A 57671-nucleotide genomic window follows, 5' to 3' on the forward strand; every position below is an offset into this window, starting at 1 on the left:
GCGTTCTTCGTCAGTACGCCCACGTGGCAAACGCCGCTGTGTTGATCAATGTTGCCCCAGAACGCGGCAAACACACCGCTCAGAAACCTTGAACCGACTATGCACATGATCGATACAGGCCCACCTGCGTGAGGGGCTTAGAAGTTTCCCGATGCCGCTTCCTTCAAGATCAGCTTGTCCAACGTAAGGTCTGAAACCGCACGCTGCAGGTGCTCGTTCTCTTTCTGTAACCGCTTCAGTTCCTTCAGCTGTTCTGTGCCCATCCCGCCGTACTTCTTCTTCCAGCGATAATAGGTTTGTTCTGTCACACAGATCTGTCTGATCGCATCAATCCGGGCCATACCTTGCCCTATCAGAACTTCAACCTGCCGTAACTTCACGACAATCTCTTCTGGCTAGGTCTCTTAATCGCCATCATTGGTCCTCCGCTTTCCTAACTATAAGGGCGGACCACTTCAAAGGGGGAGGCTCAATCCCCGTACGCCGTTATAACGACAGCTTGAACCCATAAAAAAACTGCTCGGTTAACGATGAACCGAACGGTTGCTCATGCACCAGTGAAACTGACAGCTACTTAATTTCGATCTCATATGTGTTCCCACCAGATATGACACGCCCTGCGGAATACATCCGAAATTTGGTCACGACCTTATCTGTGCCCCGAAAGTCTTTATCCGGCGAATAGTACATAATCAGATCGTTCGTTTGTTTACCCGCACATTTGCCAGCTGTCTTTGGCAGTGCAGATCGGGACTGCACAAAACGAACAACACCATGCTCCGGCTTCTTAACGAAAGAGACTTTTGGTAAGGCCGCAGAGCTGCACGTTTCAGGAATGTAATAGCTATAAACGCTAAGTTTTGTAGTGCGGTTTGTTGCAACCTGAGATCTGATCAACTCAGCATTTGCACTGAATGAGAACACCATAAACAGGAAGACCCAAATGCATTTCATTGCAATTCTCCAAAAGTTTAAATCAAAATTATACAAACTGAAGAATCGACAAACACAATCAAACACATGTAAAATTCATATTGAACACACAAGTAGATCTACTCTTTAATTTCGCACCTATCCCTTACGTAAATCTACATCAACGCAAATAATAGCAATAATATTTTATAATACAAAATATATTTTTACCTGCGATAACCCATAAACCATTGATTATGCAATGCTCATTCAGATATTTTCAGTACTTTTAAACTAGGTCATCACGCTCTAATCTTCCATCAAGACGCAATACAGGCATTTTGCACTCTTTCAGCCAGACTTCATGCCTATACCGGCTCCTGCCAGAAAAATCCGGTTGCTCATACTGCGATGCCCACTAAAAAAAAGCCTCGTGCGTCTCAAACATGTCGCCACCTTCAAGAATGCGACCGCCAAAACGTTCCATTTCTCGTTTTTTCAATCGCTGCAGTCGCTCGTCCTGCGGCACACTGATGAAAACAATAAGCGAGCTTTGAGAGACCAACCCCTTCGCCCACCCTTCACAAGCTCCACTCAAAACCCAACCACCTTCACCCATCGCCGGTTTCATGAGCGCAACTCGCTCTTCTTCAGGCCGTTTTACTGAAAAGGGTGGCTCTGTTTGCTCCCAAAAGTAATCATCAGAATCCACATGAGGAACCGAAAGAGCCTGAGCAAGCCTATGGCCAAGCGTGGTCGAACCGGCGCAAGAAGCCCCAAAGACATAAATACGTTTATGCAATGCAAAAACCTTTCTTGCTAAAACAATGAGGATGGAACTCACGCGGCAAAATCACCGGCAACGCGCACAAGCCCCACTTTGAAACCCAAAGCCAGCCTTTTCCGCTATTCGTGCCATATGATTGCGCGCAGAATTGTAACTGATCTCTACTTTGTCAGCTGTCTTCCGCTTAGACAAGCCAGCAACAAGACACTGTTCAGGAAGTACTACATCTGAACACCAATCAAATCCTCAGAAACAGTCATCTCACGTTCTGTCGCGGCACCCTTGCAGCCAGGTCGCTTACAAGTCGAACCAACTCACTTTGAGAATTTACAGAAACCTTGTCGGCAATTCGCGCCATATGATTGCGTGCAGTGTTGTAGCTGATCTCCAGAGCGTGAGAGGTCTCACCCACAGATGCCCCACGAACCAGATACTGGAGCAACTCAGCCTCACGTTTGGAAACCCCAAAATAACGTTGAAGGTTGTCCAACTCCGCCAAGGGTTGATCACCCGGATCCATTATCATGCAAAGGAGTGGCTGTGGCCCGCGTACAAAGGGCGCCAGATAAGCAGGCGTCTCTGAAAGCACATTGATAGGCATCACAACAAAGAACGGATTGGGCGCCGCCTCACCATTCAGGACCAACGGTCCTAGAGGCTTACCAGAAGTCCGGCACCGTAAAATCGCATCCTCAAACAACTTTCGATGCTCATTATGCCGTGAAGAAACCTCTCCACGACGATCAATAAAGAAACTCTGACTGGAACTGAAAAATACCTCCGCCTGCTTGTTGGCAAAAGCAACGTGATGCCCTTGATCCAGAATAAACGCTGCACTTGGAATACGATCCAGCCAGAAGGAATAGGCATCTGTCAAACCGCGTCTTTGTTCAAGATGCAATGCAACCGAAAACGCATTTTGAAAATGAGGCCTGACTGTTTCAAGAGTTTTATCAAGCTGCATTGCATCAGGACCATCAAAATCAGATTGCACCGCTACAGAAACCATGGCCGCATCCATCCCCTGACGGTGGATCATAAAACCACGTAAGCGATCAAACACTCCATAATCGCTGAAGACCAGATCAAAAAAATCAGTATCCCGGATTTCATCTTGGCTGATGAAATCCTCGGTATGAATTAAGGCATTTAATGGAGCAAATTTAGCGAACCGGGGCAATGGATTGCTCTGGCCCGCAGCAAGCATTTTTGCTTCCATATCCTCTTTTGTATTGAGGAAAGCCATATGCTGATATTCAAGTGAATTGAGTGAGACGATCTTGTAACAGAGCATGGTTTCACTAAAGGACGATGCCATAGGCTCAAACGCCTGCCCAATATCCTTACCAAGAGCAATATTAGCATAAAGCCGCTGGACCATTTCATCGTGTACGCTTTGCATCACCCCACCCGAATCGGACAAACACCCCTTCTGTCTCTACGTAAATTAAATAGTAAAATTTTCAGATATCAATAAAATTGAAGAATATTTTCTTTGAACCGCCATAAATGGAAGGTTCAAACCAGAAATACCCTTGGAATGTCATGAAGAATCTTAGTTATTCATGACAAATACAAATAATTGAAACTACTCTCTACCAGTATCAGTGGGTCTCAAAACCAGACGCGTGATGATGGCATCCTGCTGTTCTTCAAGAGTAAAATCCCAACCCATCCGCCGTGCTATACGTTCGCAAAGTGAAAGACCGAAGCCGAAGCTTTCCTCATAAACAGAGGTGGCATCCGCTTTGGTGCCAGCTGAAACGGGGTTTTCAATCTCAAAGATCTCATTTTGATAACTAATTTTGATCTCACCCTTTTGGGCATGTTGAAACGCGTTACGGATCAGATTGCCAAACAGGATCAGCAAAGGTGCTTTAGGCAGCTCCGCCTCATCCTCACTCAAATCCAGCACTTCCGTGAGCGGTTTATTGCCCTTCAGATAAGACAGTTCCTCAATGCACCCTACAATTAGCTTTGCTGGCACGAGCTTCTCAACTCGCGGCGGTGCAGAGCTTTCCCTGCCCAGCCAAAGCAAAGTCTCTACAATGATGCGCATGTTCAAATTAGCCCGCTGAATACGCTCCACGGGCACAGTATCCTCAGAACCACTTTCCTGGCTCTTCAGAAGCGCAATATTGCCGGCAATCACCGTAATCGGCGTCCGCAGCTCATGGCTCGCATAACGCAAGAACGTCTGTTCGCGTTCAACAAATTCAGAGATACGGGAAACGGTACGCGTGAGTTTCACAGCAAGATTATTCAGTTCGCGGAACCTGAAGTTGGGCGGTGTCTCACCCACATTCTCAGCATTCAATGACTGCGCCCAATTTTCCAGATTCTGGATCGGTCGGATCAACCGCTTAGATAAAATGCGCGCACTCACAAAGGTGGCGAGTAGATTGACGATCCCTACAATTGCAAAGGCAAGAAGGACCACCTGATCCTCTTCGGAGCCCTCTAGATACTCTTCTGTACTCTCAAGCGTAATGTAAAGGTTACGGCCATCTTCCAGCGGATAGATGTACAGATAGAGATAATAGGTCTCCTTACAATTTCCCTCAGCATCACAGCCTCGATCTTCATCATCGTAATACAGCTCCAGCGGCTCCAATGGCTCCTCTTTAAAACGACGAGACATTTCAGCAGGCAGCGCTTCAAGCGAAAAGGCACTCAGAATAAGGTAGGTTTCTGGCAGCGGAGCATCAGGATTTGTTTTTACGGCCTCTTCGTAACTTTGCCCCAAATCCTCAAGTAGGTAGATGATGCTCTCATCCGAGCCAGCCACAAAGAAAATCGGCAGCAAAAACGTGTAGACCAGCAACAGCAGAATAACGCCCAGAAAGAAAGCGATACCAAGTTCACGAAATATGCTGCGTCCGCGCACTCTGGCAGCTTTCTTACTCACCATCCACTTTCTCCCTCAGGCTGTATCCCCCGTTAGCATCTCGGCAAATAATTTCAGATTCGGCAGGGCGTTGGATTTGCTGACGAAGTTTGTACAAATGCACATTCAGGCTGTTACTCTCCGGTGGTTCATCACCCCACAACCCACGCTCTAACTGCTCCCGGCTCACTGATGCTGGGCTATGCTTGCTTAGAATTCCCAGGATCTTCCAGGCCGTTGGCGAGAGACGCAAAACACGATCTCCGCGCTTTGCAATATTCCGCGCAAAATCCACCTGTAAGTCAGCAACCTCAAATATCTTCGCCTTCGCACTCCGCCGCCCGGAAAGCGCCCGCAGCCTCACAACCAATTCCTCAAACGCAAAGGGTTTGACCAGATAGTCGTCCGTTCCGGCTTCAAATCCAGCCAATTTGTCTGAAAGTTCATCGCGAGCAGTCAGCATCAAAACAGGGCGGTCAATGCCTTCCCGGCGCAGCGTTTCACAAACTGTAAGACCATCCATCTTAGGCAACGTCAGATCCAGAATGATAACGTCAAAATATCCCTGCCGCGCAAATTCAAGCCCCGCCTCACCATTGTAAGCGTGATCACAGCTGATACCGTGGATTTTCAACACATCGGCAATCGTTCCAGCCAAATCCAGGTCATCTTCAATCAGCAGTGCAAGCAGGTTTTCAGTCTCATTTGTTGCCATCATTCTACCTGCCAAACTCGCCAATCAATTCTGCTAATTGAACACATCCATACTGTAGCAGAATGTGCCTCACACCCGCCCACATTGTGTTTACAACATATTCCTGTAGAGCAAGCCCAATAACCAACGAGTGAACGCTGCTGTATTTTTCACCCATGCCGCATATTTACGTAAGCCGCGAGTTACTCGTATACATGCCAGACCAACTGCAAACTCCTAGAACTCTTGAGACATTAGTATGCAGATAAAAATGAAACCCAAGTCCTATGGCCCATTGACGGTCGCTTCGTATTAGTATGGACAGTTCTGGGTGACCAATGAGTTCGGTCATCAATACTCGGCAGGCTACGGAGACTCCGATGAGTTCTCGGCCCCCTCAGACCTGATCATGTCTGCCCTTGGGTCCTGTATGGCTATCTCTTTGGAGATGGTAGCCAGGCAACAGAAGGTCTCACTCGGAAATGTCTACATCACCGTAAAGACTGAAAAAGCATCCACGCTGCCTCACCGCTTTGGCAGCTTCCATCTGGAATTCGCTCTCCCTGAGTTTGAAAACCGCGAGAAAGCAGAGATCCTGATCAAAGCCGCCAAAGAGATATGTACGGTTTCCAACACACTAAACGCAAAGATCAGCTTCACGCTCATCTAACTTTTTTCAGTAAGAAACCCGAGACAGATCTGCCTCGGGCTGAGAAACTCCAAATCAATCAATAAAAGCATCAACCCATTCGCCGTGCAGTACCTGAAATGCGCACAGAAGCACCTGCTTCAGATGGAATATGAGCGGTAATAAAGGACTTCGATCCCATATCCTCGCCCTGCACGATGTGGATTTCACCGCCATGCGCCCAGCCAATATCCCGCAGATAACCGGAAAACGCCGCAGCAGCTGCACCCGTGGCAGGGTCTTCAAACACCCCAGCTGAGGCAAACGCATTGCGCACATCAAACTCTTGCAGTCCACGCACATAAACCAGCATGATCGTCACAAGCTCCTGTCCAAGCATAAACTGCTTCATAGCTTCCAGATCGTAAGCCATTCCAGCCAACTTGGCTCTGTCACTCAAAGCAAGCACCAAGTGATCTGCACCACCATGAATGCGAGCTGGTGGGATACGAAGGTTCAGATCCCCTTCATTCAAGCCAAGTAGTTCAAGCAGCTCAGCTTTCACCTCGTCTTCCAAACCCACACTCTTGGTCTGCGGAGATTGCAGAGCGGCTTGCAGCTGCCCGTTCTCCTGCCAGCTTTCCACTGAGATCACAGCTTCATTTAGCTCAAGGCGATATGTTTTCCGGCCATGCTGCTGAGCCAGAACCGCGCCCAGCGCAATGGTCGCATGCCCACAAAACGGCACTTCATTTTCTGGCGAAAAATACCGCACCCGATACCCATCTTCACCTGCAAGAGGCACCGCAAACACGGTCTCGGAATACCCAAGATCAGCCGCAATAGACTGCATTTGCGCATCAGGAAGCATCGTCTCACCCACCAGCACACCTGCTGGGTTACCACCTTCGTCACCATGAGAAAATGCCGAGATATGTTGAAGCGCCAATAGATCTGTCTGCATGAGAACCTACAATCGTCATGACTGAAAAAATAGCCAGCAATGGCCTCATGCTATATAGAAAAAGAAAGGCAAATTACACGAAATACCCTCACATTTTAAAGCGAGCGAACAGAAGTGCCTAAAGAGATAAAACAACTGGACGAAACCGCCTGCAAAATCCTAGAGATTCTGGAGCGCGACGCCCGCATATCCATCAGCGAGCTGGCGAGCCGCATCGGCCTCTCCGCCCCCAGCACCACAGAGCGTGTTCGCAAGCTGGAGCAGGACAGCATCATCACAGGCTTTACAGTCGAGATAAATCCTAAGGCACTCGGCTACACTCTGGAAGCAATCGTGCGCGTCAAACCAAGCCCTGGTAATCTGCATGTGGTGGAACAGCTCATCCTAAACGAGCCCCGCTTCACCTCCTGCGATAAAGTCACCGGAGAAGACTGCTTCGTCACCCGCATCTACCTAAAAGACGTCAGAGAACTCGACGACCTCCTCGACCCACTCCACGAAAAAGCAATGACCAACACGTCCATCGTCAAAGCTTCCCCGATCAAGAACCGCATGGTTCCGCTGCGGTGAGCACAGCTAAGGCTAGAACCTCAGCTTATTCTCAGTACCGGAGAGCAGTCTGCCGATATTCGCGCGGTGCTTGGCAACCACCATGGATGCCATCGCCAGTGCGAAGATCTGAAAGTAGATTGTGTGACCAAACATCGGGATGAAGGAAAGCACTACGAACAGCAGCGTGGCGCAGATGGAACCCAGAGAAACATAGCGGGTCGCAGCAACAATGAGCACAAAAGACCCAAGGCAGCTTAGCGCGATAATCGGATCCAGCATAAACAGCACAGCAGCAGCCGTCAGCACACCTTTGCCGCCTCTGAAGCCCAAAAAGACCGGCCAGTTGTGGCCAACTATCGCCCCAGCCCCGGCAAGCAACATGCTCACACTGTCCACCGTAACACCTGAACCAGCGTATACACCCAGATACAGACCCACCAGACAAGCAACGATGCCTTTAAGGATATCTCCGAAAAGCACAAACAGCGCAGCAGGTTTGCCAAGCACGCGCAGTGTATTGGTGAGCCCGGCAGATTTACTCCCATGCTCGCGGATATCCTTGCCGTACATCTTCCCAACCAGCACTGCCGTGCTGATGCTGCCCAGCAAAAACCCCACCCCAAGAGCTGCAAAAAGCTTAATCAGATCAATCACAGGAATAGCCCCTAGCCCACAACGCCCTGTAGCACCAGTTTCTGGTGCACCTCGATAATCTCATCGATACTAAGACGTCCGTCGGGACGATACCAGAAGCAAACACCGGTCAGCATGGCAATGATGGCATAGGCAGTAACTTCCAGATCCACATTAGGGAACACTTCTGCTTTAACCCCATCGGACAAAATGTTCCGCAAATTGGCCTCGTACTGGCTGCGTTTGGTCACCACATCAGCACGATACTCTTCACCAAGAGAACGCAGCTCCAGATTCGCAATCACAACGTCCGCACGGCGCTCAATGTGGTAGCGAATGTGAAACGCAACAAACGCCTTGAGACGGGAAACCGGGTCGTTACCCTTGCCCTCCAGCTTCTCCCAGTTTTCAATCAAGCTGATCATGTGCAGGTTCATCAGCGCCTGAAGCAGTTCGTCCTTACTCTCTACATAGCGATAGACTGACCCCGGCTGCACGCCCACCTCAGCTGCAAGCTGGCGAAGCGTCATCGCCTCAAAGCCCTTGGCTTCAATCAGCTTTTTTGCTGCTGCATAAATTGCAGTTTTTGTATCTGCGCCAACGGAGCCTTTGGTTCGTGCCACGATCTGAGCCTTTTTCATTCTACATAAGAGACGCAGTGTTTCAGCGCGTGCCCGAGCGATGCCTAGCAGTTTTCGGGAAAGAATACGCAACAGGAAATGCGCCCTAAGGGTTATTGCATAGTAGCTGAGCCCCTGCTATTAATCAAACGAACGTTCGTTTAATTAATTTACGATCCACTGGGAAGCTCGTTAAAGAGCGTGGATCGCAGAGCTTCGGTAGCAGGAGGAAGCGCCGTGTTTGACGCTGTAATGAATTTTGGTCTTGGTGAAGATATTGACGCTCTGCGCGAAACCATTCGCCGGTGGGCACAAGACAAGCTCGCACCGCGCGCCGCTGAGATCGACGAGACCAACGAGTTCCCCAATGATCTCTGGAAAGAGATGGGTGACCTTGGCGTGCTTGGCATGACAGCTGACCCGGAATACGGCGGAACCGGCATGGGCTACCTCGCCCACGTTGTTGTGGTCGAGGAAATCTCACGCGCCTCCGCATCTGTTGGCCTGTCCTACGGCGCGCACTCCAACCTGTGCGTGAACCAGATCAACCGTCATGGCACACCTGAGCAAAAGGCAAAGTATCTGCCAAAACTCTGCTCCGGTGAGCATGTCGGCTCTCTGGCCATGTCCGAGCCGGGCGCAGGCTCTGACGTTGTTTCCATGAAGCTGCGCGCTGAAAAGCGTAATGACCGCTACGTGCTCAACGGCAACAAAATGTGGATCACAAACGGCCCTGACGCCTCCACTCTGGTGGTCTACGCAAAGACTGATCCAGATGCTGGCCCCAAAGGCATGACAGCTTTCATCATCGAAAAAGGCATGAAGGGCTTCTCTACAGCGCAAAAGCTGGACAAACTCGGCATGCGCGGCTCCAACACGTGTGAGCTGGTCTTTGAAGACTGCGAAGTCCCATATGAGAACGTCCTCGGTGAAGAAGGCCGCGGTGTAAACGTTCTGATGTCCGGTCTGGATTATGAGCGCGTTGTTCTCTCCGGTGGTCCACTGGGCATCATGGCAGCAGCTATGGACATTGTGGTTCCTTACATCCACGAGCGCAAACAGTTCGGCAAAGCCATCGGCGAGTTCCAGCTGATGCAGGGCAAACTCGCTGACATGTACACCCTGATGAACGCCTCCCGTTCCTACGTGTACGCCGTCGCAAATGCGTGTGACCGCGGTGAAACCACCCGTAAGGATTCCGCTGGCTGTATCCTCTATTCCGCAGAAAACGCAACCAAACTGGCACTGGAAGCAATCCAGTCCCTCGGCGGTAATGGTTACATCAACGAGTACCCAACCGGCCGCCTGCTGCGTGACGCGAAACTCTATGAAATCGGCGCAGGCACCTCAGAAATCCGCCGCATGCTGATTGGTCGTGAGCTCTTCCAGGAAACCAAGTAATGGCTGTCATCAAGTCTCAGGCTGCAACGGGTTCGGAAAGCTTTAAGAACAACCGCACCCTGCACCTCGCCGCAATGGATGAGGTCCGCGCCGCAAGCCAGCAAGCCCTTTTGGGCGGGGGCGAAGGCCCTCGCGAACGGCACGTGTCCCGTGGCAAGATCCTCCCGCGTGAGCGCGTTGCCCGCCTGATCGACCCGGGTTCTCCATTTCTGGAAGTTGGCCAGTTTGCCGCCCACAACATGTATGAGGGCGCCTCGCCTTCAGCTGGCATTGTCACCGGCATTGGCCGGGTCAACGGCATTGAGTGCATGATCGTGGCCAACGATGCCACGGTAAAGGGCGGCACCTATTATCCGCTGACGGTCAAGAAGCACCTCCGCGCCCAAGAAATTGCCATGGAGAACAATCTCACATGCATTTACTTGGTGGATTCTGGCGGCGCTAACCTGCCTCAGCAGGATGAGGTGTTCCCGGACAAAGAACACTTTGGCCGCATCTTCTACAATCAAGCCAACATGTCCGCAAAGGGCATTCCGCAAATCGCGGTGGTCATGGGCTCCTGTACCGCGGGTGGCGCATATGTGCCAGCCATGTGTGATGAGACCATCATCGTGAAAGAGCAAGGCACCATTTTCCTCGCCGGTCCTCCACTGGTGAAAGCCGCCACGGGCGAAGTGGTTTCTGCTGAAGACCTGGGCGGTGGGGATGTTCACACCCGCCTCTCTGGTGTGGCAGACCACTTGGCCCGTGACGATGCTCATGCGTTGGCACTGGCCCGTCAGGCCGTGTCCAATCTCAACCGCCGCAAGCCAGACCAACTTCTGCTGCAAACTCCAGAAGATCCGCTTTACGATCCTGAAGAAATCCTCGGCGTTGTCCCTGCGGACCTGAAAACACCATATGATGTGCGCGAAGTCATCGCCCGCGTGGTAGACGGCTCTCGCTTTGACGAATTCAAAGCCCGCTATGGCACCACCCTTGTCACCGGCTTTGCCCACATCCACGGCATGCCTGTCGGCATCATCGCCAACAACGGCATATTGTTCTCGGAAGCTGCACTGAAAGGTGCTCACTTCGTTGAGCTGTGCTGTCAGCGCAAAATCCCGCTGGTCTTCCTGCAAAACATCACCGGCTTCATGGTCGGGCAAAAGTATGAGGCAGGCGGCATCGCAAAAGACGGCGCTAAACTGGTAACAGCCGTAGCCTGCGCAAAAGTTCCAAAAATCACCATGCTCATTGGCGGTTCCTTCGGCGCTGGCAACTACGGCATGTGTGGCCGTGCTTACTCACCGCGCATGCTCTGGACATGGCCAAGCTCCCGCATCTCCGTCATGGGTGGTCCTCAGGCTGCAGGCGTACTGGCAACCGTACGCCGTGACGGCATTGAGCGCAAAGGCGGCACTTGGTCAGCGGAAGAAGAAGCAACCTTCAAACAGCCGATCATTGATCAGTTTGAAGAGCAAGGACACCCGCTCTACGCCTCCGCACGCCTCTGGGATGACGGCATTGTCGACCCGCGCAAAACCCGTGACGTATTGGCACTGTCCATCGCAGCAAGCCTCAACGCACCAATCGAAGACACGCCATTCGGCGTCTTCCGCATGTAAGGGGCTCGGTATGTTCAAGAAAATCCTTATTGCGAACCGTGGTGAGATTGCTTGCCGTGTAGCAAAATCCGCCAAAGTCCTCGGCATCAAGGTGGTTGCCGTCTACTCAGATGCAGACCGCGATGCCCGCCACGTGCAGATGGCTGATGAGGCTTACCGCCTTGGCCCTGCGCCAGTGGCAGAGAGCTACCTCAACATTCCAGAGCTACTCAACGCTGCCAAAACCAGCGGCGCAGACGCCATCCATCCGGGCTACGGTTTCCTATCGGAAAACCCGGAGTTCGTGGAAGCTGTGGAAGCAGCTGGCCTTGTCTTCATTGGTCCACCTGCGGATGCAATTCGCGCCATGGGGCTGAAAGATGCTGCCAAAAAACTCATGGAAGAATCCGGCGTTCCAGTCGTGCCGGGCTATCATGGCAGCAACCAGGACGCTGAGTTCCTGAAAAGTGAATCCGACAAGATCGGCTATCCGGTCCTCATCAAAGCCCGCGCAGGCGGCGGCGGCAAAGGCATGCGCCGTGTTGATGATCCGGCAGACTTCTTTGAAGCTCTGGAAGGCGCTCAGCGCGAAGGTCAGTCAAGCTTCGGCGACCCACGCGTCCTCATCGAGAAGTACATCCTGTCACCGCGCCACATCGAGGTTCAGGTCTTCTGTGATGGTCATGGCAACGCGGTTCACTTGTTTGAGCGCGACTGCTCCCTGCAGCGTCGCCACCAAAAGGTGATCGAGGAAGCCCCTGCCCCCGGTATGACCGAAGAGATGCGCAACGCCATGGGCGATGCTGCCGTCAAAGCAGCTCAAGCTGTGGGGTATGAAGGCGCTGGTACGGTTGAGTTCATTGTTGATGGCTCAGAAGGCCTCCGCTCTGACCGCTTCTGGTTCATGGAAATGAACACGCGCCTTCAGGTAGAACATCCAGTCACAGAAGCCATCACCGGGCAAGATTTGGTCAACTGGCAGCTCTCCGTCGCTGCGGGCGGTGAATTGCCTCTGATGCAGGACGAGCTCACCATCTTCGGCCATGCATTCGAAGCGCGTATCTACGCTGAAGATGCTGAGGCAGGCTTCCTGCCAGCAACCGGAACTCTGAACGAGCTGAAACTGCCGGAATTGTTCGCCCGCATCGACAGCGGCGTACGCAAAGGCGATACAATCACCCCATACTACGATCCAATGATCGCAAAGGTGATCTGCCATGGCGAAACCCGTGAAGCTGCTCTGGCGAAAATGTCTCTGGCCTTGGAAAAGAGTCAGGCAGTTGGTTGCACCACCAACATCACTTTCCTGCATCGCCTGTGTAACCACGACGGCTTTGCAAAGGGTGAGATGGACACGGGCCTTATCGACCGTGAACTGGAAGCTCTCACTAAACCGACAGCTCCAACCAAGCACGCTTTCGCAATGGCTGCTCTCATCGAGCTCGGCTTTGCAACTGAAACTGCATTGGTCCATAACGATCCGTGGGTGAGCCTCTCAGGTTGGCGTCATTGGACAGCAGCCCAGCAGATTGCGCATCTGTCATGGCGCGATGAAGTCACCGAAGTTGTGGCAAACCGCCATCATGATGGTAGCCTGACCATTGCCATTGATGATGAAACCTTCAATTTGCAGATCCTCTCCGTAGACAACAACCACATGCGTGTGGATTTTGCCGGTCAAATCACCTCTGCTGATTTCTTCGCAGAAGACACCAGTCTCACCCTCTTCTCCGACGGTGTCACATGGCGTTTCGATCTGCCGGATCATCTGGCAGAGCAGGATGACAGTGCAGCCTCAGGCAACGCGATCACATCGCCAATGCCGGGCCTTGTGCGTGCTGTGAACTGTAAGCCGGGTGACGAGGTTTCTGAAGGCGATACGTTGATCGTGACCGAAGCCATGAAGATGGAACACTCTCTCAAAGCACCGCGTGACGGCGTTGTGGCTGAAGTGATGGCATCTGCGGGTGACCAGGTGGAAGAAGGCGTTATACTCCTCACGCTTGAGGAGGAGGAATAACCGTTGTTGCCATCTGCGAAATCTTACGAGGAGCTCCGAGAAAAGTTTCAGTGGGACATCCCGGAGTTCTTCAACATTGGTGTAGATATCTGTGACAAGTGGGCGGACAAAGACGCCGCCCGCGAAGCACTCATCTTCGCTGAAGAAGACGGGCCGACAACCACCTACACGTTTGGTGACTTGAAAAAGCTGAGTAACCAGCTGGCCAATCTGCTCCTATCTCAAGGCATCAGCCAAGGTGACCGCGTCGGCATCCTACTGCCACAGGCCCCTGAAACAGCCTTCTCCCATATTGCAATTCACAAGCTCGGTGGCATCTCCATTCCGCTCTTCTCGCTGTTTGGCGAAGAAGCACTGGAATATCGGCTAGAGAACTCTGGTGCGAAAGCCCTCATCACCAACAATGCAGGCGCTGAGAAGCTGGCAAAGATCCGCGACAACCTGCCAGAGCTTGAACTGATCCTGAACATCGAAGGCACAGACTTCAGCACCCGCTCACTCCATGCTGAAATGGCAGGGCAGAGCGAATACTTCACACCAGTGAAGACCAAAGCCGAAGACCCCGCCATCATCATCTACACCTCCGGCACCACCGGCCAGCCCAAAGGTGCGCTCCACGCGCACCGCACGCTGCTCGGTCACCTGCCTGGCGTGGAGATGCCGTACAACATGTTCCCGAAAGAAGGTGACCGCTTCTGGACACCTGCAGACTGGGCATGGATCGGCGGTCTGATTGACGTTCTTCTTCCAAGTCTGCATCACGGCATTCCTGTCGTTGCTTGCCGTTTCAAGAAGTTCAGCGGCGAAGCAGCCTTCCAGCTGATGCAAGACCTGAAAGTCCGCAACGCCTTCATCCCGCCAACCGCGCTGAAAATGATGCGGCAGGTAGAGAACCCGAAGGACCGCTGGAACTATTCCCTCCGCTCCCTCGGCAGTGGCGGCGAAGCCCTTGGCGCAGAGCTGATCCAATGGGGTCAGGACACGTTTGGCCTGACAATCAGCGAGTTCTACGGCCAGACCGAGTGCAACCTCGTTGTCTCCACCTGCGCAGAACTGATGGAAACCCGCCCCGGCGTCACCGGCAAAGCTGTTCCGGGCTTTGATGTGCAGATCGTGGATGACAAAGGCACCGTTCTCGAAGCTGGTCAGCTTGGCAACATCGGCGTTCGTGCACCAAACCCTGTCATGTTCCTCCAATACTGGAACAATCCGGAAGCCACAAAAAAGAAATTCTCTGGCGACTTCCTCATCACCGGCGACAAAGGCGTGATGGATAAAGACGGCTGGATCCAGTTTGTTGGCCGCGATGATGATGTCATCACTTCATCCGGCTACCGCATCGGCCCCGGCGAGATTGAAGACTGCCTGCTGAAACACGACACAGTTGCCATGGCAGGTGTCATCGGCAAGCCAGACAAGCTGCGCACTGAGATCGTCAAAGCCTACATTGTGCTGAAGGAAGGTGTTGAGCCATCCGACGAATTGGCCAAAGAACTTTCTGATTTTGTGAAACAGCGATTAGCTGCGCATGAATATCCACGTGAACTGGAATTTGTCGAAGCCCTGCCAATGACAACAACCGGAAAGGTTATCCGCAGAGAACTTCGTGCCCGCGCTATCGACGAGGAGGTTTGATAAGCGATGAGCAAGAAACTAAACATTTTTGAGATGGGCCCACGCGACGGTCTGCAGAACGAAAAAACGCTGATCCCGACAGCAAACAAGATCGAACTGATCAACCTCCTTTCCGAGTGCGGGTTTGAGAAGATCGAAACTTCCAGCTTTGTCTCACCCAAATGGGTGCCGCAAATGGCAGATGCTGCGGAAGTCTTTGCAGGCATCACGCGCAAACCCGGCGTTCGCTACACAGCGCTGACACCAAACATCAAAGGCTACGAGCGCGCCAAAGCATCCGGCGCGGATGAAGTTGCAATCTTCGCATCAGCATCTGAAGGCTTCTCTCAAAAGAACATCAACTGCTCGATTGAGGAAAGCTTCGAACGTTTCACTCCAATCGTGGAAGCTGCGAAAGCTGACGGCATTCCGGTCCGCGGATACGTCTCCTGCATCGTTGAGTGCCCATACGATGGCCCGACACCAGCCCAAAACGTAGCAATGGTCTCAGAACGACTGCTGCAGATGGGCTGCTACGAGGTTTCCCTCGGCGACACCATTGGCGCAGCCACTCCGGAAACCACGGAAGCGATGCTGGATGCAGTCCTGAGCGTCATCCCGGCTGAGCAACTCGCCGGCCATTTCCACGACACCAAAGACCTGGCTCTGGCTAACATCATGTCCAGCATAAAAATGGGCCTGCGCACGTTCGATTCAGCCATCGGCGGTCTCGGCGGTTGTCCATATGCACCGGGTGCCAAAGGCAACGTCAGCACACTGGCCGTCGCAAAAATGGCAAAATTGCTGGACTACGACACCGGCCTCGACATTGAGAAGCTGGCACAAACGCAAGAGTTTATTCTCTCCATCAAAGAGGCAGCGGCGGCATGACCTATCAGAACCTTCGCATCGAAAAAGCAGACAACGGCATCACCACACTCTTGCTGGCACGCGCTGAAAAGCACAATGCTATGAATGCTGAGATGATGGATGAACTGATTGCAGCAGCTGAAGAGCTGGACAACTGTGAGCAGACCCGCGCAATCATTCTGGCAGCGGACGGCGAAACCTTCTGTGCTGGCGGCGATCTCAAGTGGATGCAGGCGCAGGCAGAGAAAGACCGCATCGGCAAAATGCAGGAAGCCAATCGTCTGGCAGGCATGCTCAAGCGCCTCGACAGCATGAAGAAGCCTTTGATTGCTCGTGTTCATGGTCCTGCTTACGGTGGCGGAGTTGGCATTCTCAGCGTCTGCGATCTGGTGGTTGCAGCTGACAACACCAAGTTCGCTCTGACTGAAACCCGCCTCGGTCTGATCCCGGCAACCATCGGCACTTATGTTGTACGTCGCCTGGGTGAAGGTCATGCCCGTCAGGTCTTCATGAATGCCCGCCCGTTTGGTGCGCAAAGAGCCCATCACCTCGGTCTCGTCTCATTGGTGACAACACCAGAGGACCTGCACGCAGTAACGCAAAAAGAAGCAGAAGCTTATTTGAATTGCGCACCGGGTGCCGTAGCAGACGCAAAAGCTCTTTGTCAGAATTTAGCGCGTATGCCTGCAGAAGATCAGATTGACTACACAGCAAATGCCCTAGCGGACAGATGGGAAACCACTGAAGCACAGGCCGGAATTTCTGCATTCTTTGCTAAAGAAACACCGCCGTGGCGTAAATAGATCTTCACCCTGTTTTTTTGACCTGCGGCATATGCACAAATGCTGAGTTTTTTCTTTACTTGCTGGATCGCTTTGTTACATAGCATTTAGCGAAAAACGAGAAAAGAATGCTGCTGGCACTACAATCCATCAGGTCAAAACAGGACTTTCATACCCTTGTCTTCATTGCAGGGACTGTTTTGCTGAACGCGATTGGTGCCGGATTGATCATTCCGGTGACCCCGGCACTGGTCGCAGAACTCAGCCAAACCACCATCGCAGACGCAGCTCTCTGGGGCGGCTACATCGCAGCAAGTTACGCTGCTATGCAGTTCCTCTTCGGTCCCGCTGTTGGGGCGATATCTGACCGTTTTGGTCGACGCCCAATCCTCTTGATCTCCCTTGCTGTCCTGACAGTCGACTACCTGATCATGACCTTCGCAGGTTCGCTCTGGGTTCTGTTCATTGGCAGGCTCTTGGCCGGAGTTGCCAGCGCAACCTACGCCACCGCTTATGCCGCCGTCTCCGATATATCGCATAACGGCAAACGCGCCACCCGCTTCGGCATGGTTGGCGCGGCAATCGGGTTTGGCTTTGTCATCGGTCCGGTTATGGGTGGAACACTTGCCCTCTTCGGCGTTCGTGTACCCTTTTACATTTCCGCAGTTCTGATTGCGATGACCTTCGCTTACGGCTTGTTCTACATGCCGGAATCCCTACCAAAATCGGCGAGAAAGGCTATTCGCTGGCGCAGAGCAAACCCTGTTGGCGCAGCCATGGATATTGCCCAGTCTCCTGTTCTGGTGTGGCTCTTTATTGCGCTCTTCCTGTTTGAAATGGCAAACTTCGTGTATCCGGCAATTTGGCCGTACTACACAATTGAAGCCTTCCACTGGACTACAGCTCAGGTAGGTCTCTCACTCGCCATCGTCGGCATTGGTTTCTCCAGCGTCAAAGGCGGTCTTATCCGCTGGATTATTCCGCGCAAAGGCGAAGCGAAAACCGTGCTTTACGGCTTCTTCTTCGCCGTAATCGCATTGCTAGGCTTCGCATTCGCGCCAAACACACTCACAGTCATCTTGCTCCTGCCACCAGCAGCGCTTGGCGCGATGATTCCACCTGCCATGATCGCCCTGATGAGCCATCACGTCTCACAAGACAAGCAGGGCCGTCTGCAAGGTGCACTGACAAGCATCATCGGACTTACACTTGTGCTTTCCACCTTGATGATGACGCAGCTGTTCACCAGCTTCACAGCAGACAGTGCAGAGCTTTACTATCCGGGTGCACCATTCCTGCTGGCCGCATCATTCATGCTACTTGCCATTGGTCCATTCTGGATTGGTCTGAGAAAGATCAGTATCAGCGGCTGATCACAAACCTTACGCCGGAGAGTGCCTCTGCAGATATTCATTTGTGGAGACAATATTGCTGCAAATGAACGACAGCGAAGCCATAATCGCTGCTTGCACAAACTCTTGCTGAGAAGACGTATCACAGGACCCCGGCTCCCGCGTCGCGCATGCATCGTAAATAATCGTAATCGGATATCCAAGTTCTGTCGTCGCATGCGCTGCAGCTGCAATGCAATCCTTACTCATCGACCCACAGATAACCAGCTCCTCGACATTCTCATCATCCAGGATCTGCTTGAGGTTATTGTTGAGGAAGATGTTAGAGGTATACTTCGTCACGATTGGCTCGTGCGGCAACGGTTTCGCCATATCGTGGATTTCAGCACCAATCGTGCCTTCAACCGTAAACGGCGCATCTTTCTCTTTAAAATGATGTTGAATGTGAACGATGGTTTGATCCTGAACGCGCGCATTTGTCAGCAACATCTGAATGTTCCCCGCAGCCTCGAACTGCCCTTCCAACTCACATTTCCCACCGGGAAAGAAGTCGTTCTGACAGTCAATTATCAGCAACGCCGTTCTCGTCATCTTACGCTCAACACCTCACGTGACAGACCAACTGCGTAATAGTCTAATAGATATCGATTGACGGAACTCAGCTAGAAAAACCCGCATTTTTCATAAAACCTAGGAGTAAACACCAGACCTGATAAAGCTCGCACAGCATACTTGCTCAGTGACCCAGATATTCCTCAGTCGAAATAACCTTGCCATAGGCGAACGAAAGCGCTGCCATAATCGCCCCTTGAACATATTTTGCTGGATCGATTTCGCCTTCAAACTCAAGATCACAGGTCGCACAGGCGTCGTAGATAACAGTGATGGGATAACCAAGATCAACAGTCGCACGCGCCGCCGCATCAATGCACATATGAGACATGCCCCCGCAGATCACGATTTCCTCAACACCCACATCCTCTAAAATCTGCTGAAGGTTCGTGTTCAGGTAACTGTTAGCAGAATACTTGACCACCACATGCTCCCCCTCAGCGGGGCTACAACTATCATGCAGCTCTGCCCCGATGGTTCCCTCAACAAGGAACGGAGCATACTTATCTTTAAAAAAATGCTGGATATGGACAATGCAATCATCGTTATCGCGAGCGCTCTTAAGCAAACGCTGAATGTTCGCAGCAGATTCAACCTGGCCCTCGAGTTCACACTTCCCCCCCGGGAAGAAGTCGTTCTGACAATCAATGATGATTAGGGCTTTTTTGGCCATATCCCCTCAGGAGGTTGCTCATCCAAAACGTCGATTACGCTCCATTCAACGAATGCAGGAATTCATCGGTAGAAATCACGTTGCTATGCGCAAATCTTAAAGACGCCATCATAGCAGTGTGAACATGATCCGCTGGGACGGTTACGCCATTGAACTCAAGATCCTCTGTGGCGCACGCATCGTAGATGATGGTCAGCGGATAACCCAGATCAAGGGTCTGACGCGCGGTCGCATTCACGCAGTTCTGGCTCATAGAACCACACATGACGATCTCATCAATACCAGCCTCAACAAGGATCTGCTGCAGGTTGGTGTCCTTATAGCCATTCATGTAGTTTTTAACGACAACGGGCTCCCCGTTCATGGGCCTTGCACACTCGTTAATCTCCACCCCTAGCGATCCCTCAACCAGATAAGGCTCTGTTTTATCTTTGTACATGTGTTGAAGGTGGATGACGTTTTCGTCGTTGTCTCGCACCATCTCAAGAAGACGGGCAATATTTTTTCCTGCTTCCACCTGCCCTGCTAAAGGACAGCTACCACCGGGAAAATAATCGTTCTGGCAGTCGATAATGATCAGGGCCCTTTTAGGCATAAGCACACCTCAGTCCTATTGGTCTTATTTGAGCAAACAATAAGGCCAACACGTTTAAGCATGCCGGATTTTAAAAAGCAGATTTTATAAAATCCCGAGCTATCCCTGATCAGAAGCCGGCCTCAGGAGCCGCCTTCTGAAAGCAGTAAAAGCCTGAGTTATGCAGCCAGATATTCATCTGTGCTGACAACTTTGCCATACGCAAAGGCCAGGGATGCCATAAACGCGCCATGCACGTATTTCGCAGGAATAGTCTCGCCGTTGTGTTCCATATCCAATGTCGCACAAGCATCACCAATAATGGTTGCTGTGTATCCCAAATCAACCGCGGCACGAACTGTCGCATCAATGCAGTTGTGAGACATAGAGCCAACGACGACCAGATGCTCAATGCCCTGCTCATCCAGCAATTCTTTCAGATTGGTTTCCAGAAAGCTATTTGCAAACTGCTTGGTTACGAGCGGCTCACCATCCTGAGGCAACACATCATCCTATCGGCATCCTGTCCTACACCGGCGCACAACTCTCAGCGGTTTATGGGCTAATCGATATGTTCCACGCTGCCAGCAAAAGCAATGCCAGCAGCATCGAAGCAACCGTGCTTCACGAAGATCAGATCAGCTCAATCGGAGCCACTACCTTCTCGGCGATAATCCTGCCTCCCTGTCTGGTCGATGATCACCCGACCGTCTCACCAGCACTCGTCCAATGGCTCAAACACCAGCATGAGCATGGCGCCATTCTCTGCTCAATCTGCGTCGGTGCAATGCTGCTCGCCGAAACGGGCATTCTTGACAACAGGCCCGCCACAACCCATTGGGCAATCACCGAGGATTTTGCGAAGAAGTACCCTTTGGTACAGCTCGATACTGATAAAATGATCGTCGACGAAGGTGACATCATCACCGCAGGCGGCATCATGGCATGGACCGATCTGGGCCTCAGGCTGATTGACCACTTCATCGATCACACAACCATGCTCGAAGTCTCCCGCAGATTTCTCATCGACCCAGCCGGGAGAGAACAGAAAAACTACAGCCGTTTCTATCCCAACTACTCACACGGTGATCAGGCGATTTTGAAGGCCCAACATTGGCTTCAGACCACCTATAAGCAAAAACTGACAGTACCCGAAATGGCAGAGAAAGCCGGACTGACAGGTCGAACTTTCCAAAGACGGTTTGAAGTCGCCACAGGGCACACACCAAACACCTATTTACAGCAACTCCGCATAACCGAAGCACGCCAGCAGTTGGAGCAGACCAAACGGTCTTTCAATGAGATCGCATGGGAAGTCGGCTATGAGGACCCAACAGCTTGCCGCCGCGTGTTCATCAAAACCACAGGCCTCAGCCCTGGTCAGTACCGACAAAAATTCGGATATCAAAGCGCTGCAGCTTAATGAGGTTGGGTCAAAAACTCATCCGTCGAAACAACAGCCGCATTGGAAAAGATGAGAGAAGCCATAATTGAGGCCTGTACATCATCCACGGACACTTCACGCCCACGGAACTCTATGCAGCTCGCTGCGCAGGCATCGTACACAACAGTAACCGGGTAGCCGAGATCCAAAGTCGCCCGTGCTGTCTCAACAATGCAGTATTGTGTCATCGAACCGCAGATCACCAGATCATCTATCTTATGATCTGTCAGCAACTCCCGCAGGTTCGTCCCTTCTAGGGCATTGAAGTTATATTTTGTTACAACCGCCTCATCAGCTTTCGGCCAAACCATCTTGTTGATCTTAGCACCAAAAGACCCTTCTGTCATGTAAGGCGATTTTGGATCTTTGTAGACATGCTTGATGTGTATTACGAACTCGTGGTGCTCTCTGGCGTCTTTCAAAATCTCAACAATATTCCCGACAGCTTCCATTTGCTTAGGCAATTCAAACTTGCCACCTGGAAAATGATCGTTCTGGCACGCGATGATGAGCAAAGCAGTGTTATGCGTCATACCCAACCCTCTACAGCGCATCCCTGCTGGACTGGTTCAGCTTCACATGGGAAACGCCTATAAAGCCTTAGAGTCTGCTGCGTAGGAACTCTTGAACAGAGCAGACTCTAGGAAAAATTTACCAGCTGCATACTAGGAGCCAAAGTATTTAATCGACGCGCACACAAACAGTCGGATTTTAGAAAACTCGGAGGGTTAGCTTATACTCTCGGCTTCTTCTACCCGAACAAACTTCAGCACCAACCAGGTAGAAATGCGGAGTGCCAGCCATCGCAAAAGCATCGCAATAAACAAAGTAAACAAAAACATCAGTATGGCAACAATTGCTATGGCATCTGAGTTATCTATTGCGCCCCATTGAGCCATAACCTCTGAAAAGCTCGCTTCAGATGGATACATTATGATCGCGATTAACCAGTAAAAAGGTATTTCTAAGAGGGTGCTTATAACAGCGAGATTATACAATTGGTTCTCTGAGAAGACCTGACCATACTTCTTCACAGTGAAGACGACAACACAGATCGCAGCGAACATCCCAGGTATGATCACATCAAGTGCACCGATCACTATCAGAAACTGAATTGAGTCACTCAAAGAGTTCAAGTTAGAAAATACATTGTGGGCTATAAATCCAATAAGAATATACAAGAGGGCCATCCCCAAGACCCACTGCGAGCTAACATTCTTCGTCACTATTTTAATCTCCCTAACACAATTGATTATAGCTTGAGCCTATTAAGTCACCAATCCGTATGCTTCACTTTTTCCGATTCATGAAAGCCTTCTGCAGGTCGTTAAATGGCAAGTACTTCAACAACTAAGCGGACGGTATAAACCGCAGATTTTGATTGGGTTAATTTCTCAAAGAACACACTAAACAGCTCTGTGTGTGCCTTGATGATAAATCATGGACCACTGCCCACCTTCGAGTTTCCAGATGGAAGTCCGCTGCGTCTCATTCTCGACAATGCTGTAAAACACCTGAACGAGTTCCTCACTCAACTTACGCAAGCGAAAATTCTCAATTGTTCTGACCGGATAATCCGCCGCCTCGCTCGGAAGCTCAGCGAGGACCTGCGCTCGATCATATGTCCGGCCACTTGCACCAATCTCAATGAAGTCTGCGTGAAGTAACAACTCAAGTTGTCTCTTATCTCCTCGAGTAGCAGGCCTCAAAAGCTGTTGCTCTAAGAAAAGAAATTGTTCCTGCATAGGTTATCCAATAGCCTTGAGTACTCTTTTGTACGCCTTCTTCTCAGCTCTTTTGCATCCAAGTTTAAGCCCTAACCAAATTGTCCCAAACTTGAAGAAAGCAAAAAATAACACCGCAAAAAATAGCGTATTCACGTCATTTAAGATTTGCCCTTTGCTAGGATCTCCAAACACAATGATAGTTGTAATAACTCCCTCTAAAATGAGCGCTCCAACTAAGCATAGTCCAGTAAGTTTGAGTAAGATAAATCCTTCAAGATATACATCGTGCCGGTTATAGATAGTTTTACCCACCCAATATCCTGCAAACATAGCAATCATGTAAGAAACATACCCAATCGAAAGCTCCAGCCCCAAGAAAGTAGCACTCAATAACCCTAAAACGGGGAGTCCGATTGTCAGCAATGCCAAAAGAGCCGTAAACCGGCCTGCATACTTCAACAAACTAATTTGCGAACCATCCATAATCACTAGTCAAATATCCTCAATCAAAAAGCTAACTTATCGTTTTTATACGCTTTTCAGCAAACCACTGGCCTACCACCAACCCCAAAGCGGCACAAAATGCCATGCCTAAAAAATGAAGCAGTAGCAATAACATCAACCCAAAAGAGACAGATAAATCAATCCCAAATCCAGAAAACAGTACGGCAACCAAACCAAATATAAAACGCGCCATGAAGTCCAAAGGGGTTTGACTAAGAGGACTAACGATCAATAGTTCTCGCTCAAATCCCGCGAAATCAAAGCCATTTCCAACAAGACCACTATTACTTACATACTGCTCAATAATATGAAGAAGAATGGTACTGTCGGTAGCTTCCTTAAAAACTAGAACAGACAAGTAAGCACATGCTGAACAAGCTAATGCCAACTTACACAAGTCCTTAGTTTTGATTTTTTGATGGTTTGAACGAAACAGATCAAATCCGATAATAATACCTGAAATCACCAACAAAATCGTAGGAAGGCTATTAGCTCTGATTGCAACACCAAACAGCTTTTGAGTGTAATGTAAAGCCAGCCAAATGCTCAAATAGAGCAAGATATACACGATCCCATATGTGACTGCCGTTTTTTCAATTCGCCACAAAGGCCTAGCACTTGGCATGCATAAATTCCTCACTCTGAAAACAGTGCGCATAAACACATGCAATTTTAGGTTTAGTCAAGTGAACACTAAATGCACTTTGTAAATGAGCCTTTTCTAGGCCTCTATAAGTCTGACATCATTAAGTTCCATGAGAATAAAAAAAACCCGGCGCCTCTCGACACCGGGTCTCTCAATTCTTGCAATGCTCTCAGCGTTTAGCCGCCGAAGTCGTCCAGCATGATGTCTTCACGTTCCACGCCCATATCAACCAGCATGTTGATCACGGATTGGTTCATGATTGGAGGACCACACATGTAGTACTCGCAGTCTTCTGGCGCAGCGTGGTCCTTCAGGTACTCGTTGTAGAGCACGTTGTGAATGAACCCGGTGTAACCGTCCCAGTCATCATCTGGCTGCGGATCAGAAAGCGCCACATGCCATGTGAAGTTCGGGAATTCTTTCGCCAGCTGGTCGAAGTCCTCAACAAAGAACATCTCTTTCTTGGAACGTGCACCGTACCAGAAAGTGATCTTACGATCGCGGTTCTCAAGACGCTTCAACTGATCGAAGATGTGCGAGCGCATAGGCGCCATACCAGCACCACCACCGATGAACACCATTTCCTTGTCGGTTTCGCGAGCAAAGAACTCACCAAACGGACCGGAAATCGTCACCTTGTCACCCGGCTTCAGGTTGAAGATGAAGGAGGACATCTTACCGGCAGGAATACCCTGAGTGCCCGGAGGAGGCGACGCCACACGAACGTTCAGCATGATCATGCCTTTTTCGTCCGGGTAGTTGGCCATGGAGTAAGCGCGTTCAACTGGCTCATCCACGATGGACTCATACTGCCAGAGATTGAACTTATCCCAGTCTCCGCGGTACTGCTCTTCAATATGGAAGTCAGTGTACTTCAGCTTGTGCGCAGGGGCTTCAATCTGAATGTAACCACCAGCACGGAAGTTCACGTCTTCGCCTTCAGGCAGGTCCAGAACCAGCGACTTAATGAAGGTTGCAACGTTCTCGTTGGAGCGAACAGTACACTCCCACTTTTTCACGCCGAACACTTCTTCAGGCACTTCGATCTTCATGTCCTGCTTCACAGCAACCTGACAGGAAAGACGGTCACCGCAGCGTGCTTCACGCTTGGTGATATGGCTTTCTTCAGTCGCCAGAATAGAACCACCACCCTCGTGCACTTTCACGCGGCACTGGGCACAGGTACCACCGCCACCACAGGCGGAAGGAACGAAGATTTTCTGATCGGCCAGAACGTTGAGAAGCTTGCCACCCGCAGGAACGGAGAGCGTCTTCTCACCATTGATACTGATCTGAACATCACCGGATGCAACCAGCTTGCTGCGTGCCATCAAAATGACGATCACCAGCGCAAGCACGATCAGAGTGAAGAGCGTAATGCCCCAGGTAAAGTCTTGCATCTACTCGTCCCCTTACAGCTTCACGCCTGAGAAAGCCATGAAACCCATAGCCATCAGACCAGCAGTGATGAAGGTGATGCCAAGACCCTGTAGTCCATCAGGAACATCAGAGTATTTCAGCTTTTCACGCACACCAGCCATTGCAGTAATCGCCAGCGCCCAACCGATACCGGAGGACACACCGTAAACGGATGCTTCACCCAGATTGTAATCACGCTCCACCATGAACAAAGAACCACCCATAATCGCGCAGTTCACTGTGATCAGCGGCAGGAAGATACCCAGCGCGTTGTAAAGCGCAGGAACGTAGCGATCGAGGAACATCTCGAGGATCTGCACCACAGCAGCGATAACGCCGATGTAGGAGATCAAGCCCAGAAAGCGCAGATCAGTGCCTTCAAGCCCAGCCCATGCCAACGCATTGTCATTGAGCAGTGTGGTGTAAAGCACGTTGTTGATTGGCACAGTCAGCGCCTGCACAACAACAACGGAGATACCCAGACCCAGCGCAGTCTCAACCTTCTTGGAAACCGCAAGGAACGTACACATTCCAAGGAAGAAGGAGAGCGCGAGGTTCTCGATAAAGATCGCCTTAACGGCGAGGGAAAGAAGCCCTTCCATAATCAGTGAGCTCCCTCAGTTTCCATGATTTTATAGTCGCGCTTCTCAACCTGCGCAGGCTTCCAGGTACGGAAACCCCAGATCAGCAGACCGATCACGAAGAACGCGGACGGAGGCAGCAGCAGCAGGCCGTTTGGCACATACCAGCCACCGTTGTTCACGGTCTCAAGGATCTGCACACCAAACAGGGAACCTGAGCCAAGCAGCTCACGCACAACACCAACCAGCAACAGGATCAGGGAGTAGCCCAGACCATTACCGATACCATCAAGGAAAGATGGGATTGGCGGGTTCTTCATAGCGTACGCTTCCGCGCGGCCCATAACGATACAGTTAGTGATGATCAGACCAACAAACACGGAGAGTGTCTTAGAAATCTCGTAGAGATACGCCTTCAGAACCTGATCAACCAGAATAACGAGAGACGCAATAATCACCATCTGCACGATAATGCGGATAGAAGATGGGATCTGGTTACGCAGAAGGGAGATGAAGAAGTTGGAGAACGCTGTCACAAGCGTCACCGCGATCGCCATCACCAGCGCAACCTTCAAAGAAGAGGTTACCGCAAGCGCGGAACAGATGCCAAGAACCTGAAGCGTGATCGGGTTGTTATCGACCATCGGGTCCTTGAGCATGGACAAGTCTTTGCCAGCCATTACGCCTCTCCTTTTTTCAGATTGTCGAGGAAGGTCTTGAAGCCCTGCTCGCCCATCCAGAATTTGACGAGGTTGTCGACACCACGAGATGTCAGCGTTGCACCTGCAATCGCATCAATGTGGTGTTTGGAGCCATCAATACCCGCTGGAGCCGCTTTGCCAACACCGATGTCCACGGACCCGTTATCGCCATAAACCAGCTTGCCCGGCCATTGAGCCATCCATTTTGGATTGTCTACTTCCGCACCAAGACCCGGGGTCTCACCGTGGGAGTAAAAACGCAGGCCATACACTTCATTGCCATCAGCGTTGAGTGCGATGAAACCATAAAGCGTGGACCACAGACCGTAGCCGTGCACTGGCAGAATGATACGCTCAATCTTGCCTGCATCATCGCGCAGCAGATAAACTGAAGCCAGTTTAGCCTGACGTTTGATGGATGCTGGATCATTATCCAAAGCAACGGAAAGAACCGGATCTTTCGCAGCAGCGCGCTGGTCATAGGTCGCAGCGTCTGCCGCATCAGAGAACTTGCCAGTTGCAACATCAACAAGCCGCGGCTCAAAGGCACCAAATGCCTTCTCAACGTCGACACCAGCCTCGAAAAGACCAGCAACCTTGAGGATGTTGGTTTTCTTATCCAGCGTTTTGTTGATTTCCTGCTGAGGCTTAAGCAGCACCGCAGCGCCGGAAACAATCATCGAACAGATCAGACACAGAACCACAGCAACGGTAATCGTACGCGGAGCTGAGTCCAGAGGCATCGCGTTGAAGCGCGCCCAAAGACCTGTAGGAGCTGTTGTGTTTTCAGCATTAGGCATGGCGCTTCATCCTCCGTGTGATGTTCGCCTTCACAACGAAGTAGTCGATCAGCGGAGAAAAGATATTGCCGAACAGGATTGCCAACATCATACCTTCTGGGAAGGCCGGGTTGATGACACGGATCAGAATGCACATCACACCAATCAGTGCAGCGTAGATGTAACGGCCCGGATTTGTCATCGCAGCAGTCACAGGCTCAGTCACCATGAACACCAGGCCAAACATGAAGCCGCCAGTGACAAGGTGCCAGTACCAAGGCATTGCAAACATCGGGTTAGTCTCAGAACCAATCAGATTCAGCAACAGACTGAAACCAATCATGCCCGCCAGACAACCAAGGATGAGACGATAGTTTGCGATACCCGTGGTCACCAGGAACACACCGCCAAGAGCAATAGCAATTGTGGAGGTTTCACCGAAGGAACCCTGAATGGTACCAACGAAAGAGCTCATCCATGTGATGCCGTTTGCTGCCAGTCCCTGCATGCCGTCAGAGGCAGCAACACCCAGTGCAGTCGCACCAGAGAAGCCATCAACTGGCGTCCACACTGCATCACCAGACATAGCTGCCGGATAAGCAAAGTAGAGGAATGCACGGCCAACAAGCGCCGGGTTCAGGAAGTTTTTGCCTGTACCACCAAACACTTCCTTGCCGATCACCACACCAAACGCGATACCAAGACCAACCTGCCAAAGTGGCGTAGAAGCTGGAAGGATCAGCGTGTAGAGCATGGAGGAAACAAAGAAGCCTTCGTTCACTTCGTGCCCACGCACAATGGCAAAGAGCACTTCGAAGAGGCCGCCAACACCGAGCGTTACGATGTAAATCGGCAAGAAGTACAGCGCACCATGCGCCATGTTGGCGAAGATGCTGTCCGGGTTAAAACCGATACCCAGTAGAGAGAGGATAAACGCTCTCCAGCCAGCAGGCTCAGTAATGCCCATTGCGGCCAGTGCTGAGTTTGTCTGCAGGCCAGTGTTGTACATGCCAAACAGGATCGCAGGGATCGTCGCCAGCACAACATACGTCATGACACGCTTCAGATCAGCGTGGTCACGAGCGTGCGGCGCAACGCTGGTCACTGTTTTTGGAGTGTAGATGAAGGTATCCACCATCTCATAGACGGCGTAAAACTTCTCGTACTTGCCACCCTTTTCAAAGAGCGGCGCAATACGATCAAAACTATCGCGCAAGCTCACGGGTTAGCCCTCTTTCTCGATTTTATCAAGATTTGCACGCAGCGCAGCTCCGTATTCATTCTTGGAATGGCAGATGAAGGTGCATAGCGCCAAGTCTTCTTCGTCCAACTCCAGAGCGCCAAGTTTTTGCGCCATATCAGTGTCCAGCACCATTAGGGAGCGGAGCAGCTGAGTTGGAAGAACGTCGAGCGGCATGACCTTTTCATAGGTACCCAATGGAACGATTGCCCGGATGGAGCCGTTCTTGTTTGTACCAAATGGGAACTGCAGCTTGGTGCGGAAGAACCCGGAAGGATGCACATTAAGGTTGGACCACTTCGTCATGAATGGGCGAACCCAGCCAACAACGTCTTGTTTGTGGTCTTCTTCCATCAGCGTCACCTGAGTGTGGTAACGGCCAAGGAAGGCAAACTGGTCGGCAGCAATAGTGCCGGAAAGGACGGACCCGGAAACGACACGAGCTGGAATGCCCGGTAGTGTTTCACCAGCCAGCAGATCATTCAGATCCGCACCAATGCGAGTTGCTACGAGGCGCGGCTTGGAAGCCAGCGGACCTGCAACAGAAACAATACAGGAGACATCCAGTTCACCTGTCAGGAACAGGTTACCGATTGCGATGACATCCTGATAACCGATGGTCCAGACTGTCTTGCTTTCATTAACCGGATCGAGGAAGTGAATGTGAGTACCCGCATTACCTGCTGGGTGCTTACCTTCAAAACTTTCCATCTGCACACCAGCAACGCTTGCACCCGGAAGGTTATCCTTCGGGCTGTGGCATACGAATGTGCGGCCATCGGTTAGTTTAGAGACAATCTGAAGCCCAGCTTCAAACGCGCCAGCATTCGCATTGATGATAACACCAGCATCCGCAGCAAGCGGGTTGGTGTCCATCGCAGTTACGAAAATGGAACGCGGCTGCGTTTCAAAAACCGGAACCTTGGAGTATGGGCGGGTACGGAAGCTTGTCCAAAGACCAGACTTGGCGAGTTGCTCACGAACGACAGATGCGTCCAGAGTTGCCAAAGCGCTGTTTTCAAACTTTGAGAAAGCGATCTGTTCTTCGTTACCATCATCCAGTTTGATGACGATGGTTTCCAGAACGCGACGTGCACCACGATTGACTGCTTCAATAACGCCAGCACCCGGAGCAACATAGTTGATTTCAGGAGAGCGTTTGTCATTGAAAAGAGGCTGACCCTTTACGACGCGATCGCCTTCAGCAACCAACATACGCGGCTTCAACCCGTTGTAATCCCCGCCATTCACTGCAACACGGCGAACCTCTGGACCCTTGTGGATCTCTTGGTTCGGAGCACCGGTGATCGGCAGATCCAATCCTTTTGTAATCTTCATCCCTTACCCTGTCAGGCTTCTTATAGGGCAAACCACTAGATGTTCACGGGAGTATCTACGGGTAAATGATGCTAAGTCATTCTGCTAGTTACAAAATGCCGCGCATGCGGATTATTGACTTTGACAAGTCGAACCGAGATAAATCCCCCCACGGACCGCAATTTCAGCAACAAAGCCCGAGCATTGCTGAACGTCACTCATCCATGGCTCCGGTTAGGAGTAACCGCCCGCATACCATTAAAGTGCGTTGCGGTCAGCTATTCCTACGGATTTATGCGGGCCAATACCCTGATATACCGCAAATTTCAATAGGGATTCGTGACATTGACGTAACGGCAACAAGGCTGTTTCGCGAAAATTTTATCTCAAATAAGTTTTCCCCTATGTTTTCACGTGCACGTAGTACCACCTACCAATTTCTTCACCATCATCTATTGCTGATCTTTGCGACAGCAGTATCAAACCCTATTTAACTTGACAGAAAACCAGAATAAGCCGATTACGCGGGGAAATTAACAAACTCTGAGGCCTAAATGCGCTTCCTCATTACAGCTCTCGTACTCATCTTTGTCACAGCATGTGTACCCAATGAGAAAAGTCGCGAAGAAATCATACTTCACGGCAAAACCATGGGCACTACATTCAATGTCAAAGCGATCAAAGGGTCGTCTTCTGTAACCAAACAGGAACTGCAGCAGCAGGTTGACGAGGCTCTGGTTGGCGTCAACAAGGCCATGTCCAACTGGGACAAAAACTCCGAGATCAGCCGCTTTAACCGCTCCACCAGCACCGAATGGACGCCAATCTCTCGCGATTTCAGCATCGTGATGCAAGAGTCGTTGCGCATTCATAACCTGACAGCCGGTTATTTTGATGTAACGCTGGCACCACTCATTGAGCTATGGGGCTTTGGTACCAAGCAGGACACCCCTCCCCAGCCAAGCCCGCGCGAAATCCGCAACGCTCTTGAGTCTGTCGGCATGAGCACCATGCTAGAGTTTGAGACCGATCCCCCGGCACTGCGTAAGGTCAACACGGATACCACCGTCAATCTCTCCGCAATCGCAAAAGGCTTTGGCATTGACAAAGTTGCCTCTGTTCTGGAGCAAAACGGCATTGACGAATACCTCGTCGAAATCGGTGGCGATCTGGTCACCAAAGGTAAAAATTCAAAAGACGAGCCATGGGTCGTCGGCATCGAAAAGCCAGACTCCGCAACGCGTACAGTTCAGCAAATCGTACGAGTGAGCAACAAAGGCATGGCGACGTCTGGCGATTATCGCATATACAAGGAAGTGGGCGGCAAACGCTTCTCACACATTATTGATGCTGCATCCGGGCGCCCGGTAACGCATAAACTTGCATCGGTAACTATAATTGCTGACAATGCGATGCGCGCTGACGGTCTGGCAACAGCCCTCCTTGCAATGGGAGACAAGCGCGGCATGGCTCTGGCAGAGCGTGAAGGGATTGCCGCATTCTTCATCGTTCGTGAAGGCGACCACTTTATCACCCGGTCTTCCAGCGCGTTCAGAAAATTCGAGCAGTCTGCAGAGAAATAACGGAATATCGAAATGGCAACTTTCATCATCGCGTTTATCGTGCTGGTCCTGGTCGTAGCAGGAATGGCTATTGGCGCCGTTTTCAGAAACAAGCCGATCACTGGCAGCTGCGGCGGCTTGAACGCCATAGAAGGCGCGGACCACTGCATCGTCTGCAAGCGCGAAGTTGACCCGAACAGCCCGCTTCGTGAAAAGCTGCAGCCGTGTAAGCGCAAGCAAGCGATGGAAGAGCAGAGCGCAGCTTAATCATCATCCATTTCAAAACGTTCGAGGGGCCGAAAGGCCCCTTTTGCATGCCTGCTATTTGCTGTCGGTATAATCTCGCGCAACGTCCGGACCTTCACCGCCAATCAGCTTGGCAAAGAACCCGGCAACAATCCCGAAGCCGACACCAATGGCTACAAAGCCAATACCAAGAAACAGACTACCCAGCGTCGGAAACAGCCCCTGCCCGATCGATGTCAGACTATCCCCGCCAATGAGCCAGAGCAGCAAGTTCATCCATCCGCAAATGAAACCGCCAGAGAACCAGCTCGGCATGATGGACTTCAGCAAGGGTAGATAGTTGATGACCCCGATCAACGCCACCAGGCCACCAAGCGTAATGCACCACAGGATCAGGCCGAACTGAACCACAAACGAAACATTCAGGTTAAGCAACGCGATAAGGTAGAGGCACAGGAGCCCAAAAGCCAGGCCAAACAACTTGGCTGTAATACCGCGTCTGATCAATGATGGCTTCGAAAACATACTCTTGGCTCCAATAGGTTTCTCGCGGCAGACCTCTGCCATTTGAGAGCTATCATATACCAAGGCTCTTAAAACTAGTTTTCTGCAACCAGAAAGTTATCTGCTCGCCCAGCCAAAATCAAAAACGCCGAACACCAGCAACAGAAAGCTCGACAAGGCAAGCAACCCGAAAACCCAGCACCGCAGTTTCCATCTGGCGCCTTGAAGCTTCCAGGCGTCTCTGAACAGACGGCCACTCAGAATGAACACAACAAGCAGGACCACTCCAACCCATGAGGGCATTGCACCAAAGAAGTTTGAGAGCTGATCCATTTCGCCTCCGTGTGTTAATCGCCTCTCTTTAGTTCTGCCCCACGAAAAAGGCAAATAGTCTTAGCGTAAAGCTGAAACCACCGTTCAGTTCAAAAATCAAAGCATCCAATTCCTCAACAGCACTTAGGTGGCAAACCCGCGATTTATCTATCACAATCGCCGGTGATACTGCTCTCCCGGACCTTGTATTCTAGCCGTTTCCTCGAAGCTTAGGACCTCCGAACCACGGCAAACTTACATGTACCTTTCATATCTATTTTTTATATCTCATTGACCTTTTCACGAAGTCAGACTACAAGGCCCACGAAGAAAAGAGCTCGCTTGCCATTTGCCGCCTCATGGTCCCCCGTTATGGTTTCATGAGTGAGCGGAAGCGATGGGTAGGGCAACAAAGCTCTTGCTTTATAGATAATGACCCTCCTCGAAAGAAATACTAAATGACGATACCTGAAGGGGTTGCCCCAGCGCTTTCTACCGCACTAGAAAAGCGCGAATACACGTCTCTAACCCCGGTCCAGACAGCCGTTCTTGATGAAAAACTGAAAGGCAAAGACCTTTTGGTTTCTGCTCAGACAGGCTCTGGTAAAACAGTTGCATTCGGCATCGCTATTGCGCCGGAACTGCTGGGTGATGAAGAGCGTATGGGCCGTGCGAACGAACCTCTTGCATTGTGTGTTGCGCCAACCCGTGAGCTGGCTATCCAGGTTTCTAAAGAACTGGAATGGCTCTACGGCGAAGCCGGTGCTCGTATCACCACTTGTGTTGGTGGTATGGATATGCGCCGTGAACGCCGCAATCTGTCTGCAGGCGCACACATCGTAGTCGGCACCCCAGGCCGCCTGCGTGACCATATTGAACGTGGTTCCTTTGATACTTCCTCACTTCGCACAGTTGTACTGGACGAAGCAGATGAAATGCTGGACCTTGGCTTCCGTGAAGACCTCGAATTCATTCTTGGTGCTGCACCACAAGAACGCCGCACCCTGCTGTTCTCCGCGACTGTTCCTCAGCAGATTGAAAGCCTCGCAAAACGCTTCCAGCGTGATGCACAGCGCATTTCAACAGTAAGCAACCGCGAACAGCATGCTGATATTGAATATCGCGCAATGCAGGTCGCACCAAACGACCGTGAAAACGCGATCATCAACGTCCTGCGTTTCTATGAAGCTCAGAACACCATCATCTTCTGCGGCACCCGCGAAATGGTGAAGCACCTCTCTGCACGCCTCGGCAACCGTGGTTTCGCAGTGGTTGCTCTCTCCGGTGAGCTGAGCCAGGCTGAACGTAACCACGCTCTTGGCGCTATGCGTAATGGCCGGGCCCGCGTTTGTGTGGCAACCGATGTTGCTGCACGCGGCATTGACTTGCCAAATCTGGATCTTGTGATCCACGCTGACCTGCCAAACAACGCTGACACCCTGCTGCACCGCTCTGGCCGTACTGGTCGTGCAGGCCGTAAGGGCGTTTGTACTCTGGTTGTCCCACACACCCGCCGTCGCACTGCAACGCGCCTTCTCAGCTTTGCAAAAGTGAAAGCGGAATGGGCTCCAGCGCCAACAGCACAGCAAATTCGCGACAAAGACCGTGAGCGCATCCTTGCGTCCTCCGATCTGCAGGAAGCACCAAGCGAAGAAGATTTGCCAATGGTGAAGGAACTTCTTGAGAAGTTCACCGCTGAGCAAATTGCAGCTGCTTACATGCGCCAGATCCATCAGGGTCTGCCTGCACCGGAAGAACTGCTGGCTTCAAGCTCCAATTACAAAGAAGAGCATGAGCGCAAGCCACGCAAAGACTTCGACAACGGTGTTTGGTTCCGCCTCAACGTCGGTCGCAAACACAACGCTGAACCGCGTTGGTTGCTGCCAATGATCTGCCGCGCAGGTCACATCACCAAAAATGACATCGGCTCCATCCGCATCTTTGATGCAGACGCCCGTTTCGAACTCGACGCAAAACTTGCTGACAAGTTCCTGGAAACTGTCAAAGAAAACGGCACTGGTGAAAAATCAATCACCATCACCCGTATCGAAGGCAATCCAGAACGCAGCAGCAGTGGTCGCCCAGGTGGCAATCGCAACAACCGCGGTGGCGGTGGTGGCGGCGGTTACCGTGGTGAAGGCGGACGCGGCGGTGAAGGCCGTGGTCGTGGTCGTCGTGAAGGCGGCGGTGGCGGTGGCTACCGTGGTGGCGAAGGTCGTGGCCGTGGTGGTGAAGGCCGTGGTCGTGGCGAAGGCAAGCCAGGTGGCGGCAAAAGCTTCCGCGATAACCGCGGCGGCGAATAAGCATCACATTCCAAGTTTTGAAAAACGGGCCTTCGGGTCCGTTTTTTTATGCCTGATGTCTACCTCTCCCCCCAAACACCAATAGCAATATATGCCACGTTTTAATGAGCAACTAATCTGCACTGAATACAGTTTGACGTTAGCAATCAGGGCTACTTTGCAGTTACCGCACTCATGCATCGAGATTGTCTGATATGGGAAGCACTACAAACAAACAAAATCTTAGCAAGGCGGCTTTGCATTATCAGCACATGTCAGAAGGAGATAAGTCCTGCCTCGTGGCCATGCTTTTGAACTCAGGAGCACAACAAGCAACATCAATAGGAAGCGCTCACGACAAGTTTTACGAGGAGTTGTCTAAACTAGGATTTGCTACTCAGGCTGGAATACCTTCTAGCGCCGGACAGCTTACCTCCATTCGCTCTTGGTGCCTTACCCCAGTAGGAGTAGCAAGTATGCCAACACTTTTACTTGCACTAGACACAACAGTTCTACGTAACGGTTTACAAAATAATTGCTTTAATGAGTGCGCGAAATTTGGATTGAAACTGTCAGTCGTGTACACATTTTGTCAGCTGCTGGCGTTTGCATTCGGATACCTTATCAAGCATTTGGAGATCAGTGTGTCTCTAATTAGAAAAGAACTCTCAGTTGCTGTAGTCTTCTTTTCTCTGATGGTATCCCTTTATCTCGCTACAAAAATCTGGCGGCATAAAAACAAACTAGAAGAGCGGGTCAAAAATATTGCCTATAGCGAGTTTCTTATGGCAAATACCAAATCGCTCTCGGTAGTAATCGCGCTATTGATAATAACAATTCACCTGCTGTTTGAGTTCATAGGCACTTATTGGGGCTGGCTAAGCACTCCCAAAAGTATCGTTAAGCTACTATTTCAAACTGCTGTTCTAGGTGGTGTTACTGGGTGGATCAGTCTGATTTTCTTCCCAGGCATTCTGCGAAGCCATCACAAAAAGCAATTTCGTGCAAAGAAATCTAAAACATAGTCAGATACTCATGACAGTAAGCGATAATGGAAGAGTTCCTGCACTATACCACCATGCCAAAACGCTGGCCTTCGGGTCCGTTTTTTTATGCCTGATGTCTACCTCTCCCCACAAACACCAATAGCACCACATGGCCATCCATGCAGTGGTGAAGCTTTGGTCCCCGTTAAACGGGTGGAGCAAGGCGAGCAGGCGTTGCCTGCGCTACTTGTTAAATTAGTTTCTTCGGCATCAGCTCCTCGCCTCGCCCGGGCCTTTTATCATGAGCACGCGGGCTCCCTCTCGGACAGACGTGAATGACACGTTCACGTGTCACTGGCACGTTTCCGTACCATTGGCAGTTTCCTGCCACCACCGGACGCCCTCCGGAACGACCCCAAACTCCCTACTACCACTGTGGTCTCAATAGGGTATGGCGCTTCACCGGACCTCCTGACACGATACGTTACCTCGTACCAGCAGCCCAACCCCACCCACGCCGCGGAATGGACGGTCCACTCCTGCCCGATTGCGTGGGCACAAAACTAAGATAAATCTAGAAACAGCAAGGGGAATAAGTTTTTGCTCAACCACAGCCTCCAGCCATTAAGTGCGCCTTTCTTGACTCGTACGCACATATGACGTACAAAAATACAAAGGCGACACAGGCCAAAGGAGGCACGCGATGCTTGGATTCAACGATGAAACCGAAGAGATCAAAGGCCGCAACACGGAGCGGATGAACTTCCGCACCAAGGCCCCCATCAAGGCGGCTATACAGCATGCTGCAGCATTGTCGGGCGTGGACGACTCCACCTTTACGATGAGCGCCGCCCTGCGAGAAGCAGAACGCGTGATTGAAGCCCATGAGCACACCCGCCTCGAAGCCGTCGATCATGCTGCCTTCACTGCTGCTCTGGAAACACCACCAGATCCAAATGAAGCACTCGTCACCGCAGCAAAACGCTACAAGACACGAGTGACCAGCCGTTGACGGACGTAAGCGTTCAGGAAAAGTCATCATCTGCGGATGGGGCTGAACCGCAGTTTTTTATTGAAGCTTTCGATCCTGAGAAGCATGACAGAGCGAACTTTTCTTGCGGCGTTGAACAGGTCGACAACTATTTTAAAAAGACAGCTAATAAACTCAGGAATGCGGGCAACACGTCAATATACGTGATGGTCAGCTCCAATGGAGACACAGCAGGTTTCTATGCCATGAATGCCCATGCAGTTCATTATCAGGACCTTCCGGGCAAATATAAACGGACAGCGCCGCGTCATGGTTCAATTCCTGCCGTGTATATCTCGATGATCGGCAGAGACATCCGCTACCGGGGGCAAAAGATTGGAGAAGACCTTCTGATCGATGCCTTATGCCGTGCTTCTCGCGCATCGCAATCTGGCTATGCTGCTGCTGTAATCATGCTTGATGTACTCGACTGCGGAAACCCGGAGAAGGTCGCCAGCAGAAAAGCAATCTATGAGAGACTTCAGTTTCAAAGCCTCCCATCTAACCCCCTGCGCATGTTCATGCCCATGAAAACTGCAGATATCCTCCGTCAAGAACTTGGTGGCTAAAGCATATCACTGGAAAACAGCCACACAAAAACGCTGGCCTGCGGGCACACTTCGCCCGGCCGCAGACCAGCAGGACACTCATGAAGGGCTGAGCAAGGGTAGTTGAGGCAGCCCTTGGAGTGCCGTTCACAGTGATCTAATCAAGAGACACAATATTGGTTTTGACCGGTGGTGGAGAGGCGACGCTGCGTGTCGCGTGACCGGAAAATCCTTTAGGGAAGGACGTGCCGGACAACGCATCGGTTAAAATTCCGCAGGTCTTATCAAGTGCCTCTAGGCGGTTACATAAAGCGTAGTGCAAAGTGAATAAAACGTCACGTTCGCAACTGTTCTTCATCCGCTCGCTCAGCACCATATGCTGCACATAAGCAAGGTTCTGAAGATCAGAAACAGCAACGTTTATTTCGTCAAATTCATTCTGAAGAGTATTTGTGGCGCCACAGGCGCATGCAGTGTCGTCCATAATCAAAGCCCTCACGTGGTTGGCTGTTGAATGAACCGCACGACACTGGGCTTTCTACGGCCCACTGGCGAGCGGGAGGGTAGAAACCTGACCACGGCAGGCGGGTTTATTCCCCTCCGAAGAGGGTATTGTATTCACCGCCCTCCCGCTCATAGCAAAGGGTTCGCGCCTTCAGAAAAAAGGCACAAAAAATCCGCTAGTTACGGGTGCGGCTACCGCGTGGAAAGGAGGTTTCTACGCCTCACATATGAATGTGGAATGGAACCGCCCACCTGTCAACGAAAAGTTGCAACAACCCCGCACCTGTTGCCCTAAGGATACGCTCAGCCAAAGCTCCCCCTGTCTGGCATAACGGCAGTAGCATCGGAGGCAAGACATCAATCGCTTCCCCTCCTTCGTCTTCCCGCATTTAATGCGGGATCCAGAGCCACACCCACCAACACCAGCACCTTTTGCACTGGATACCGGATCTCCGCTCCGCTCGTCCGGCATGACGGCGGAGGCATCTGGCACACGAGCTCTACGCCGAGCCACTATTCAAAACAGCTCAGAACATCTCTCTCAAAATACGGTTCCTGATTGACCCAGAACATGTAGTCCACCTTCATAAAATCCTGCGCAAAAGCATGAAGTAGCGGCACGATATTCTGATCATTTTCAATCACTTCAGTTGTGCCCGTCCGCCCCGTATAATTGCCATCCTGAATAGCAATTCCGAGAGGCGCGGAGTACGCCCGCTCATGCATCATCGCGATGGTATGGTTCAGCTGACCACGACGCTTGAACATTAGGTCCGGCGCGCCCAACCCAACACCAATGCTTTCACCATACTCATAGATTGAATTCAGATAGCCCTCATCTTCGAAGGGAAGCCACTCACCCGGCATAAAGTTCGCATACTGCATCGTAACCGATGTCGGAAACGCCGCCTTCATCGCGGACATATTGCCTTTCAGCGCTTCAGAATATCTGGCCGGACTGAACTGCTCATCATCCTCAGCGGACACCCCAATGGCAGACTCTTGCAGATTGATCCCCTCAATCCGCCCGTCAAAGGCTTGCCCCAGCGCCTGAAGAAGCTTGGCAAACCGCTCCTGCACCTTGCTGTTCCACCGCTTAGCGACCCAACCTTCCGGCTCGTTGTTATCGTTAAACTGATAAACAGCACCGCCTGCATACTCATCAGAAAGAATGTAGTCAGGAACAGGGACATAGTCAGGATTAAACGAAGCATCCTGAAGCTGGACGAACAGCTTCTTGCCTTTGGACTCCAGATACGCCAGATCCGCTTCAATCAGAGAGAAATCATAGGTCCCCTCGGAAGTTTCAAGCGCACGCCACGGATACATGATCTGCGCGCCTGCAAACCGGGAGCTCTCCAAGAACGGATGCTCCTCAATCGCCTCGCGGTCTCTGGCAAAATAAACAAAGTGTTTGATGCTATCTGGAGCAATGGGGCAAGCAGCCCCCAGATACTCTTTGTAAGCCTCTGCATACCGATCTGCAGGGTTCTTCCACTTGGCGAATGCAGATGGAGACGAAAAAGAAAAAAGCGCAACAAGGCCTAAGGCAACACAATTGCGCACGCTGATAACTGGCATAGGGAAACGACCTGACGTCTATCGAGAGTAGAGCCCCAGAAAAGCGCTCAACTTTGTCGACAAAGAGGCCTACAGCACATCATCGTCAGTTTTCACAGAGCTTAATGGCAAACACCACCCCGCTATACCGAAAACCCCTGACGCTTCAGCTGCTGAATAATCTGATCGATCTTTTGCAAAAACTGAGATCGGTCTTTCGGCGAGAACGGGCGCGGCCCGCCTGTCTGCTCCCCAAAACTGCGCAGATCTTCCATCAGGTTACGTGTTGCCAGCGCCATGCCAATGGAAGCTTCATCAAACACTTTTCCTTTTGGGGAAAGCGCAAGCGCACCAGCCTTCACCACACGGTCAGCCAGCGGAATATCCTGCGTCACAACAATATCACCCGGAACGGCCCGCTCAGCAATCCAGTCATCCGCTACATCAGGCCCATCAGGCACGATCACCCGTTCCACGTCCATGTCACGAGGCGTGTTGATGAAACTGTTGGCAACAACAAACACCTTCAGACGATACCGGTCAGCAACCTTGTAAATCTCGTCTTTGACGGGGCATGCATCCGCATCAATGTAAATAAGTATCTTTTTAGCGCTGGTCACAGCAGCTCTTCTCCTGCATCGCAGCGTATTCCCGAAAAGTGGTTCCGGTTTTCGGAGAGGAACACGCTCAAATCAGCCCTTTAGTCGCGCAGGAGCGATCACTTTGTCAATCAAACTTGCCATTTCAAGCACATGCCAATCACGTCCAGCCCGCTCAATCAACATCAAACCCGTCCCCGGCGTGCCATGCAGGTTCATGGGAATAGTCGCAGCACACCCATCAACCCAGTTCACAGCACGCGTATTCTGCGAAAGCTGTGAGCCAAATTTCTCCGGATTACTGTCAACATCCTCAAGCAGCGGCGCAACAATCGGTACCGTCGGCGCAATCAGAATATCAAACTTGCCCGCCATCTCTTTAAAGGCACGAATAGCTTCCACCCGCTTTGAGCGCGCCTCTTCCATCTCTTTGCTCGTCACCTCAGTCGACTTGAGGATTCGCTGCACTACATAAGGATCACCAGTCTCTTTGAGACCTTCCAGATACCCGCCAACCAAAGCAGTGGTCTCGTAACTGCAGATCGTCCCAAGAAACGTCGCGCTATGACACAAGACAGGCTCAGAAACCGGAGCAATGATAGCACCCGCATCCCGGATCGCCTGCATCGAGCGGTCAAAATCAGCACTTACCTGCGTATCCAGCCCCTCAGCCAACGGCGAAGCCACAAGCCCCACATGCAATCCATCAAGGCTCTTTATCCTGCGCGGAGCAAGACACTGCCCCGAATGCACAGCATGCAAACGGGTACACATATGTATTGATCGCGCAATAAAACCGACCGTATCAAAGGAAGGACAAACAGAGAAAAGACCCTTGGTCGAAATCGCCGCCCGCGTCGGCTTAAACCCGTAAAGCCCATTAAGCGCTGCCGGAATTCGCACAGACCCGCCAGTATCGGTTCCCAGAGCTGCATCACACAGCCCCAGCCCCACACTTGCAACAGCCCCCGAGGATGAACCTCCGGGAATGCGTGCAGGATCAATCACATTTGCAGGGGACCCAAAACAGGGATTAAGCCCAAGCCCCGTAAAACCCAACTCACTCATATTGGTACGGCCACAGGTAAACGCCCCTGCAGCTTTCAGGGCAGACACCACCTTGGCATCTTCACAAGCCGGAGCCCGCTTGCGCAGGAACGGCGAGCCGGCACTGGTGACAATGCCGGTTTCATCAAACAGGTCTTTGAGAGAAACAGCCACGCCATGCAAAGGCAACGAGTCATGCGCTTCTTTCTGCCGCTGATCCGCAGCTTCAGCCGCGCGCATAATTCTCTCGGCATCAAACTCCAGAAACACACGCTCTACACATCCATCAGGCAGGTCCATTGCCCGATCAATATATCGGCGCGCTACATCTACCGCTCTGAAATGTATACGAGGATCTGTCGACAAGTTATCTCCACTCATCACGCATGCATATTTATCGCACTTTGATGGTTGTCGCCTGTTTTCCTCGTCAGTTCAATCATCTCCAAACAAAAGAGATACCAGTCTATTAATCTGCCACGGCGTAGCGCGGCAAAACTACAGTGTATCGCCGAAAAATGGGAACTGGTTTTCGGACAAAGACACGCAAAAACAAAGGCTAAAGCAGTTCAGATGCTTCAACTCAAATGCGAACTGCTTTAGTTCTGTGCTGTAATGGATGAAGCAGCAGAACCAAGCGCCTCAACACTTTCCAGCAAATCCGGCAGAGACAATCCACTCAGCGAAATGCGAGACCACAACACAACAGAGCCATCATCCCCCTGCCCGACAATAATCGGATGGCCTGACTGATCAGGCAGGTTCAGCTTCAGCATACTGCTATCACTCAAGCTCTCATGAATGGCCTCACGCTCAACCCGCACCAGCAGCTTGAAATAGTCCCTCTCATTGCCCACGAAATACATGCTGAGCGAGCCATCAACATCCACTTGGTAGACCTCATTCTCCTCATACTCGTTGATCAGGTACTGCCTCATGAGGTCTTTCATCAGGTGGTGGAAGTTCACATTATTAGAAACCATGCTTTTTCCCAGCCTTCAGCCCCTCGAACTTCTCATGGAAGTACTTCCCGGGAATCTCATCCGCCTGCACAGTCTCTGAGGTCCAATCAGTCACGTAGGTAGTCGCAGGATTTTCCATGGTGCTCAGGCTTGAAAACATAAATTTGGACCTGGCATTCTGTTCAACAATAAAATTCTCAAGCTTCTTTCCCGGAACATTGGGAACATCCAGAGACTTAAAGAAGCCCTGAATTTCCTCAAAAGGAACTGGCTTTAACCCCTCAATATCCAGAGATAAAGCAGGCTTTGGCCCGGCACGTGTCCACGACACCACGGTTGGCGCTTCACCCATGATACTCTGTTTCCCATCCTCAAGACGGAAAGCCCCTGGAAACGTCGGCCACGCATCAACAATAACGGCCTCTTGTGTAGGGTCTCTGGGATCACCAATCATGCAAAACGCATGATCAACCATTAAAGAGGAAACGCGAGCCACTGGACGGTCTGTTTCTGATGCCGCAAGTAGCTTGTAGCTCACTTCCGCATGTCCGGAGCAGTTGCCGGCCTGCACACGAACAGAGCTTTCAGCCAACCCACCATGCCGCGGAGCTTTCGCCAGCCCATAGTTGGCTCGCAGATAACTCTCACCGCGCGAAGCAAACACCTCCGGTGTCAAATTACCCGCACCGTATGGAAGCAACTGCTTAGTCTGCCAGATGACTTTCTGCGCAACCTTCAGGTCTTCAAAGGCCTGCGCGGAAACGCGAACCTCCTTCCCCTGAAACTCACCTATGTACTTTTGCGCATTTTTTACGGTCGTGAAGTTAACAGTATCAGGCGTCTCTGTAGTATTTTAACGAAGACAATGAACAAGTGAAGCAAATGACGGCACTGAAATCTCCCATTACACAACCTAAGATAGACAATTCATCTCAAAATCAACAGTATCAATGAGAGAAATTCTAACTGTTAGATTTAGCACAGGAGTACGATTACATTAATTTGAGAATGCCTTGATAGGAAAAATATAATTACTACAACACTATGATTCTAAAAAGCTTTACCAATTCTACAGATCTGATCGAACAGATATAAAAATAAATATTATTTAAAATACGAATCTTTCTACAAAAAAGAGCCCGCCAGCAGAACCGGCGGACTCCCTGAAATATTGAATGGAAGCAGACTTAACGCTTCGGCTTGTTAAACGCAGCTGCCAATGCTGCCGCCATGGCATTGTTGCTGCCGCCGCCATTATCAGCTGGCTTGTTGCCACCACGATCACCGCCGCGAAGCCCACCACCACGGTTGCCGCCATTCGGGCGATTACCACCACCTGGACGACCTCCACCCTGGTTACGGTTGCCAACCCGGTCAGCCTGTCGTTCCTGCGCATTCTCACGTGCATCCGCACTGTCCTTACGCATGGTCAGGCCGATGCGTTTGCGGGCAATATCCACCTCAACAACACGTGCCTTCACAATATCACCCGCCTTCACAACCGTATGCGGATCATCCACGAAACGGTCTGCCAGCTGAGACACATGCACAAGACCATCCTGATGCACACCAATATCAACAAAGGCACCAAAGTTGGTCACGTTGGTAACAGTCCCTTCCAGCATCATGCCTGGCTTGAGATCCTGCATGGTCTCAACACCATCCTGGAAGGAGGCAGTTTTAAACTCAGGGCGCGGATCACGACCCGGCTTTTCAAGCTCGGCGAAGATGTCTTTTACAGTCGGCAGACCAAACTTTTCGTCCGTAAATTCTTTCGGGTCCAAAGAGCCAAGCGTGTTGGAGCCCATGATCTCACGAATATCACGGCCACAGGCTTTGATGATCTTCTGCGCCAGCGGATAAGCTTCCGGGTGAACGGAAGATGCATCCAGCGGATTGGTTCCACCCATAATCCGCAGAAATCCTGCGCATTGCTCATAAGCTTTCGGCCCAAGGCGAGCCACCTTCAACAGCTCACGGCGGTTTTTAAAGGCACCAACCGTATCCCGGTAATCAACAACAGCCTTCGCCAAACTATCAGAAAGGCCGGAGATATGCGCCAGCAGCGGAGCAGACGCCGTGTTGAGATCAACCCCAACCGCGTTCACCGCATCTTCCACCACACCATCCAGCGAGCGCGCCAGCTTGGTCTGGTTCACGTCGTGCTGATACTGCCCAACACCAATGGACTTCGGCTCAATCTTCACCAGTTCCGCAAGCGGGTCCTGCAAACGGCGACCAATAGAAGCCGCCCCGCGCAAAGACACATCCACATCCGGCATCTCTTTCGCAGCCAAAGCCGAGGCGGAATAAACCGAAGCCCCTGCCTCGTTCACCATCACCTTGGTTGGACGATGTTCTGCCGGAATATCCTTCAACAAATCTGCCGCCAAACGATCCGTCTCGCGGCTGGCAGTCCCGTTACCAATCGCAATCAGGCTCACGCCATGCTTGGCAACCAATGCCCGTAAGGTGGCAAGTGAGCCCTGAATGTCATTGCGTGGCTGGAACGGGTAGATCGTGGCGGTATCAATCAGCTTGCCTGTCGCATCAACAACAGCAACTTTCACGCCAGTCCGAATACCCGGATCAAGCCCCAGCGTCGCACGCGGCCCAGCGGGCGCTGCCAACAACAAGTCCTTCAGGTTACGGGCAAAAACCTTGATCGCTTCTTCTTCTGCCTTGTCGCGCAGCTCGCTCATCAGGTCCAGCTCAACATGAAGGCCAATCTTCACCTTCCACGTCCAGCGACACACATCAGAAAGCCACTTATCAGCAGGGCGGCCGTTGTTCACGATGCCCGCCGCATCAGCAATCATCTGCTCCACTGGTTTCACAGCGGAAACATCATCCTCATCCACCTTCAGGTCCAACGCCAGAATACCCTCATTGCGACCACGCAAAAGCGCCAGTGCCCGGTGGCTCGGAATACTCTTCCAATTCTCAGAATAGCCAAAGTAGTCCGAGAACTTCGCACCTTCCTGCTCTTTGCCAGCAACAACTTCTGCCTTCACAGCACCCTGACGCGCCACATAGTTACGCAGTTTACCAACCAACTGAGCGTTCTCAGAAAAGCGCTCCATCAGGATCTGACGCGCGCCATCCAGCACCGCCTTGGTGTCCGCAAAGCCCTTCTCCGCATCAACGAAGCTGCCTGCCTCACTCTCGGGGGTCTTGTTCGGGTCGCTCAGCAGCAAATCTGCCAACGGCTCAATGCCAGCCTCACGGGCGATCTGCGCTTTGGTGCGACGCTTCTTTTTGTAAGGGAGGTAAAGGTCTTCCAGAGTGGCTTTGTTGTCTGCACCAGCAATCTGCTTTGCCAGTTCGTCGGTGAGCTTGCCCTGTTCTTCGATGGATTTCACAATCGCTTTGCGACGATCTTCCATCTCACGCATATAAATCAGGCGCTCTTCCAACGTACGCAGCTGCGTATCATCCAATCCACCTGTCGCCTCTTTACGGTAACGCGCAATAAACGGAACCGTAGACCCTTCATCCAACAATTGCACCGCAGAATTCACCTGCCCCGGCGCACAGCCAATTTCACCCGAAATACGCTGAGAAATCCGCAAAGCAATATCAGCAGAAAGCTTACCCGCTTTGGCAGGAGAAGAAGAAGCAACAGACGTCAGATCAGACATTCAAATCTCGCAGGCTTATTAAAAACAGATGCCCACCCTAGGTCCCCAATGCGGGCAAAACTAGGTACGAGAGACGAATACGCACAGGGAAAGAAGATGTAGTTTTATTTAAATTAACGTCCCTCTCTTCGGTCACTCAATCAGCGCTAAACTTCCAACGCTTCAATCATCTCCACTCGCATCGCATGTCGCCCACCCTCGAACTGGGCGGCAAGGAATGCATCCACGATATCGAGTGCAACTCCTTCGCCAATCACGCGGACCCCCATAGAAAGCATGTTGGCATTGTTGTGCTCGCGGATCATACGAGCAGAGAATGTGTCGCTACAAACCCCGCAACGGATGCCTTTAACCTTATTCGCAGCCATCATGATCCCTTGGCCAGTACCGCACAACACAATCCCAAACCTGCAATCACCAGAAGCAACAAGTTGCGCAGCCGCTTCCCCATGCTTTGGATAGGGTGTGCTTTCAGGCGTTGTCGGCCCGATATCGACAACTTCCCACCCCTTCGCAGCGATATGAGCCGCCACAACTTGCCGAAGCTGAATGCCTGAGTGGTCGCTTGAAAGAACGATGCGTTTGTTGGTTGTCATGAAATAGCTTTCCCGTTTAGCAAGGCACTTTGGCGGCAAAGGGCGGTTATCGCACCACCGTAATCTTCTGCGCAGCACGGGTCACAGCCGTATAAAGCCAGCGCGTTTTGTGCTCACGAAACGCCCAACTCTCGTCAAACAGCACCACATCATCCCACTGAGAACCCTGGGATTTGTGCACGGTCAGGGCGTAGCCGTAGTCGAACTCGTCGGCGCGGCGGCGGATGGCATAAGGGAGCTGTTCGCTGCCTTCCTCAAACATCGCGGGAAGCACTTTCACTCTAATCGCCTTCTTGGAGAGGTCATCTTCTGACGTCACATCAAAGCGCAGTGTGTTTCCGCGTGGAGGACGCAGGCGGGAGACTTCCCAGAGGCCACCATTCAGCAGACCTTTGGTCTTGTCATTTCGCAGGCACACCAGCTTGTCACCAACGGACGGCATCTGCGTTGTGATACCCTTGAGGTCACGAATCCGGCCGTTATACAGCCTGCGCGTCTTGTTGGTGCCCACCAGCACCTGATCGGAGCCAAGAATCCGCTCCTTGTCGATATTCCGGCGCGAAATCACAGAACTGTCGCCATACTGGCCAAAGTCCAGCTCTTGCCCATCGCGAATATCCATGGACATGCGCACAATCGGGTTGTCTTTCGCCTGACGATGAACCTCGGTGAGCATGATATCTGGCTCCACCTCAGTGAAGTAGCCACCACCGCGCACAGGCGGCAGCTGCGCCGGATCACCCAGCACCAGCACTTTTTTGCCAAAAGAGAGCAGATCGCGCCCGAGCTCCTCATCCACCATGGAACACTCATCAATGATGATCAGGTCCACTTTAGCAGCAGGGCTGTCGCGGTTGATGGCGAACTGAGGGCTCTCATCCTCATCGTCATCGTCCTTTTTGGTACCCTTGGGGCGATAAATCAGGGAGTGAATGGTGGAAGCATCTTCACACCCCTTCTGGCGCAGCACATGCGCGGCCTTACCGGTGAAAGCACCAAAGGCCACCTCTCCATCAAGCCCTTCAGCCAGATGGCGAGCCAAAGTGGTCTTGCCGGTACCGGCATACCCGAACAAGCGAAACACCTGGGGCCCGTGCGAACGGGACCAGCGCGCCACTTCAGTAAGTGCATCATCTTGTTGCGGAGACCAATCCATTCCAGACCACCTGTAATAACTTTCTCAAACCAGAATGAGTAATAAACGAAGCTGACCTGAAACGCCCTCGTTTTCTGAAAAAGGTCAACAGGACACTCCAAATTGAACCTGTGAAACTTACGTCGCCTTCAGTCACTGACGCTAGGGTTGCATCAGCAAATCATTTTCGGAGCAACCTCATGCCATTGTGGACGACAAGTGCCAGCGAAAGTCCAGACATTTACGCCACGGCCCGCGCAGTTGAAGGACTTGCTAAAGAGCGCATTCCAGAAACAGGAATGAGCCCGGAAGAGGCCTACAACCTTGTCCGCGACGAGCTCTATCTGGACGGTAATGCACGGCAAAACCTCGCCACTTTCTGCACCACATGGGTGGAAGACGAAGTCCACAAACTCATGGCCGATTGCATCGACAAGGATGAGTATCCGCAAACTGCAGAGGTTGAAGCCCGCTGTGTTCATATCATCGCCAGCCTCTGGAACTCCCCGGAAGCGGAAGAAACAATCGGTTGCTCAACCACAGGCTCCTCTGAAGCCGCCATGCTGGGCGGCCTCGCCCTCAAATGGGCATGGAGAGATCGCCGCAAGAAAGAAGGCAAATCCTAGGACAAACCCAACATAGTGTGTGGTCCGGTTCAGGTCTGCTGGCACAAGTTTGCCAAGTACTTTGACGTGGAGCTCCGCCAGATCCCCCTCAGCGAAGGGTCTCTCCATATGAGGCCTGAACAGTTGAAGGACTACGTGGACGAAAACACCATCTGCGTCGTTCCAACCCTTGGTGTCACCTTCACCGGTGTCTATGAACCAGTAAGCGAAATTTGCAAAGAGTTGGACAAGATCCAGGACCAGACAGGTCTGGACATTCCGGTTCACGTAGACGCCGCTTCCGGCGGCTTCGTCGCTCCCTTCCTACATCCGGAGCTGCTGTGGGATTTCCGCCTCGATCGCGTGAAGTCCATCAACGCCTCAGGCCACAAGTTCGGTCTCGCACCGCTTGGCGTTGGTTGGGTGATCTGGCGCGATCAGAAAGAGCTGCCGTCTGATCTGGTGTTCAACGTTGATTATCTGGGTGGCAACATGCCCACCTTCGCACTGAACTTTTCACGCCCCGGTGGTCAGATCGTCATCCAGTATTACAACTTCATGAGACTAGGCTGGGTAGGTTACAGAGGCATCCAGTCAGCTTGCGCTGAGAACGCTCAGTATCTCGCCGAAAAGCTGGCGGGGCTACCGGAGCTCGACATTCTATATGACGGCAATGGCGCCCTGCCCTGTGTGTGCTATCGCCTCAAACACCCGGAAAAGGCCCACTACTCGCTCTACGATCTTTCAGAACGGGTGCGCATGAGCGGATGGCAAATCGCCTCCTACCCGCTACCGGCAGACATGCACGATACAGTCGTCCAGCGCATCATGGTACGCCATGGCGTCTCTCATGACGCAGTCGACCAACTCTTTCTGGATATCCGTAAGGCACTGAACTATCTGGACAAAAATAACATTAAATGGTCAGAGGCAGGGCCAAGCTTCTCTCACGGGTAGAGCATATCACCGTGAGAGAAACCGCCTAAAGATCAGGCCAGCTGCTCAAGCAGCTGCGCCAGATACTCAGGTTCATCCAGATGGTTCTCAACCATCAGCTCAAACTCTTTGTAAGTAGCCACATATTGTACAGCTGCCATAAGCGCCCGTATTTCGCTTTCGCGCCTTGCAAGCGGATGAGATGAGCCTTTCAATCCTGTGAAATAAGCATCAACAAACGCCTCACCAAGAGATTTATCGATCTCGCACAGGAATGGATAAACGCCAGCAACATCATATACTGGCAGGTCCCACCGGCATTCATCCCAGTCAAGCACACCGACCAACTCGCCAGAATTCTCGCTGATGAGCGTGTTGGGCGGTCCAAAATCACCATGGATCAGGTGCTTTGTCTCATTCAGGTTTCCAAGTTTACCCAGCGCTTCATCAAGCCCCGTCTCCATATCTGCCCAATAAGCAGAGCTCAGATACTTGGCATCGATGTTCTTGGAAGCTTCCAACTCAGAAAGCGCGGCCAACAAGGCAGCTCCTGATTTCAACGTCTCTTTGCTAACACCCGGACGTTCTTGTTCCGCAAATCGAAACGCATCTCGCTCCTCCCAAAGCTTGATGTGCAGATTTGCCAAGGCCTGACCACTTTGACTGCAGGTCTCTACCTTATCCAGTGGCGGCGTCTCACCTTCGATCAACTCAAAGACTGAGTAGTAAGCACCCTCAACCTCGGTCAAACGCTCCTGATTAACGCCATAAAGCGCCTTCGGAACCTCATATCCGATTATATCGTGCAGCAAATCCAGACATTTGAATTCTGAAAGGATCTGCTCTTCAGTTCTATTTGGATTGTGACGACGAAGAACAACAGGCTCCTCCCCGTCTATTTCTCCCAACCAGGTTTCATTGGCATGGCCCTCTCCAAATGAGGACCACCTGGTATTTTCTGGCAAGGCAAAAGCTTCATCAAGGAGCTTGATTTCCTGCTTATTCATTTGCTTCCCCCATTAACTCGCCAAAATCTCCCAATGCATAGCGCGTATTGCCATCACGGCCCGTTACTCGTTCTGCATTCAACATTGAATTGACGATAGCTTCCTCTGTAACTTCTGCAGTCGCTCTAAACACCCTGTCAATTCGCCGCTCATCCACTTGTTCCACCGAATGCGTGCGTTTTCTGCTCTTTGTGTCCACTGGATCCGCAGTTGTGAATGCTAAAGCTATATCGCCACTTCCATGACCAAGAAATGAACCAGTTCGTGCAAGTCCTACAGAAGTTCTCTTGGCAACCCGCTTCAGTTGACGCTCGCTAAGCGGAAGATCCGTTCCGATGATCATGATGATAGACCCTTTTTCAGGTCCGCTCTCATCACGTGCCAGCTTCTCTTCAATCTGCGGGCCAATATGTTGTCCAGCCAATGTAAAGTCTGGCATCCGCCCCATATTGGAAAGCACCAGAGCACCCAGATGGTACTCTTTGTTGCCAAGCTTCACCTGACGAGAAGCACTTCCGATGCCCCCCTTCAGGCCGTAACAGGACATCCCACGCCCCGCACCAACCGCACCTTGCTCAAACTCTTCAGAGACCGCTCCAATCGCGTCCAGAGCATGCTGTGGGCGTACATACAACGCACTGATCTTGTTCAGGAAAGCATCATTACATTCAAACACCACTGGATTGATCGTACCCATCACGAAGTCAATATCCGGCGTTTCTGCCAGTGTATGCTGGATCAAACCTTCACTCACCGCACCAACGCTTAGCGTGTTCGTCAAAAGGATTGGTGTTTCCAGCTCTCCCAGCTCTTCAACCTGCACCAACCCAACACTCTTGCCAAAACCATTAAACACATGAGAAGCCGCACGCGTTCTCAGATTAAAGGCATTCTCATTATGAGTGGTAATCGCGGTCACGCCAGTCTGACAATCACCATCAGTCAGTGTCGCATGCCCGACTTTGACACCCGGAACATCACAAATTGTATTCCGCTGCCCCTTTGGCAAAGACCCAATATTGATTTTCTGAAACATTCCAACCTCTGGCACAAATAGTATTCCACTCAGATGATACCAGTCCTATTTCATAGTTAAAAAGCAAACAACGCCACTAAAAGATTTACCAGCTCATTACAGAGAAGGTCTGCGGCGATATTGGCCGACCAATTTAATCATCAAAGCGGCGCCTCTTTGTAAATTGAATAATTTCCCATATTTAGTTCATCAAGAATTTCAATAAAATCAACGAAAATAAGTGTAAGCAGCTAATTGCAAAATACCCTAAAATATCGGAAAATGGTCTACCAATTAGCTGCCACAAAACTCCCAGCATCAGAATCTTTCCTGCATCATAGCAACCGCTCCTCTTGCAGGGAACTGAAAGGACTGGCCAAAAGTGACGCATGCTGCCTGATACACTTTGAACAATGAGGACAAAATGACCGCAGAAATCATCAGCTTTGGGGAGCCATTGTTCGAGTTCAATCAGGTCAAGGAATACAGCGGAGAAGGCCCAGACTACCTGTCAGGCTTCGGGGGCGATGCCTCCAACTTCGCATGCTGTGCAGCACGTCAGGGTGCAAACGTCGCCATCCTGACCCATCTGGGCGATGATGTCTTCGGCAACAAGTTCATTGGTCTATGGGAGAAGGAGGGCGTTAAAACGCACCTTGTCGAACGCAATCCGATTGCTCCGACAGGCATCTATTTCATCTCCCATGACAAGCAAGGCCATCATTTCAGTTTCGCCCGCAAAGGCTCTGCAGCCTCGCAGATCACACCAGACCAGCTGCCAGCTGATGCCATTCGTGCGGCCAAACTCTTCCACGTCACAGCCATCACGCAGGCCATTTCCACCAGCTCATGCGACAGTGTTTTCAAAGGCATCGAGATCGCCAAAGAAGGTGGCACACTCACCTCCTTTGACACCAACCTGCGCCTGAAGCTCTGGGATCTGAACCGCGCTCGCGGCATCATTCACGAAACCGCCCGCCTCGTTGACTTCATCATGCCAAGCGTCGATGAAGCTGAAGTCCTGACTGGCCTCTCCGATCCGGACAAAATCTGCGACTTCTACCTCAATCTGGGTTCAAAGAACGTCATTCTCAAGCTTGGCAAAAAGGGCGCGATGTACGCAACAGCCTCTGAGAGAAAGCGCGTTGCAGGCAATCCGGTAGAAGCCATTGATGCCACTGGTGCTGGTGACTGCTTCTCGGGCTCTTTCTTCACCAATGTGGTGGCTGGCAAGTCGCTGGAAGACAGCCTCAAATACGCCAACGCAGCCGCAGCACTCACAACGCAAGGCTATGGCGCAGTCGCACCAATCCCGACACGCGATCAGGTCGAAGCCTTCATGCAGGCCCGCAGTATTTGATAGTGAGATTGTGAGAGGGCTCGCAACAATTAAAGCGAGCCTTTTCTATTTGAACTGATCACCAAAGAAGCCAATGTGATTTCGCATCTCACGGCGTGCACCTTCAACATCACGCGCTCTGATCGCGTCCAGAATAGCCTTATGCTCTTCGATCCCGTGCCGACGCGCAAACTCGGGCAGCAACGGGTACAGCCCCTTGCTCATGTTCATACCAACAAGGATTTGCGGCTTCATGACTTCATAAACAGCTGCTGCATATTCATTCTTGGCAGCTTTCACCACCGCAGAATGAAAACGCATGTCACCATCAATGGTGCCGACAGAGTCCAACCCATCGCTGTGGATCTGCGCCAACGCAGCATCCAACTCTGCCATCTCTTCATCAGTCCAGCGCTCAGCAGCCAACGCTGCCATCTCGCCTTCAAAGGCCATTCGGGTTTCCTGGCATTGAATAACATCACCAATGCCGGAAATCGCAAATTCTCCGAGCGTGGGCGCAAAAGGCGTTGGAGTGACGTGCTCCTTGATGACAAAGCTGCCAGAGCCACGCACAGTCTTGATGTAGCCCTCCTTACGCAGACGCTCCATCGCACCGCGTACAACAGGACGTGAGACGCCATACCGCTCGCACAGCGCATTTTCTGTCGGAAGCTTAAGACCTTCCGGAAATTCTCCGGAGTCGACAGCATCTTTCATCTTGTCGTAAACCGCATTCGAGAGGTTTGCTGGACGGGCCACCACTCACACTCCAATTATTCTTGTTTTTTAAGCTGTTTGCAGCCTTGGAAGTTTATTAATTTACAACAGCCGCCCTAAGCTAACAAGCTTGCCACCCTAAACCGGCCCCTTTGATGCAAAGCCTCTTAAGACGAATAAAATAATTAATAAAATCAACTAGATATAAGAATTCTAAAGGCCACTCCATAAGCGAACAACCATGTTCTCTAACCAGACTGCGACATTATGTAGTCTACTTATTTACAGCGCATCTTTCTAATATATCTGAGAGAGATTGTGGGGTCTCTCCAAGGTTGGGGGTGTTATTATGCGTCGACTTCCTTTTAAGACTGTTCGGTGTGCGGCAACTGACTTCTGTGGCACCGTCGCTGTAACGAGTATTCTGGTAGGCATTCTCTATCTGATTTTCACGTTCACATGAGTCCGGCGGGTTTCCTGACATGTTGAAACGCAGGCATCTGTGGGGCAGTCGACACTCCCCACTGGCGAACGTCTGCAACTTGATGCATTCTTGACTTTGATGCTCAAGTAATCTTCAGATGACTGTCTTATGATCGATGTTCTTCAACTAAGCCCTTATGCGCCCAATGAAATCAACGAGGAGCTGGAAAAATGCGCCCCGCTTGCTCGCTATTGGGAACTTCAACAAGACGAAGAGCTGAGAGCTCGGACCTTGCCGAACATCCGCATCGTCGCAACCAAGGGTGATGTTGGCCTCTCCAGTGAGCTGATGGCAGAAATGCCCAACCTTGAGCTTATTGCGATCTATGGCGCAGGTTACGACAAAGTTGATCTGAAACAGGCCCGCGACCGAAACATCATCATCACAACCACACCAGACGCCTTGACCGAAGCCGTGGCCGATCATGTCGTGGCCCTTGCTCTGGCATCCTCTCGCCGAATTGCAGAGGGAGACCGCTTTATCCGCAATGGGGACTGGCTCAATGGCAAATTAGGTATCGGCTACAGCCTGCGAGGTAAAACACTCGGCATCTTTGGATATGGCCGCATTGGCAGAAAAGCCGCCAAAATTTTAGGCGGCACATTTGGTATGCAAATTTTGTACTGTGATCGCAACGCAGACCCGAAACAAGATAAACAATGCCGGTCCTCTCCGTTGGAACTGGCAAGCGAATCCGACGTGCTTGTCATTGCTGCATCTGGCAGCCCGGACACAAAAAATATTATAGATATTAATATATTAGAAGCTCTGGGCCCGAGCGGGCTTTTGATCAATATCGCCCGTGGTTCATTAGTAAACACTCAACATTTGATCACTGCACTTGAGAACAGAACACTCGGGGCAGCAGCCTTGGATGTATTTCCGGATGAGCCTAATGTTCCCAATGAGCTGATCGCGTCCCCCTACACAACCCTAACCCCTCACCTCGCGAGTGCCACACTCGAAACCAGACGAGAAATGGGGTGCCAAGTGATTGAAAATATTTCATCTTACAGGAAAAATGGAGAAGTATTTAACCGGCTAATTTTCTAATCTATACGTAATCCAAATAACATTTACATAGAAAAAACAAAAATATAGCTCACACGCACACGATTCAGGTGTTATTGTCGCCTGATAATTCAACTTACTTTATAAATAAAGCAAATTCATGCCTTTAAAAAAATCCAAAGTTACTGTGTCCGATATTGCGAAAGCAGCGGGAGTATCCGTTGCGACTGTCTCGAATACCATAAATGACACAGGCCGAATGACCGATGAAACCAAAGCTCGCGTAAAGAAAGCTATGCAAGAGCTGGGGTTTGTCAGAGATTACAACGCCGCCAAACTCCGGTCTGGCCGTTCGCGATTGGTCGGCGTTCTCGTGCCGGATATTTCAATTCCATTTTACGCTGAGTTCTGCACGTCATTGGAAGCAGCTCTCTCAGAGCACGGCTACCTGCCCGTTATCGCCAATGTCGGCGAAGACACCAAGCGCCAGCAAACCATGCTTGAAGAAGTCATCGGCCACGGCGTCGCAGGCATAGCAATCAGCCCGAGCGCAGGCACGAAAAGAAGTGACTTCGAGATCGCCAACACGCGCAGAATTCCCGTGGTCACCTTCTGCCGGGAAATTGAAGGTCTGGCGATGGACTACATTGGCTCAAACAATTATCAGGCTGCCCAGCTGGCCACAAAGCATCTGCTTGAGCAAGGCCATCGCAAGTTCGCAATGATTGCAGGTCTGCAGGAAACCATGCCGGGTCGAGAACGCAAACGCGGCTTCTACGACGCCTTAAAAGCAGCGGGCATTCCTGAATCTGACATCCATGTTGAAGTATGCGGCTTTGACCGCGAATGCGGACGCATAAAAGCGCAGCAGCTCGTCTCAAACAAGGCTGAGTTCACCGCCCTGCTCTGCCATAATGATCTTGTCTCAGTCGGCGCAGCTGCAGAACTCAAGAAAGCAGGTCGGAACATCGGTGAAGACCTGGCCGTAGTTGGCTTCGACAACCTGCCAGAAGGTGAAGCATGGACTCCAGCACTGACCTCGGTTGAAAGCTACCCGCGCACCATCGGCAAGGACGTCGCCAACTTACTCATCAAACGCCTTGATGGAGAACCGACACCAACCACGACAGAACGGGTGGAGCCGCATTTATTGGTACGCGACTCCTCCAGTTTTAAGATTTAAGACCCCTTATTCAGGACGCGGCTCGTCCCAAAGGTTTTCCCAGGTGTACGGGCTGCCGGACAAGAAGTACTCATCGCCTGGAATAAAGCGATGGTTCTTGTCCAGATGCGCGATGCGGGACATGTCATGCTCATCAAGATCGCACTCAAGCGCTGCCAGGTTTTGCGCCAGACGTTCAGGATTACCTGACTTTGGCACAACGATAACACCGTTCTGGATCGCCCATTTCAGCACCACCTGAGATGTCGTCGCGCCATACTTCCCAGCAATCTCTTCAATAACAGGGTGAGCAAGAACAACATCCTGCTTTTGCGCATCCGTCAGATCCGCTGGAACACCACGTCCAAGCGGAGAGTATGCGGTCAGCGCAATGTTGTTGTGCAGGCAATACGAGCGAAGATCATTCTGCTGAAGGAAAGGATGCAACTCCACCTGATTAACAGCCGGAACAACTCGCGCTTCCATAATCAAATCTTCCAGCTTTTGCGTGCTGAAGTTGGAAACACCGATCGTGTTCGCTAGACCATCATCAAAGCACTCTTCCAGCGCCCGCCATGTATCCATCAGCGGCACATCTTCAAGCGAATAATAGTCTTCCGAGCTGGTAGGCTTCTTCACGCCCGTCTTCAGCGCCACAGGCCAGTGCATGAGGTAAAGATCAAGGTAGTCCAGCCGAAGGTCCGCAAGCGTCTTTTCCAGCGCGCCTCTCACATCTTCAGGCTTATGAAAGCTGTTCCATAGCTTGGAGGTGATGAAGAGTTCGCTGCGCTTGATGCCCTCTTCCTTCACGGCATCAGCAATCGCCTGCCCAATCTCAGCTTCATTGTCGTACATCATCGCACAATCGATGTGGCGATACCCAGCAGTCAACGCCGCACGAAGTGCAGGATAGGTCTTACCCTCTCCAAAGTTCACCGTACCAAGGCCCAGCATTGGCATCTTGTAACCGGTAGAAAGTGTCTTGGATCGCATGATGCCCCCTCCAAAAAAGAAAACCTGCCAGCAAACGCCAGCAGGTTTCCTTACAACGTATTCCGCACCAGATAAATACCGATGCCCATCACGAGATTTGGTTTCGCCTCATTTGAGAGCAGAAACCTCAAGCCACGTATTTGTTCAGCACTTCAAGAGCCGCTAGCTTGCGGGAAAGATCTCCATCCAGCCACTGCTCCATAGCACCAAGAACGTTCTCCTGAGCATAGCAACGCAAACACGTTGCGGCTCCGGGAATAAGAACGCCATTTTCCATCCGCGCAGCTTCGAAAATCTCATCCAGATTACTAGTATCTGAGTTTGCACTCACAAGCTCCAGCGCAGTCACTCGCAGGCGACGACGAGGGC

General features: G+C 51.4%; 58 protein-coding genes and 2 pseudogenes (1 of these 60 running past the window's edge). 20 read left to right on the forward strand and 40 right to left on the reverse strand.

Annotation, left to right across the window (positions count from 1 at the left end):
• Positions 1-48: 48 nt before the first annotated feature.
• The 6 genes and pseudogenes from PsAD37_RS26835 to PsAD37_RS26860 all read right to left on the reverse strand — a co-directional run.
• A pseudogene (locus tag PsAD37_RS26835) lies at positions 49-386 on the reverse strand (transposase); the annotation flags it as partial.
• A 184-nt stretch (positions 387-570) separates the two neighbouring features.
• A complete protein-coding gene (locus PsAD37_RS26840) occupies positions 571-954 on the reverse strand; it encodes a hypothetical protein (protein WP_063298694.1) in 384 nt (127 codons plus the stop codon).
• Positions 955-1330: 376 nt separating this feature from the next.
• Positions 1331-1756 carry an AAA family ATPase gene (locus PsAD37_RS26845; protein WP_208992112.1) on the reverse strand — a complete coding sequence of 142 codons (426 nt, stop codon included), beginning with the start codon at positions 1754-1756 and terminating at the stop codon, positions 1331-1333.
• 199 nt (positions 1757-1955) lie between these two features.
• Positions 1956-3101, reverse strand: a complete 1146-nt coding sequence (locus tag PsAD37_RS26850) for a helix-turn-helix transcriptional regulator (RefSeq protein WP_063298695.1) — start codon at positions 3099-3101, stop codon at positions 1956-1958.
• A gap of 186 nt (positions 3102-3287) precedes the next feature.
• Entirely contained in the window at positions 3288-4610 is a 1323-nt protein-coding gene (locus PsAD37_RS26855) for a HAMP domain-containing sensor histidine kinase (protein WP_208992113.1), read from the reverse strand.
• Positions 4600-5304, reverse strand: coding sequence for a response regulator transcription factor (locus tag PsAD37_RS26860; protein WP_084408142.1), 705 nt, complete (start codon positions 5302-5304; stop codon positions 4600-4602). The genes PsAD37_RS26855 and PsAD37_RS26860 overlap by 11 nt, the downstream gene beginning before the upstream one ends.
• Positions 5305-5611: 307 nt before the next feature.
• Between PsAD37_RS26860 and PsAD37_RS26865 the strand changes: the two genes are divergently transcribed.
• Complete coding sequence (locus PsAD37_RS26865) at positions 5612-5950, forward strand: OsmC family protein (RefSeq protein WP_208992114.1); 339 nt, start codon at positions 5612-5614, stop codon at positions 5948-5950.
• 70 nt (positions 5951-6020) lie between these two features.
• Here the strand turns inward: PsAD37_RS26865 and PsAD37_RS26870 are convergent, their stop codons facing one another.
• Complete coding sequence (locus PsAD37_RS26870; RefSeq protein ID WP_084408144.1) at positions 6021-6872, reverse strand: PhzF family phenazine biosynthesis protein; 852 nt, start codon at positions 6870-6872, stop codon at positions 6021-6023.
• A 114-nt stretch (positions 6873-6986) separates the two neighbouring features.
• Here PsAD37_RS26870 and PsAD37_RS26875 point away from each other — a divergent pair, with 114 nt between their 5' ends.
• Entirely contained in the window at positions 6987-7442 is a 456-nt protein-coding gene (locus PsAD37_RS26875; protein ID WP_063298697.1) for an Lrp/AsnC family transcriptional regulator, read from the forward strand.
• 12 nt (positions 7443-7454) lie between these two features.
• Here the strand turns inward: PsAD37_RS26875 and plsY are convergent, their stop codons facing one another.
• Both plsY and PsAD37_RS26885 read right to left on the reverse strand, forming a co-directional pair.
• Positions 7455-8078 (reverse strand): glycerol-3-phosphate 1-O-acyltransferase PlsY, encoded by a 624-nt coding sequence (plsY, locus tag PsAD37_RS26880; RefSeq protein ID WP_063298698.1) that lies wholly within the window; start codon positions 8076-8078, stop codon positions 7455-7457.
• 11 nt (positions 8079-8089) lie between these two features.
• Positions 8090-8680, reverse strand: a complete 591-nt coding sequence (locus PsAD37_RS26885; RefSeq protein WP_063298765.1) for a TetR/AcrR family transcriptional regulator — start codon at positions 8678-8680, stop codon at positions 8090-8092.
• A gap of 249 nt (positions 8681-8929) precedes the next feature.
• Here PsAD37_RS26885 and PsAD37_RS26890 point away from each other — a divergent pair, with 249 nt between their 5' ends.
• From PsAD37_RS26890 to PsAD37_RS26920, 7 genes are all read left to right on the forward strand, one after another.
• Complete coding sequence (locus PsAD37_RS26890; RefSeq protein WP_193778339.1) at positions 8930-10078, forward strand: isovaleryl-CoA dehydrogenase; 1149 nt, start codon at positions 8930-8932, stop codon at positions 10076-10078.
• On the forward strand, positions 10078-11685 hold the full coding sequence (locus PsAD37_RS26895) for a carboxyl transferase domain-containing protein (protein WP_063298700.1): 1608 nt from the start codon (positions 10078-10080) through the stop codon (positions 11683-11685). The genes PsAD37_RS26890 and PsAD37_RS26895 overlap by 1 nt, the downstream gene beginning before the upstream one ends.
• Before the next feature lie 10 nt (positions 11686-11695).
• Positions 11696-13684, forward strand: a complete 1989-nt coding sequence (locus tag PsAD37_RS26900; RefSeq protein WP_063298701.1) for an acetyl/propionyl/methylcrotonyl-CoA carboxylase subunit alpha — start codon at positions 11696-11698, stop codon at positions 13682-13684.
• A gap of 3 nt (positions 13685-13687) precedes the next feature.
• Complete coding sequence (locus tag PsAD37_RS26905) at positions 13688-15319, forward strand: acyl-CoA synthetase (RefSeq protein WP_063298702.1); 1632 nt, start codon at positions 13688-13690, stop codon at positions 15317-15319.
• 6 nt (positions 15320-15325) lie between these two features.
• Complete coding sequence (locus PsAD37_RS26910; RefSeq protein ID WP_063290450.1) at positions 15326-16189, forward strand: hydroxymethylglutaryl-CoA lyase; 864 nt, start codon at positions 15326-15328, stop codon at positions 16187-16189.
• Entirely contained in the window at positions 16186-16971 is a 786-nt protein-coding gene (locus PsAD37_RS26915; protein WP_063290451.1) for an enoyl-CoA hydratase-related protein, read from the forward strand. Before PsAD37_RS26910 ends, PsAD37_RS26915 begins: the two co-directional genes overlap by 4 nt.
• Before the next feature lie 107 nt (positions 16972-17078).
• Entirely contained in the window at positions 17079-18323 is a 1245-nt protein-coding gene (locus tag PsAD37_RS26920; RefSeq protein ID WP_063298703.1) for an MFS transporter, read from the forward strand.
• 9 nt (positions 18324-18332) lie between these two features.
• On the opposite strand, the gene PsAD37_RS26925 is transcribed toward PsAD37_RS26920, so the two are convergent.
• The 4 genes from PsAD37_RS26925 to PsAD37_RS26940 all read right to left on the reverse strand — a co-directional run bounded on the left by PsAD37_RS26925 (position 18333) and on the right by PsAD37_RS26940 (position 20664).
• A complete protein-coding gene (locus tag PsAD37_RS26925) occupies positions 18333-18893 on the reverse strand; it encodes an isochorismatase family protein (protein WP_057465429.1) in 561 nt (186 codons plus the stop codon).
• Between the two features lie 145 nt (positions 18894-19038).
• Complete coding sequence (locus tag PsAD37_RS26930; RefSeq protein ID WP_063298704.1) at positions 19039-19587, reverse strand: cysteine hydrolase family protein; 549 nt, start codon at positions 19585-19587, stop codon at positions 19039-19041.
• A 34-nt stretch (positions 19588-19621) separates the two neighbouring features.
• A complete protein-coding gene (locus tag PsAD37_RS26935) occupies positions 19622-20182 on the reverse strand; it encodes a cysteine hydrolase family protein (RefSeq protein ID WP_063298705.1) in 561 nt (186 codons plus the stop codon).
• 158 nt (positions 20183-20340) lie between these two features.
• Entirely contained in the window at positions 20341-20664 is a 324-nt protein-coding gene (locus tag PsAD37_RS26940) for an isochorismatase family protein (RefSeq protein ID WP_244272582.1), read from the reverse strand.
• 68 nt (positions 20665-20732) lie between these two features.
• Between PsAD37_RS26940 and PsAD37_RS26945 the strand changes: the two genes are divergently transcribed.
• Entirely contained in the window at positions 20733-21584 is an 852-nt protein-coding gene (locus PsAD37_RS26945; protein ID WP_208992116.1) for a GlxA family transcriptional regulator, read from the forward strand.
• Here PsAD37_RS26945 and PsAD37_RS26950 read toward each other — a convergent pair.
• The 11 genes from PsAD37_RS26950 to PsAD37_RS27000 all read right to left on the reverse strand — a co-directional run bounded on the left by PsAD37_RS26950 (position 21581) and on the right by PsAD37_RS27000 (position 30540).
• The gene (locus tag PsAD37_RS26950) at positions 21581-22138 is read right to left on the reverse strand and encodes a cysteine hydrolase family protein (RefSeq protein ID WP_063298707.1); all 558 of its coding nucleotides are present in this window, start codon (positions 22136-22138) and stop codon (positions 21581-21583) included. The two genes, PsAD37_RS26945 and PsAD37_RS26950, sit on opposite strands and share 4 nt — an antisense overlap.
• 195 nt (positions 22139-22333) lie before the next feature.
• Positions 22334-22831, reverse strand: a complete 498-nt coding sequence (locus tag PsAD37_RS26955; protein WP_063298708.1) for a hypothetical protein — start codon at positions 22829-22831, stop codon at positions 22334-22336.
• A gap of 180 nt (positions 22832-23011) precedes the next feature.
• Positions 23012-23350, reverse strand: coding sequence for a DUF4440 domain-containing protein (locus tag PsAD37_RS26960; RefSeq protein WP_063298709.1), 339 nt, complete (start codon positions 23348-23350; stop codon positions 23012-23014).
• A 3-nt stretch (positions 23351-23353) separates the two neighbouring features.
• Positions 23354-23815 carry an ABZJ_00895 family protein gene (locus PsAD37_RS26965; protein ID WP_063298710.1) on the reverse strand — a complete coding sequence of 154 codons (462 nt, stop codon included), beginning with the start codon at positions 23813-23815 and terminating at the stop codon, positions 23354-23356.
• Positions 23816-23846: 31 nt separating this feature from the next.
• On the reverse strand, positions 23847-24461 hold the full coding sequence (locus PsAD37_RS26970; RefSeq protein ID WP_063298711.1) for a hypothetical protein: 615 nt from the start codon (positions 24459-24461) through the stop codon (positions 23847-23849).
• A gap of 197 nt (positions 24462-24658) precedes the next feature.
• On the reverse strand, positions 24659-25882 hold the full coding sequence (gene nqrF / locus PsAD37_RS26975) for an NADH:ubiquinone reductase (Na(+)-transporting) subunit F (protein ID WP_063290459.1): 1224 nt from the start codon (positions 25880-25882) through the stop codon (positions 24659-24661).
• Positions 25883-25894: 12 nt separating this feature from the next.
• Positions 25895-26503: an NADH:ubiquinone reductase (Na(+)-transporting) subunit E gene (gene nqrE / locus PsAD37_RS26980; protein ID WP_057465438.1), complete on the reverse strand. Its 609-nt coding sequence runs from the start codon at positions 26501-26503 to the stop codon at positions 25895-25897.
• A gap of 2 nt (positions 26504-26505) precedes the next feature.
• The gene (locus PsAD37_RS26985) at positions 26506-27162 is read right to left on the reverse strand and encodes an NADH:ubiquinone reductase (Na(+)-transporting) subunit D (RefSeq protein ID WP_057465439.1); all 657 of its coding nucleotides are present in this window, start codon (positions 27160-27162) and stop codon (positions 26506-26508) included.
• The gene (locus tag PsAD37_RS26990; RefSeq protein WP_057465440.1) at positions 27162-27983 is read right to left on the reverse strand and encodes a Na(+)-translocating NADH-quinone reductase subunit C; all 822 of its coding nucleotides are present in this window, start codon (positions 27981-27983) and stop codon (positions 27162-27164) included. Before PsAD37_RS26990 ends, PsAD37_RS26985 begins: the two co-directional genes overlap by 1 nt.
• Positions 27976-29184, reverse strand: coding sequence for an NADH:ubiquinone reductase (Na(+)-transporting) subunit B (locus tag PsAD37_RS26995; protein ID WP_063298712.1), 1209 nt, complete (start codon positions 29182-29184; stop codon positions 27976-27978). Before PsAD37_RS26995 ends, PsAD37_RS26990 begins: the two co-directional genes overlap by 8 nt.
• Positions 29185-29187: 3 nt before the next feature.
• Positions 29188-30540, reverse strand: a complete 1353-nt coding sequence (locus tag PsAD37_RS27000) for a Na(+)-translocating NADH-quinone reductase subunit A (RefSeq protein ID WP_063298713.1) — start codon at positions 30538-30540, stop codon at positions 29188-29190.
• Positions 30541-31073: 533 nt separating this feature from the next.
• Here PsAD37_RS27000 and PsAD37_RS27005 point away from each other — a divergent pair.
• Positions 31074-32102, forward strand: a complete 1029-nt coding sequence (locus PsAD37_RS27005; RefSeq protein WP_063298714.1) for an FAD:protein FMN transferase — start codon at positions 31074-31076, stop codon at positions 32100-32102.
• Between the two features lie 12 nt (positions 32103-32114).
• Positions 32115-32348 (forward strand): (Na+)-NQR maturation NqrM, encoded by a 234-nt coding sequence (gene nqrM / locus PsAD37_RS27010; RefSeq protein WP_057465444.1) that lies wholly within the window; start codon positions 32115-32117, stop codon positions 32346-32348.
• Between the two features lie 54 nt (positions 32349-32402).
• On the opposite strand, the gene PsAD37_RS27015 is transcribed toward nqrM, so the two are convergent.
• Together PsAD37_RS27015 and PsAD37_RS27020 are read right to left on the reverse strand one after the other, a co-directional pair.
• On the reverse strand, positions 32403-32852 hold the full coding sequence (locus tag PsAD37_RS27015; RefSeq protein ID WP_108820489.1) for a hypothetical protein: 450 nt from the start codon (positions 32850-32852) through the stop codon (positions 32403-32405).
• A gap of 96 nt (positions 32853-32948) precedes the next feature.
• Positions 32949-33164 (reverse strand): hypothetical protein, encoded by a 216-nt coding sequence (locus PsAD37_RS27020; RefSeq protein ID WP_063291484.1) that lies wholly within the window; start codon positions 33162-33164, stop codon positions 32949-32951.
• Positions 33165-33601: 437 nt separating this feature from the next.
• Here PsAD37_RS27020 and PsAD37_RS27025 point away from each other — a divergent pair, with 437 nt between their 5' ends.
• From PsAD37_RS27025 to PsAD37_RS27040, 4 genes are all read left to right on the forward strand, one after another.
• Entirely contained in the window at positions 33602-35446 is a 1845-nt protein-coding gene (locus PsAD37_RS27025; protein ID WP_063298715.1) for a DEAD/DEAH box helicase, read from the forward strand.
• Between the two features lie 185 nt (positions 35447-35631).
• The gene (locus PsAD37_RS27030; protein ID WP_153039871.1) at positions 35632-36450 is read left to right on the forward strand and encodes a hypothetical protein; all 819 of its coding nucleotides are present in this window, start codon (positions 35632-35634) and stop codon (positions 36448-36450) included.
• 664 nt (positions 36451-37114) lie between these two features.
• Positions 37115-37423, forward strand: coding sequence for a DUF1778 domain-containing protein (locus PsAD37_RS27035; RefSeq protein ID WP_063291482.1), 309 nt, complete (start codon positions 37115-37117; stop codon positions 37421-37423).
• The gene (locus tag PsAD37_RS27040; protein WP_244272585.1) at positions 37420-38010 is read left to right on the forward strand and encodes a GNAT family N-acetyltransferase; all 591 of its coding nucleotides are present in this window, start codon (positions 37420-37422) and stop codon (positions 38008-38010) included. The genes PsAD37_RS27035 and PsAD37_RS27040 overlap by 4 nt, the downstream gene beginning before the upstream one ends.
• Positions 38011-38146: 136 nt before the next feature.
• On the opposite strand, the gene PsAD37_RS27045 is transcribed toward PsAD37_RS27040, so the two are convergent.
• From PsAD37_RS27045 to PsAD37_RS27085, 9 genes are all read right to left on the reverse strand, one after another.
• A complete protein-coding gene (locus PsAD37_RS27045; protein ID WP_057465448.1) occupies positions 38147-38473 on the reverse strand; it encodes a hypothetical protein in 327 nt (108 codons plus the stop codon).
• 533 nt (positions 38474-39006) lie between these two features.
• On the reverse strand, positions 39007-40074 hold the full coding sequence (locus PsAD37_RS27050; protein ID WP_063298717.1) for a hypothetical protein: 1068 nt from the start codon (positions 40072-40074) through the stop codon (positions 39007-39009).
• Between the two features lie 122 nt (positions 40075-40196).
• Positions 40197-40673 (reverse strand): YaiI/YqxD family protein, encoded by a 477-nt coding sequence (locus PsAD37_RS27055; protein WP_057465450.1) that lies wholly within the window; start codon positions 40671-40673, stop codon positions 40197-40199.
• Between the two features lie 72 nt (positions 40674-40745).
• The gene (locus PsAD37_RS27060; protein WP_208992117.1) at positions 40746-42065 is read right to left on the reverse strand and encodes an amidase; all 1320 of its coding nucleotides are present in this window, start codon (positions 42063-42065) and stop codon (positions 40746-40748) included.
• A gap of 233 nt (positions 42066-42298) precedes the next feature.
• Entirely contained in the window at positions 42299-42682 is a 384-nt protein-coding gene (locus tag PsAD37_RS27065) for a CesT family type III secretion system chaperone (protein ID WP_063298719.1), read from the reverse strand.
• Complete coding sequence (locus tag PsAD37_RS27070) at positions 42672-43361, reverse strand: hypothetical protein (protein ID WP_063298720.1); 690 nt, start codon at positions 43359-43361, stop codon at positions 42672-42674. The genes PsAD37_RS27065 and PsAD37_RS27070 overlap by 11 nt, the downstream gene beginning before the upstream one ends.
• Before the next feature lie 487 nt (positions 43362-43848).
• A complete protein-coding gene (locus tag PsAD37_RS27075) occupies positions 43849-46302 on the reverse strand; it encodes a Tex family protein (RefSeq protein ID WP_063298721.1) in 2454 nt (817 codons plus the stop codon).
• Positions 46303-46448: 146 nt separating this feature from the next.
• Entirely contained in the window at positions 46449-46898 is a 450-nt protein-coding gene (rpiB, locus tag PsAD37_RS27080) for a ribose 5-phosphate isomerase B (protein WP_063298722.1), read from the reverse strand.
• Positions 46899-46944: 46 nt separating this feature from the next.
• Positions 46945-48054, reverse strand: a complete 1110-nt coding sequence (locus tag PsAD37_RS27085; RefSeq protein WP_063298723.1) for an ATP-dependent RecD-like DNA helicase — start codon at positions 48052-48054, stop codon at positions 46945-46947.
• A gap of 278 nt (positions 48055-48332) precedes the next feature.
• Here PsAD37_RS27085 and PsAD37_RS27090 point away from each other — a divergent pair.
• Positions 48333-49595 (forward strand): annotated as a pseudogene (locus PsAD37_RS27090) (glutamate decarboxylase).
• 32 nt (positions 49596-49627) lie between these two features.
• On the opposite strand, the gene PsAD37_RS27095 reads toward PsAD37_RS27090, so the two are convergent.
• Entirely contained in the window at positions 49628-50581 is a 954-nt protein-coding gene (locus PsAD37_RS27095; RefSeq protein WP_063298724.1) for a phosphotransferase enzyme family protein, read from the reverse strand.
• On the reverse strand, positions 50574-51617 hold the full coding sequence (locus PsAD37_RS27100) for a P1 family peptidase (protein WP_063298725.1): 1044 nt from the start codon (positions 51615-51617) through the stop codon (positions 50574-50576). Before PsAD37_RS27100 ends, PsAD37_RS27095 begins: the two co-directional genes overlap by 8 nt.
• A 403-nt stretch (positions 51618-52020) precedes the next feature.
• Between PsAD37_RS27100 and PsAD37_RS27105 the strand changes: the two genes are divergently transcribed.
• Positions 52021-52956 carry a sugar kinase gene (locus tag PsAD37_RS27105; protein ID WP_063298726.1) on the forward strand — a complete coding sequence of 312 codons (936 nt, stop codon included), beginning with the start codon at positions 52021-52023 and terminating at the stop codon, positions 52954-52956.
• 45 nt (positions 52957-53001) lie between these two features.
• Here the strand turns inward: PsAD37_RS27105 and PsAD37_RS27110 are convergent, their stop codons facing one another.
• Positions 53002-53694, reverse strand: a complete 693-nt coding sequence (locus PsAD37_RS27110; RefSeq protein ID WP_057465458.1) for a FadR/GntR family transcriptional regulator — start codon at positions 53692-53694, stop codon at positions 53002-53004.
• A gap of 550 nt (positions 53695-54244) precedes the next feature.
• On the opposite strand from PsAD37_RS27110, the gene PsAD37_RS27115 reads away from it, so the two are divergent.
• Positions 54245-55189 carry a 2-hydroxyacid dehydrogenase gene (locus tag PsAD37_RS27115; RefSeq protein WP_063298727.1) on the forward strand — a complete coding sequence of 315 codons (945 nt, stop codon included), beginning with the start codon at positions 54245-54247 and terminating at the stop codon, positions 55187-55189.
• A 118-nt stretch (positions 55190-55307) separates the two neighbouring features.
• Positions 55308-56330, forward strand: coding sequence for a LacI family DNA-binding transcriptional regulator (locus PsAD37_RS27120; protein ID WP_084404817.1), 1023 nt, complete (start codon positions 55308-55310; stop codon positions 56328-56330).
• A gap of 6 nt (positions 56331-56336) precedes the next feature.
• Here PsAD37_RS27120 and PsAD37_RS27125 read toward each other — a convergent pair whose 3' ends face one another.
• Both PsAD37_RS27125 and PsAD37_RS27130 read right to left on the reverse strand, forming a co-directional pair.
• On the reverse strand, positions 56337-57302 hold the full coding sequence (locus tag PsAD37_RS27125; protein ID WP_063298728.1) for an aldo/keto reductase: 966 nt from the start codon (positions 57300-57302) through the stop codon (positions 56337-56339).
• A gap of 127 nt (positions 57303-57429) precedes the next feature.
• Positions 57430-57671 carry the final stretch of a HEAT repeat domain-containing protein gene (locus PsAD37_RS27130; protein ID WP_063298729.1) on the reverse strand. Its footprint extends 2125 nt past the window's final position, so only the last 242 of its 2367 coding nucleotides appear in the window; its start codon lies beyond the right edge, outside the window — the gene reads right to left on this strand; its stop codon occupies positions 57430-57432.

This window comes from Pseudovibrio sp. Ad37 (assembly GCF_001623075.1).
GTDB lineage: Bacteria > Pseudomonadota > Alphaproteobacteria > Rhizobiales > Stappiaceae > Pseudovibrio.

What these genes read in the sequence shown, in the direction of transcription:
- PsAD37_RS26840 (WP_063298694.1), bottom strand. Translation starts at nt 954, where the DNA reads ATGAAATGCATTTGGGTCTTCCTGTTTATGGTGTTCTCATTCAGTGCA.
- PsAD37_RS26850 (WP_063298695.1), bottom strand. Translation starts at nt 3,101, where the DNA reads ATGCAAAGCGTACACGATGAAATGGTCCAGCGGCTTTATGCTAATATT.
- PsAD37_RS26855 (WP_208992113.1), bottom strand. Translation starts at nt 4,610, where the DNA reads ATGGTGAGTAAGAAAGCTGCCAGAGTGCGCGGACGCAGCATATTTCGT.
- PsAD37_RS26860 (WP_084408142.1), bottom strand. Translation starts at nt 5,304, where the DNA reads ATGATGGCAACAAATGAGACTGAAAACCTGCTTGCACTGCTGATTGAA.
- PsAD37_RS26870 (WP_084408144.1), bottom strand. Translation starts at nt 6,872, where the DNA reads ATGCAGACAGATCTATTGGCGCTTCAACATATCTCGGCATTTTCTCAT.
- PsAD37_RS26890 (WP_193778339.1), top strand. Translation starts at nt 8,930, where the DNA reads ATGAATTTTGGTCTTGGTGAAGATATTGACGCTCTGCGCGAAACCATT.
- PsAD37_RS26895 (WP_063298700.1), top strand. Translation starts at nt 10,078, where the DNA reads ATGGCTGTCATCAAGTCTCAGGCTGCAACGGGTTCGGAAAGCTTTAAG.
- PsAD37_RS26900 (WP_063298701.1), top strand. Translation starts at nt 11,696, where the DNA reads ATGTTCAAGAAAATCCTTATTGCGAACCGTGGTGAGATTGCTTGCCGT.
- PsAD37_RS26910 (WP_063290450.1), top strand. Translation starts at nt 15,326, where the DNA reads ATGAGCAAGAAACTAAACATTTTTGAGATGGGCCCACGCGACGGTCTG.
- PsAD37_RS26915 (WP_063290451.1), top strand. Translation starts at nt 16,186, where the DNA reads ATGACCTATCAGAACCTTCGCATCGAAAAAGCAGACAACGGCATCACC.
- PsAD37_RS26920 (WP_063298703.1), top strand. Translation starts at nt 17,079, where the DNA reads ATGCTGCTGGCACTACAATCCATCAGGTCAAAACAGGACTTTCATACC.
- PsAD37_RS26925 (WP_057465429.1), bottom strand. Translation starts at nt 18,893, where the DNA reads ATGACGAGAACGGCGTTGCTGATAATTGACTGTCAGAACGACTTCTTT.
- PsAD37_RS26930 (WP_063298704.1), bottom strand. Translation starts at nt 19,587, where the DNA reads ATGGCCAAAAAAGCCCTAATCATCATTGATTGTCAGAACGACTTCTTC.
- PsAD37_RS26935 (WP_063298705.1), bottom strand. Translation starts at nt 20,182, where the DNA reads ATGCCTAAAAGGGCCCTGATCATTATCGACTGCCAGAACGATTATTTT.
- PsAD37_RS26945 (WP_208992116.1), top strand. Translation starts at nt 20,733, where the DNA reads ATGTTCCACGCTGCCAGCAAAAGCAATGCCAGCAGCATCGAAGCAACC.
- PsAD37_RS26950 (WP_063298707.1), bottom strand. Translation starts at nt 22,138, where the DNA reads ATGACGCATAACACTGCTTTGCTCATCATCGCGTGCCAGAACGATCAT.
- PsAD37_RS26960 (WP_063298709.1), bottom strand. Translation starts at nt 23,350, where the DNA reads ATGCAGGAACAATTTCTTTTCTTAGAGCAACAGCTTTTGAGGCCTGCT.
- PsAD37_RS26965 (WP_063298710.1), bottom strand. Translation starts at nt 23,815, where the DNA reads ATGGATGGTTCGCAAATTAGTTTGTTGAAGTATGCAGGCCGGTTTACG.
- PsAD37_RS26970 (WP_063298711.1), bottom strand. Translation starts at nt 24,461, where the DNA reads ATGCCAAGTGCTAGGCCTTTGTGGCGAATTGAAAAAACGGCAGTCACA.
- nqrF (WP_063290459.1), bottom strand. Translation starts at nt 25,882, where the DNA reads ATGCAAGACTTTACCTGGGGCATTACGCTCTTCACTCTGATCGTGCTT.
- nqrE (WP_057465438.1), bottom strand. Translation starts at nt 26,503, where the DNA reads ATGGAAGGGCTTCTTTCCCTCGCCGTTAAGGCGATCTTTATCGAGAAC.
- PsAD37_RS26985 (WP_057465439.1), bottom strand. Translation starts at nt 27,162, where the DNA reads ATGGCTGGCAAAGACTTGTCCATGCTCAAGGACCCGATGGTCGATAAC.
- PsAD37_RS26990 (WP_057465440.1), bottom strand. Translation starts at nt 27,983, where the DNA reads ATGCCTAATGCTGAAAACACAACAGCTCCTACAGGTCTTTGGGCGCGC.
- PsAD37_RS27000 (WP_063298713.1), bottom strand. Translation starts at nt 30,540, where the DNA reads ATGAAGATTACAAAAGGATTGGATCTGCCGATCACCGGTGCTCCGAAC.
- PsAD37_RS27005 (WP_063298714.1), top strand. Translation starts at nt 31,074, where the DNA reads ATGCGCTTCCTCATTACAGCTCTCGTACTCATCTTTGTCACAGCATGT.
- nqrM (WP_057465444.1), top strand. Translation starts at nt 32,115, where the DNA reads ATGGCAACTTTCATCATCGCGTTTATCGTGCTGGTCCTGGTCGTAGCA.
- PsAD37_RS27015 (WP_108820489.1), bottom strand. Translation starts at nt 32,852, where the DNA reads ATGTTTTCGAAGCCATCATTGATCAGACGCGGTATTACAGCCAAGTTG.
- PsAD37_RS27020 (WP_063291484.1), bottom strand. Translation starts at nt 33,164, where the DNA reads ATGGATCAGCTCTCAAACTTCTTTGGTGCAATGCCCTCATGGGTTGGA.
- PsAD37_RS27025 (WP_063298715.1), top strand. Translation starts at nt 33,602, where the DNA reads ATGACGATACCTGAAGGGGTTGCCCCAGCGCTTTCTACCGCACTAGAA.
- PsAD37_RS27035 (WP_063291482.1), top strand. Translation starts at nt 37,115, where the DNA reads ATGCTTGGATTCAACGATGAAACCGAAGAGATCAAAGGCCGCAACACG.
- PsAD37_RS27045 (WP_057465448.1), bottom strand. Translation starts at nt 38,473, where the DNA reads ATGGACGACACTGCATGCGCCTGTGGCGCCACAAATACTCTTCAGAAT.
- PsAD37_RS27050 (WP_063298717.1), bottom strand. Translation starts at nt 40,074, where the DNA reads ATGCCAGTTATCAGCGTGCGCAATTGTGTTGCCTTAGGCCTTGTTGCG.
- PsAD37_RS27065 (WP_063298719.1), bottom strand. Translation starts at nt 42,682, where the DNA reads ATGGTTTCTAATAATGTGAACTTCCACCACCTGATGAAAGACCTCATG.
- PsAD37_RS27075 (WP_063298721.1), bottom strand. Translation starts at nt 46,302, where the DNA reads ATGTCTGATCTGACGTCTGTTGCTTCTTCTTCTCCTGCCAAAGCGGGT.
- rpiB (WP_063298722.1), bottom strand. Translation starts at nt 46,898, where the DNA reads ATGACAACCAACAAACGCATCGTTCTTTCAAGCGACCACTCAGGCATT.
- PsAD37_RS27085 (WP_063298723.1), bottom strand. Translation starts at nt 48,054, where the DNA reads ATGGATTGGTCTCCGCAACAAGATGATGCACTTACTGAAGTGGCGCGC.
- PsAD37_RS27095 (WP_063298724.1), bottom strand. Translation starts at nt 50,581, where the DNA reads ATGAATAAGCAGGAAATCAAGCTCCTTGATGAAGCTTTTGCCTTGCCA.
- PsAD37_RS27100 (WP_063298725.1), bottom strand. Translation starts at nt 51,617, where the DNA reads ATGTTTCAGAAAATCAATATTGGGTCTTTGCCAAAGGGGCAGCGGAAT.
- PsAD37_RS27105 (WP_063298726.1), top strand. Translation starts at nt 52,021, where the DNA reads ATGACCGCAGAAATCATCAGCTTTGGGGAGCCATTGTTCGAGTTCAAT.
- PsAD37_RS27115 (WP_063298727.1), top strand. Translation starts at nt 54,245, where the DNA reads ATGATCGATGTTCTTCAACTAAGCCCTTATGCGCCCAATGAAATCAAC.
- PsAD37_RS27120 (WP_084404817.1), top strand. Translation starts at nt 55,308, where the DNA reads ATGCCTTTAAAAAAATCCAAAGTTACTGTGTCCGATATTGCGAAAGCA.
- PsAD37_RS27125 (WP_063298728.1), bottom strand. Translation starts at nt 57,302, where the DNA reads ATGCGATCCAAGACACTTTCTACCGGTTACAAGATGCCAATGCTGGGC.